This is a genomic window from Iodidimonas nitroreducens, from assembly GCA_000710935.1.
GTDB lineage: Bacteria > Pseudomonadota > Alphaproteobacteria > Sphingomonadales > Rhodothalassiaceae > Iodidimonas > Iodidimonas nitroreducens.
In genome coordinates this window covers 1-54,183 of sequence record BAYV01000027.1, presented here as the reverse complement: position 1 = coordinate 54,183, position 54,183 = coordinate 1, and the positions used below count along the sequence as shown (strand labels likewise).

The window sequence follows — 54,183 nt, the reverse complement described above, 5'->3', positions numbered from 1 at the left end:
GTAGGGCGGCTTTGGTGGCGGGGGGATTTTCTCGTCATTTCTATCTGGTGTGGTGGGATTGCCGGGCCGCGCCCATGGGGGTCCGGTGACCCCCAATCAGCCCTATATGGTGGGTGAACAGGGGCCGGAATTGTTTGTGCCGCGCACGGCCGGGGATATTCGTCCCAATCGCCCGGCTTCGGGGCCGGCGGCGGCGGGTGGCAGTGGGCGGCCCATTTCCATTGTTATCAATATGACGGGTGGCGGCGATGGGGCGGATGCCCGCCAGCAAAGCGCCACGCAGATTGCCTTGTCGGTGCGTCGGGCGCTGGCACAGGCCCAAAGGTTTGATTGAGCCATGCTGTGGCTGGCCTCACAGGCGGATCGCTTTGACGAGCGATCCGTCACCCGGTTCGATCCGCGTTTCTGGACCGTCAATTTCCCCCGTCCGATGATGGCGGCGGTGACCAATCCCGGTGGAGAGGCGCTCAGGGCCTCTTTGGTTTTTTATCGCCGCAATGATCTGGCGGGCCTCATCTGGGATAGCGAGGATCATTTCGATCATCCTTTGCTGGGTTATGAAACGAACCGCGATTATCGGGGCCTTGTGCTGCGTTTTCGCTGGCAAAGCACGGGCTTGCGCACATTATCCGAAAGCTTTGGCCCGACCCTTACCATCGAGGGGCGGGATGCCGCAGGCGTACCGCGCACCTGGTTTGTCAGGCTGTGGAACTATGCTGTGGGCACCGCGACAAATGCGATCATCACCCTTGATTTCGATGATCTGGACGGGGGCTTTTTCCTACCTGCCGAGGCCGATCCGGTTTATGCCGGCGATCTGGATCGGATGTTCATTTCGATGGTCGCACCCGGCTATGATCCTGATGATGAAGCCCCGCTCACGGGCGGTGCTGTTGAAGGATCGGTGCTGATCAGCGATCTATCGGTGCGTGGCGGGCGGGCCGATCTGGCCCTTGGTGATGACGCCATGAAGCCCCATAGCGTGCGCATCGCCAATGGCTATGATGATAGCTTTAATATCACCCCCGCCCGATTGCTGCGCAATATCGTGCAGATGGGCTATCGCGACTGGTTTACCCATTATGTGGGGATGAGCCATTATTATACGCTGGGCTGGCGGGCTGATGAGGAACGCTGGGTCGTCGATCCTGATGCTCCGGCGCTCAATCTCGCCACCCGGGCCTGGCATCAGGATCTGTTTGCCCGTTTGGTACAGATGAAGATGACTTTGGCTTTGTCTTTGTCGTTTGAGATTTTTGCCGCGAATGCCCCGGATGAATGGGCGCAGCGCGATTATGACGGCAATCGTGCCCTGACCGGCTGGGAGCCGCCTTCAACCCTGATCGCCCCCACGAATGGGGATGCGCTTTTTTATCTTGAACGGGTTTATTCGGCCTTTGGTGATCTGATGATGGCGGCGGGCCTGCCTCCGGTTTTTCAGATTGGCGAGCCCTGGTGGTGGGTATCGCTGGGCGGCGGACGGGTGCCGCATTTTTATGATGAGGCCACACGCGCGCTTTATTTACTCGAAACCGGGCTGGAGATGCCTGTGGCGCATCAAAGTGCTTTGGAAAGCCCCGATGGTGATCAGCAGCTCTTTCTCGATTGGCTGGGGGAAAAGCTGGGGGCCGCCACCCACCGGCTGCGTGATCATGTGAAAAATCGCTATTCCGGGGCGCAGGTGACCTTGTTGTTTTTCACGCCACAAGTGCTTGATGCGCAAGCACCGATGCTGAAAACAGCCAATTTCCCGGCCTCCCATTGGGCTTATCCGGCTTATGATTTCGTGCAGATCGAAGATTATGATCATGTCATCGATGGGGATTGGTATGCCCATGAAAAGGGCATTGAAACGGTGGTGGCCGAATTGGGTTATCCGCTTAATAAAACGCAGTTTTTCAGTGGTTTCGTTCTGCTTCCCGAAGATCTGCATATCTGGCCCAATATCGAATGGGCCTTGATCGATGCCGAAAAGCGCGGATTTTCCGAACGGGTGATCTGGGCCTATACCCAGATCATGCGCGATGGGGTTGTGGTTTTTGATCAGGATATGGAGGAGCCGGATATGACCGGATTTCATGATGTGCGCCTGCCCGAAGCGGTGAGCTTTGGATCGACCGGCGGGCCGGGATTTTCCACCCGGGTGGTCTCAACGGCTTCGGGGCATGAACGGCGCAACCGGGAATGGGATCAGGCCCGTGCTGTTTATGATCTATCGAGCGGTTTGCGCTCGGCTCACGATCTTTCGGTTCTGATGGCGTTTTTCCGGGCGCGGGCGGGGCGGGCCTATGGCTTTCGCTTTCGCGATTGGGCGGATCATAGCTCGGCGGTGGATATGGGGACGCCATCCCCCCTTGATCAGCAGATCGGCACCGGTGATGGGGTGACGCGCGATTTTCAATTGATCAAGCGCTATGGAGCGGGGGAAACAGCGCATTTGCGGCGGATCACCCGTCCGGAAAAAGAAACCGTGCGCCTTGCCATCGATGGGGTTGAACGCCTTGAGGGCTGGACCTGCGATGCCGCTATGGGGCTGGTGCGCTTTGATAGCCCGCCGCTGGCGGGCGCGGTGATCACGGCGGGATATCTGTTTGATGTGCCGGTGCGCTTTGCCGAGGACCGGCTCGCTTTATCCCTCGATGCTTTTGATGCCGGGCAGATCCCGGCCATCCGCCTTCTGGAAATCAGGGAGTAGGCCATGCGCGCGATTACCCAGGCTTTTGGCCGGCATCTGGCAGAAGATGTGACCAGCCTAGCCCTGTGCTGGCGGCTGCAAAGACGCGATGGGGTTATGCTGGCTTTGACATCCCATGATCGCGATTTGCGGGTCGATGGCCTGATTTATCGCGCCGATGGCGGGCTTTCGGCCAGTGCGGCGCGGGAAACTGCGGATCTGGCCATCGATAATCTGGAAATCGATGGGGTGCTGATGAGCCGAAGCCTTTTGGCCGAAGATCTTTCCAGCGGACGGTTTGATGATGCCCGGATTTGGGTGTTTCTGGTCAATTGGATGGACCCGGATGCGGGCAGCCTGTTGATCAAACAGGGGTCATTGGGGCGGATCACCCGGATCGATGATCGTTTTCAGGCCGAAATGCGGGGGATGACCCATGGCCTTTCAGCGGTGATGACGGAAAGCTATTCGCCGGGTTGTCGCGCCGAATTGGGGGATCGCCGGTGCAAGAAATCCCTCAATGCCTTCACCGAAACCGCCGGGCTGACGGCGATCATCAATGAAACCACCTTTCGCGGCTCCTTTGGCCCGAAACCTGCGCGCTGGTATGATTTCGGGAAAATCCGCTGGCATACGGGAAAAAATGGCGGCCTGATCAGCGAGGTGCGCAGCCATCAAGGCGATCAGATCAATCTTTTACAGGCACCGCCACAGCCCATGGCGGTGGGGGATATTTTTACCATCATCGCCGGGTGCGATAAAACATTGGCGATCTGCCGCGATAAATTTGACAATATCATCAATTTTCGCGGCGATCCCTTTGTTCCCGGTACGGATGCCCTGCTTGATTATCCGGGTCTGCTTTAGGGGCAAACCCGGATCGCTATCAGGTGTCTTTGCCTGATTTGGCCGCTGGTTTTTTACTGGCCGCACTTTTTGTGGGCTTTTTGGCATCGCTGGTTTTCGCTGCTGCCTTGGCTGGTGCCTTGGCACCCGATTTAGCAGGGGCTTTGGCGGGGGCTCTGGTCTCAGCTTTTGCGGGAGCCTTGGTTTCCGGCTTGGCTTCAACCGGGGTCTCAGCCTTTTTGGCTTCTGTGGCCGGGGCTTGGCTGGCGGGTTCATCGGCCAGCGGCGCCTCTGTTTTCAGGGGGCTGATGCTATCAGTATCGTCTGCGCTATCATTGGCGGGTTCTTCGGCGCGACCTTCGCCGGCTCCGCCAAGGCCCATCTGCGGCCCACTGGCGGATGGAGCCGGGCTTGTAGCAGGGCCGTTTGCGCTGTCCTGACCATTGGGATTTTGGGCATTTTGCGCGGTCTGGCTTTGCTCCATGATTTGTTTCATGAGCACTTCCGCGCGGCGACCGATTTCTTCAATGGCTTTGGCAAGATTGCCCAGATTATAGCCCACGCCCCGAAAAACCAGAATCTGGCTGGTGGTATCATAAAGCCGATACACGCTCGATTCTTTCAAACCGGGCAGATTGATGGTTTTGGGATCGCCCACGAAATCGAACAGAACGCGCTCGCCCTTCGTGGTTTTGACCCAATCATCGAGTTTTTCATCGGCATGTTCCCACAGCTCGACAAAGCGGCGGTCGCCTAAAGCATGGCTTTCAGGGAGCTGCAGCTTTTCGCGCAGCACTTCGCCCCGGCGACGGGCACGGGCGCGCGATGGCCATAAAATAGCCCCGACCTGAGCCGCTGCAGAGAGTGCCGATTGCCCGGCAAACAGAACGCCTGTCTGGTTTTTCTGCTCAAGGCACTGGTTGAAAATATTCAGCGCCGAATGGGTGTAGAGGCACTGATTGCGAAGTTCGTGCAGATAGATAATGAAAGAGTTGACGTCCATGATTCCTCACTATGGTGATGAGGCGATGATCGGTTGCGGACCGGATATTGCCTGTTCAGAGAAAAGCGATAGCACAGGCAGTGCGCAAAATAGAAGAGCGGTTTCACAATCTGATATTTTAGTGACGGCCAGATCGGCTTTGGGAACCCCCTTTCGCCATCAGGGGCGGACGCCTCAACACGGCTTCGATTGTGTGGGGCTGATCTTGTGGGTGGCCTGGGAGCTTGATCTCAGCCGCTATGACCAAAGCGGATATCCGCGCAGTTTTCGCGATGATCGCCTTTTGAAAGGGGCGGTGGCGGCCGGCTTTACCCCTGTCGATTGGCCCGAAACCGGGGATATGATCTGTTTATCCCTGGAAGGCGGCGGGGTGAGCCATGCCGGTATTACGACCGGCAAGGGCATCATCCATGCCTGCGAGCGCGTGGGCAAAGTGATCGAACATCGCATGGATGCCGCTTGGCGGCGCTCCATTCACTGCGGCTTTCGTTTTCCGGGGATAGAATAATGGCCAGTTTGCTTTTGCGCACGGTTGGGACGGCTCTTGGTGGATCCATCGGGGGGCTTTTGGGGGCCGCTGTGGGCGGGATCATCGATCGCTCGATTTTTTTTGGCAATGGTGGGGAGCGGGAAGGGCCGCGTCTTGATGATCTGAGCGTTCAAAGCTCGGCCCTTGGATCGCCCATTCCATTGGTTTTTGGCACGGCGCGGGTGGCGGGCAATGTTCTTTGGTCGAGCGGCCTGATTGAAAAGCGCACGCAATCAAAGCAATCTTCGGGCGGTAAGGGGGCAAAATCCGCCACCACGGTGGAATTCAGCTATTCCGTCTCTATGGCGGTGGGGCTGAGCGCCCGCCCGATCCTTGATATCGGCCGGATCTGGGCGGATGGAAAATTATTGCGCGATCAGGCGGGGGCGTGGCTTTCGCCTGCGCGCCTGCGGGTTTATCGCGGGCTGGAAACGCAAGAACCCGATCCCCTGATCGAAGCCCATGAAGGTGTGGCCAATGCCCCGGCCTTTCGCGGGCTGGCCTATGCCGTTTTAGAAGGTCTGGAACTGGCTGAATTTGCCAATCGCGCCCCTAATCTGAGCTTTGAGGTGATGGCGGATGAGGGGCTGACATCTGGCCGATTATTGCAACAGATCGGCGCTGAGGCAGGCATGAGGGATATTGCCCTTCTCGATATGGATCAGCCGATCACCGGGCTGGCCGTGGCCCGGGATATTGCGGCACGGGCGGCGATGGAGGGTGTTTTGGCCCTGTTTCCGGCCAGTGCTTCTGAAGGTTCCGGGGCTTTGGGGTTTCGCGGGCTTTTGAGCGGCGATGAACGGACCGTGCCGCTCAAAGATCTGGGCACGGCAGCAACCGATGGTTCTGGGGATCGGTTTTCGGTGCGGATCGAGCGGGAGCAGGGTGCGGATTTATGGCAGGAAATGGCCGTGCGTTATGGTGATCCTCAGCGTGATTTCCAGCCCTCGGTTCAGCGCGCCCGCCGCCAGCAAAGCCATACGGAGCGCCGCTTTACTGTTGATAGCCCGCTTTTTGTGACGGCGGATCGGGCCAAAAAGCAGGCCGAACTTTTGCTGGCCTTATCCTGGATGAAACAGGAAAATCACCAGCTTTTATTACCATCCGATTATGCCACTTTAGAGGTGGGGGACCGGATCGTTTATCCGGTCGATGGCCGCATGTTCCGCCTTTTGATCACCGAGATGACGATTGCTGCCGATCATGTGGAGGTGACCGCCCATCCCATTGGGCCCTTGCCGGATCTGGTTCTGGCCGGTGCGGCGAGCGGGACCTTTACCCCGCCGGTGGTTTTGCCGGTGGGCATCAGCCTTGTGCATTTGCTGGATCTGCCAGGCCTGGGTTTTGGCTCGGGTGTTGTTGCGGGTACGCCCCGATTGCTGGCGGCAATGGCTGGGCCCTCGCCGGGTTGGCGGGGGGGATCGGTTTATCTGTCGCGCGATCAGGGCGAAAATTACGATCTCATCACCAGCAGCCGGGCCAGCGCCATCATCGGGGAAACGGTGACGACCCTGCCTGCGGGGACTGCGGTTTATTGGGATGAACATCATGAGCTGTTCATAAGGCTGGTGCGCCCCGACATGGCTTTGGAAAGCCGTTCGGCTTTGGCAGTGCTTAATGGTGCCAATGTGGCGGTGGTAGGCGATGAGATCATTCAGTTCCGCAATGCCCATTTGGAGCCGGATGGTCGCTATAGGTTAAGGGGCTTGTTACGGGGTCGTAATGGAACGGAATGGGCGATGCACGGGCATCAGGCGGGGGAAAGATTCATTTTGCTTGATGGCGGCGCGCTTATAGAGATCGATGCGCCCGTGGCCCTCTTCGGGCAATCAACCCTGATAAAGGCGGTTTCGGTCAATGCGGCCCTTGATGACACGGATGCCAGTGTTTTCAGCTATGGTGGGCGCGCCCTGATGCCCTTGGCGCCCGTGCATGTGCGGGCCCAGCGGCTGCCTGATCTTGATCTTGCCATCCAATGGCTGAGGCGCACGCGGGTGGGGGGCGATTGGCTTGATGGCCGCGATGTGCCTTTGGGTGAAGAGGCTGAGGGCTATGAGCTTGATATCCTCTCGAACGGGACACGCCTGCGGACCCTGAGCACATCAACCCCATCGCTGATCTATAGCCTTGATCAGCAAATGGCGGATTTCGGCAGCCCCCAAAGCCGGATCGAGATTGCCCTGTATCAGATGAGCGCCAGTGTCGGGCGCGGCTTTGCCGCATCCGGCTTTGTGGACATGGCATAGCCAATTTCGCGATCAAATCGTCAGCTTCATTTCAGAATATGTGTACCGGAGACCATCATGACTCAATCCCCAAGATATGCCTTTCCTTTTATTTTGACCAATCAGTCTCAAAAAGAAATCACCCATAATGAGGCGATTGCCCGCATCGATCTTTTGCTGCATTTGCATATAGAAAGCTCTGTTTTGGCCGCTCCCCCGGAAGAACCGCAAAATGGTCAGGCATGGATCGTGGCGGCCGGGGCATCGGGGGCCTGGGCCGGGCATGAAAACAAGATTGCCCAATGGCTTGATGGGGGCTGGGTTTTTGTGCCGCCGGTCACCGGAATGCGGGCCTGGCTTGCGGATCGCCTGTTTGATACGATTTATGATGGCACATTCTGGCGCAGCGGCGATGTGTGGGCGGATCGCTTTACCATCTGGGGGCAACAGGTGGTGGGGCCGCGCCAGTCTGCGATTGCCGATCCCTTGGGCGGCGAGATCATCGATGCGGAGGCGAGAGCCACGCTGGGGCAGATTTTATCGATGCTACGCACCCATGGACTGATCGGCAATTGAGTGGAGATTGATCTGCGCGTGCAACAACCTAAGATCATGATCATCATGATTTCGACAAATTTTAAAGGCTATAAATTTAAAGGCTCATCTGGCGCTGTTTGAGGCGGTGCGTTAGGATATGCCACAGTGGTCGGTAAGACATAATATTTGCGTTTATAAGGGGATCATCGTGAGAATATCATTGGTTTTGTTGGCATCATGCAGCTTATTGCCATTCGGGGCATTGGCGATGGCGCAAGAAACAGCCCAAGGCGAGGCCGGAAATTTTTATGGTGCTGTGCGGGCCGGGATCAACTGGGCTCATGACGAGGCATTGGAAGGCGATTTCAGATCAAAAGATGAGCGCGATACCGGGTTCGTTCTGGGCGGCGCTTTTGGTTATGATTTCAAGCCTATTCGCCTGGAGCTTGAATACCTTTATCGCCGCAATGATCTTGATAGGCTTGATGTGCGTGAGGATGGGGGTGCTGGAGCCGCTTTGGGCCTTGCGCCTTTTTCGGGGCCTGTGGCCTTAGATGAAACCCGCGCCACCGCATCGACCTTCATGCTCAATGCTATCTATGATGTGCCCGTTGTGCGCGGATTTCAGCCTTATCTGGGGGTTGGCCTTGGGATGGCTGTGGTGGATTTGGAATATCGCTTGGCCAGCGGCGAATCCCTTTTGAACAATAATGATGCGGAACCGGCTTTTCAGGCTTTGGCTGGTTTCAGTTCGGCCCTGAGCGAGCATTGGACGGCGGAAGTGGGCTATCGCTTTCTGGTGACGGGTCAAAGCGATCTTCGGGTGGCGGATCGCATCGATGCAGAAGCGAAATACAAGGCGCATTCCGTGCTTTTTGGCCTGCGCTATGCCTTTGGCGGCAATGGCCAGGCGGCCCCCAAACGCACCGCCGCACCGGCTCCTGCACCGGCTCCTGTAGCAGTTAATCAACCACCGCAGGCCAATGATGATCGCGCCCGGGTGATGGCGGGAGAAGGTGTTGAGATTAATGTGTTGGGCAATGATCGTGATGCTGATGGCTCGATCACCGGCATTGCCACCATTGGTGAAGCCGGGCATGGCACCATTACACGCGGCGAGGCGGGTCGTTTGCGCTATCAGGCTGACCCCCGCTTTGTTGGTCAGGATCGCTTTACCTACAGCATTCAAGACGATGCGGGCGATGTGGCAACGGCTACGGTGGTGGTGGATGTTCTGGCCCCCGAAATCGGCCCCTTCATCGTGTTTTTCGATTTTGACAGCACAAAGATAACAGCGGATGCCCAGCAGATATTGCAGGATGCGGCCGATGCCTTTGCCAAATATGGCATTGCCCGGGTTGAGCTTGTGGGCCATGCGGATAAGGCTGGGCCGCAAACCTATAATGAAGGATTATCGCAAAGGCGCGCGGATCAGGTGAAAGAGGCTTTGGCCCGCATCGGGGTGCCGGACGGGGTGATGACCACGCTTGCCAAAGGCGAGCTTGACCCGCTGGTGCCCACCAATGACGGGGTGCGCGAACCGCAAAACCGCCGTGTGGAGATTTTATATCCCCAGCCCGGCGAATAAGCGGGCAGCGCTCTTTTAAAGCAAGGCCTGAAGCCTTATTCCGGAGGCTTTATTGGGCGCTATCGATTTTATTCGGCGTGCTTGCCCGATCATTGGACGCCATATTATCGGATGCTGGACCATTGGAAGAGAGGATGCTGGCGGGAGCGTTGTTTCCCGCCATGCAGACCCGGGGATTGGCCGATAGAGGCAATGTGATCGGCAGATCGACAATTTGTTCCAGATCTTGTGATCCATCCCGAACGATTTTGCCAAGGGCTGCAATGCGCTGGCAAAAATCAGGCTGGGTGCGAACGGCGGCTGAAATCTGATTGGCCAATCTGGTGATGTGTTTATCCAGATGAGTTTTGTGGGCCGTGCCATATTCCCGCTTGAAATAGGAAATAAGCGCGGCTCCATGTTCGGCGAGGGCGCTTTGGTGGCTTTCCACGAACTGATTATAAAGCTGCCGCTGCCCCAGATCCTTACGCCCCCGGCATTGCAAAGCGCCCACCATCATCTGGGTTTGCAAAATCCGCACCTGATGCGCCACGCGATCATCGGCAGACAGGCATTGCGCAAAGGCTTTTTCAGCCCAAAACAGGCTTCCCAAAGCTGCGATCAGAAGGATAATGGATCTGCTCAACTTCATGACACCTGCTCCTGTAACGACACCCAATGAGACACCTATGGTTCATGAGTGTCGAGGACAGAGCTTAATGAATGGTCAAACTGACAATTCATGTAAAATCTGGTGTCAAATGCAGATTTATGAAGCTGGAGAGATCACCGCAAGCCAGCGTTCCACACGTTTGCGATTGGCACCAAGATCGGAATGACCATAAACGGATCGGCTATAGATGGCCAGTGTTGATCCGCCATCCCCTGCAGGATAGATGCGGACCGTGATGATATCGGGGAAGCGCATCACCGGGGTGCGTTCTATGAAATCATATTGCGCATTGGCCGGGTCCATCGTTCGGGTTTGGATATTCGGGGATTTATCCACAAATTCCAAAATGCGATCCCGCAATTGTTCGGGGTTGGCTTCAAAAACCGGGGCTATTTGATCGGGGGTGGATTGAAGGCAGGTGTTTAGAGGGCAGAGCAGATAGGTATTAGGGCTATCAGGGCGCTTTAGGGTAGCAAAATCAATCTCAGGCAGGGGTTTGGTCCCAAAGATGCTTTCAAGTTGGGCCGGGGTCATGAATAAAAGCCCAAGCCCCACGATCACGATCAAAATCGACAAGGCAATGGCCGTATAGCGAATGGCATCAATGATCGACATAAGACAGCCTTTCAGGCGCGGAGCAACAGCTTGGCCATGATATTTTTTTGAATTTCATTGGTGCCACCATAAATCGTTGCGGCACGCGAATAAAGAAAATGCGCAACGCCGTTGGCCGCACCTTGTGGCCCGCTTTCGGGCATATTGCTGCCATGGTCACCACGGTTTGTGGGGTAGGGCAAGGCAAAATAGCCCAAAGCCTCGACATAAAGTTCGGACAGGGCCTGCTGTAATTCGGTGCCACGCACTTTCAGGATCGAAGGCTCAAAACCGCGTTCTTCGCCGCGTAATTGGGCATCGAGAAAACGCAGCTCGGTATATTCAAGGCCGCTGACCTGAATATCGAGATCAGTCAGTTTTCTGGAAAAATCGGGATCTTGTAATAGAGGCTTGCCATTTGCATTGATCTCAGTAGCGAGAGCGCGCAAACGCTGCAACATGCGCTTTTTCGCCCCCAGATCGGTGATGGCCTGACGCTCATTGGCCAGCAGAAATTTGGCGCAGGTCCAGCCCGCCCCTTCTTTGCCGATCCGGTTTTCCACCGGCACCCGCACATCTTCAAAGGTCACCTGATTGACATGATGCTCCCCATCGATGGTGATCACCGGATCGATGGAAATGCCCGGAGTGGTGATATCCACCAATAAAAAACTGATGCCATCCTGGGGCTTTGCCTCATTTGATGTGCGAACAAGGCAAAAGATCCAATCCGCCCAATGGGCCATGGTCGTCCAAAGCTTGGTGCCATTCAGGATATAGTGATCACCATCACGCACCGCCGCCATCCGCAGGGATGCAAGATCAGACCCCGCCCCTGGCTCGGAATAGCCCTGCGCCCACCACACATCGCTTTTCAGGATGCCCGGCAGATGCTGTGCTTTTTGTGCTTCATTGCCAAAGCTATAGATCACTGGGCCCACCATATTGAGGCCAAAAGGAATGGGCCGCGGGGCCCCCGAAAGACCCAATTCCAGATTGAAGATATATTGCTGCGTGGCATTCCAGCCGCAGCCCCCGGCCTCTTTTGGCCAGCCGGGGGCGATCCAGCCTTTATCATAAAGAATTTTTTGCCAGCCCACATAATCGCTTTTCAAAAGCGGGGCACCCTGATCCAGCTTGTCGCGCAGGCTATCGGGAATGGATGTTGCCAGAAACTGCCTGACCTCATCCCGGAACGCGCTGTCTTCGGCGGTGAATGACAAATCCATCTTTGTGCGGTCCCTTGTTGCTGGGCCATATCCCGATTGGTCGGTAAATTCGAGGTGATCGGCCCGAATAGTTAGGCACCGATTCCATGATCAGGCTTTGCGGGCGAGCCGATGATAGCTCAAAGAGCGCCAGCAAGCTGCATGGCTGCGCCCATATCGCCTTCCACCTTCAGCTTGCCCATCATAAAGGCCATCTGGGCATTCTGGCTGCCATCCATGATATCGCGAAAATCATCGAGACTGACTTTGATCGTGCAATCGGCATCGCCATCTTCATTATCCACGGCGGGGGGCTTTTGGCTGCCATCAATGCGAATCACGCCGGTTTCCCCCAGATCGAATTTGATGATGCTGGAAATGCTGGAATTGGCGACTTTGCCGCGCACAGTTTCGGTCAGTTCGGTGAGGCTCATAGATCAGTTCCTGTGAAAAAGGCGTTTGCCCTGTTGATATCAAGCCAAAGGCTAGCATGGGCCGACATGGATGACAGCCCCCCGGCAATGGGAGTGGCCAGATTTATTTGCCGTCCTCTTATCCACCGGCGGGCGGATCGGCGGGTTCCTCAGGCTTTTTCTTTTTCAAAAGCCCGCCGAGCCCGGAGTCCTTCAGGCCGGATTTGACGCTCTCCTCGATCTTATCTGTTGTGCCTTCGGGCAGCTTGTCTGTTTGTTCCTTCAGGCTATCGCCGAGCTTGCTTTTGGCTTTTTCCAGTTCCTGATTAAGTTCCTGCCGGGCCTTGCCTTCAAGATTATCAAGCTTGGCGCGTGCATCGCCCAGCAATTGCCTGCCCAGATCGCTGGCCAAAGCCGCCTGTATCTGCGGCATCACCGCTTTTAAGATCAGTTGAGCGGCATCGGCGGGGGCCATGCCATTCGCACCGCCAATATCCTCGAGATGAATATCGGCGAGTGTAAGGGTTTGATCGGAAAAGCCGATGGAACCGCCTCCGATCGAAATGACGGCGTCATTCAGACGGAAATGATCGATAAAGATATTGGCGGTTGCGGCTTCTTCCTCTGCCGGCTGCTGGGCGATGAAGGATTCGATATTTTTCTGGATGGTTTGCAGATTGGTCGTACCCGGGCCCGGTTCGATATGAATTTTTGGGGCATCGATGGTGATGTCATTGATTTTAATCAGATCGGTTAGCACGGAACGCGGTTCGAGCCTGATCGACAGGCTATCCAACTGAAGCGCATCGGCATCGGAATAGCCATCGGGATTGCCGATGCGAAATCCCTTAATCCCCGCGGCGCCGCTGAAGGGTGAAAAGGAAACAGCCGCAAGGGAAACCGGCGCACCCAAAATGGGGGGTGTATGGCGTTCCAGCCCGGCGCGTATTGCCTCTTCACCTTCGGTGTAAAGCCAAAAGGCCCCACCGCCGATCACCAGCAGCAACAAGACAACAATCGCCAACAAAATCTTGCGCATGATCATCCCTTTCTGTGCAGACAGAGTCCTGTTCAACCTTAAGGCCTGATCGCTCTGAAAGCGACACTTAATAAATTATTAACTATTATCTTGATCCTAGGGATTCAATGGGCCATGATTCATTCATATCGGGATAAGACACATAAATACAGTGTGTTGATGGGTTTTGTTCTAGTGATTTATGAATGATCGGAGATGCAGATGGACGGTGCATTGAGCGAACGGAGCAAGCCGTTCCAACCCTTGACCCTTCCTTCTTTGGTGCGCAAGCCCGGTCCCTCCGGTTTATTCGATACGGTATTTGAAGAAACTGAAGCCGGGCTTTTGCTTCTGGATATTGATCTGGCCCAGCATCGGGTCAGGATTTCCGATGCCAATCGCGCGATTTGTGATTGGCTGGGCTGCCCAAAAACCGATCTGGCCGGGCAAGATTTTGTTTCGCTGATTGATGATCAAACCATGTGTTCGGAAATCGAGCGTTTGAAAAAAACCCTGATCCGACAGTCTGAGCTGTGTATCTCGGGCTATTTACGCCATGCCGATGGCACACGCTTTTCATGCTCCATCACCTGTCGCCCCATATCGACGGGGACAGTTGGATCTGCCGGTCCGAGGCTGGTGGCGATCATCCGGCGTGATGATCAGCAGGTGGATCAGGCCTTGTTGAAAGCCCAGCAGGATCGGGATATGGCCCTGCAGGCGCGGCAAAGGATGCTGGCCCGCATCAGCCATGATCTGCGCACGCCCTTGAACGGGATATTGGGCTTTGCCGAGGTGATGGCGCTATCGTGCAATGGCGGGACCGCTTGTGATCCGCCACATAAGGATGAAGAGAAGGGGGCTGGGGGGCGGCAGATCCAGATGATCCAGACCTATACCGATCATATCATGAACGCCGGGCGTGAGCTTTTGGCGCGGATCGAGGATCTTTTGGCGGCAGCCGAGGAGGGGGCCCCGGTGGTCCGGCGCTCTATCAGCCAGATCAGCCCGGCTCAGCTCATTTCCGAAAAAGCCATGATTTATGAATCCCGCCTGATCCGTGCCGATTTGCGCCTTGATCTCAATATCGAAGCGGCCTTGCCCGCTTTGCTGGCAGATCAGGGGGATTGCGATCAGATGATCGCCGCCATCTTCGAGCATGTGCTTTTATCGGCCCCGCGCCATGGCACCATTAGCATATCGGCGCATTTGGATAGCCACGGCCAGTTGGTCTTTGGTTTTTATGATGATGGTCCGGCGATCAGCCTGAAGCAGGTTGATGCCGCTATCGCCAAAACGGCGGAAGACGAGGATGTTTATGCCAATCCGGTGGCGCGCACGGTGGCTGGCCTGCCTTTGGCGCAAAGCCTGGCTCTGCGCAATGGCGGGGTGATGCGGATCGGTGATCAAGCTGAAAATGCTGCACTGACACGCCCCAGGGCGGGCCGATTTTCATGCGAATTGTGCTTTTCTGCTGATTGCCTTGGCGGTTAATGGGTCCTGACCCTAAAGCCGCTCTTTTCAGCGACCCATCCCTGCGCTAGGTTTCATCGAAATGTCTGAGGGGCGCAGAGACAGCATGACAATTTTTCTTTCCTTTCTGGTTTTTTTCTCTTTGCTGGCCACGGCCATTGCGGCCACGCTGATCGTGCCATCCTATGCCGCCTGGCCCCAGTCTTTGGTGGCATTGGTCGCTTTTTCTCTGCTGGCCGCCTTCGTGGTTTTGCTGATGCTGCTCAATCGCCGCCATGTGGATAAGCGCCTTGCCGGCCTTGAACGATCCATAGATCGTTTGGCGCGGGAATCGGATCGTTTGGCCCTGCGGGTCACATCGGTGGACAGGAACAGCGATCAGGATGATGAAAAATCAGGCGATATGATCCGCGAAATGCGGGTTTTGCAAACCCTTCTGGGTCAGATTATCGGCCGGAGCGGGGTGGGATTGCGCAAAGGCGACATCAATATCGATGCGGTTTTGAAGGGCGCTGCGGTGACAAAAGCCGCGCGCGATACCCTTCCCCCGGAAATCGAGGCGGATATCCTGACCGTGGTGCAAGGGGCCTTGTCGGAAAATCGGGTGGATCTCTATCTGCAGCCAACCGTTGCCCTGCCATCGCGTCGTCCGCAATATTATGAATGTTTTTCAAGGGTGCGGGGCGAGCATGACGAGGTGATCTATCCCCAGCAATATCTGCCGGTGGCGGAAAGCTCGGGTCTGATCGGCACGCTGGATAATCTGTTGCTGTTTCGCTGTATTCAGCTTGTGCGCAAATTGGGGCCACGGCGCCCGAATGTGAAATTCTTTTGCAATATCTCGTCAGCATCGGTTCTGGATGAAGATTTTTTTCCCCAGTTCATCGATTATATGGCGTCGAATACCGAATTGGCCGAGCGGCTGGTGTTCGAATTTCCACAGGCGGATCTGCAGGCTTTGGATCGCAAAACCCGCAATCGGCTGATCGCTTTGGGGGATCGCGGCTATGCTTTTTGCATGGATCATGTCACCTCGGTGCGTCTTGATCCATCAGAGCTGAAAAGCTGGAATATCCGCTTCGTCAAGATCGATGCCGATCTGCTTTTGGGCGATAAGATCGATATCCATCCCGCAGATATTCGTCGCAGTCTGAAAAAACAGGGCATCGACCTGATTGCCGCCCGGGTGGAAGATGAAAATCAGGTGCCTGAATTGCTCGATCTGGACGTTTCCTTTGCTCAAGGCTATGTCTTTGGCAAGCCGCGCCTCAATCGCGAAGATGCCGGCACCGAGGATGAATAAGCCTATGTCTGTTCCGGTCTTGCCCGGCTTGTCTGCTTTGGTCGCGGATCATCCTTATATCATCTGCGATATCTGGGGTGTTTTGCATGATGGCGAGGTGGCTTTTCCTCTTGCGGTTGATGCTTTGTGCCGGGCGCGGGCGGCGGGGGCGATGGTCGTTCTTGTGACCAATTCCCCCCGACCGGCGCAAAGGGTGGCGGCGCAATTATCGGCTTTTGGCATCGATCAAACAGCTTATGATGGCCTTATCACGTCAGGGGAATTGACCCGCCATCATCTGCAGGCGCATTTCACCGGGCAGCGTTTTTTCCATATCGGCCCTGATGAGGATCGCGACACGCTGGCGGGCCTTGACCTTGTCGAAGGGGCCGATAGCGATGATGCCGATGTGCTGGTGGCGACCGGGCTTTTCGGGCCTGATCTTGATGCCCATGCGGCCCTGATTGCCCCTGCCGCCCGCAAAGGCGTGCCCATGCTCTGCGCTAATCCCGATCGCGTGGTGCGGGATGGCGGCAAAATATTCATCTGTGCCGGGGCCGTGGCAGATGTTTATGAAGATATGGGCGGGGCGGTGCGGTGGCTGGGCAAGCCTGCGCCGCCGCCTTATGAGGCCTGCCATAAAATTTTCAGCGCAAAAGCCGGACAATCAGTGACGCCGGATCAGCAATTGATCATTGGCGATGGATTGGCCACCGATATTACCGGCGCTTTGGGGCAATCGATCAAGGCCATTCTGATCGAATCCGGTATTCATCATGATGATCTGCGGGCTCATGGCCTGGATCATCTGATCGGGCAGCATCGGGCCGCACCGGATTACCGGATGCACAGCCTGGCCTGGCAGGATCAGGGCTGAAACGCCAAAGGCGCGGTTTAGAGGTCTTGTCCCCTAATTGAACAGGGCGTCGATTTCGTCCTGACTGCTGGAAACCGGTGCACTTGCGCCTGATGTTTCAGCTGCTTTCTCAGGGGCTTTTGGGGGGGCTTTTTCGGCAGGTTTTTCTGCTGCTTTGGCCGCTGGCTTGGGTGGCGCTTTAGCCGCTGGTTTTGCTGCTTCGGCTTTGGGCTTTGGGCTTTGCGGTTTTGGCGCGGCCTTTGCCTCTGGTGCCTCTGTTGCCTGGGGCGCCGGGGGCGCAGGAGGCGGCGCAACCACAGCAGGCTTCGCCGGGGCAGGCTTGGCCGATCCCATCAAGGCATCCACAGCATCCTGATCGATGCCTTCACCCGCCAAAGCCGGGCCGCGCAAAAGGCTGCGATCATCGCCTTCAGGATAACCATCTTCCGCAGCTTGCGAGACATCATCATCGGTGATGCCCAGCAGATTGCGCAATTCATGGATGCGTGTTTCCACATAGGTCAGGGTTTGCACAACCTTGGAAATGCGTTGGCCGGTAATATCCTGAAAAGAGCAGGCTTCGAATATCTGCATGATATTCTCCTGCACCGTTTCCTGAAATCCTTCCACATCACTGGGATCGGCCCCCATGATCGCTTCGGCCGATGACATGATGGTGTTGGTGGCTTCTTCGGTTTGCTGAACGATGGCATCCAGCTCCATCCCGGCGCGGGGGATCCGGTCGGTTTCCAGATCCTTGGGCTGAAGCGCGGCAATTTCCTTCCGGGCATTGCCGATATAATCGCTCAAGGTGCGACATTCCCGATAGATATTGGTATCGATCGATCGGAAATAGGTGCGCATAGTGCCGATCAGCACTTCGGTGACCGAAGCAACATCGGCAAGCGAGAATGTTTCATCCCGTTTCCCCCGAAGATGATCGACCAGAGCCTCGATCTTTTCCGGGAGTTCTTCGGCACCCATCAGAAATCTCCAAGCACAGCCGAGAGCTTTTGCTTGAGCGTCGCAGCGTTGAAGGGCTTGACGATATAATTGTTCACGCCCGCTTTTTTAGCAGCGATCACATTATCGGTTTTTGATTCCGCAGTCACCATGATGAAGGGCAAGCCTTTGAGCTGGCCATCGGCACGCACTTCTTTCAAAAGCTCATAGCCGGTCATTGGTTCCATATTCCAATCGGAAATGACCAGGCCATAATTCTTGGTGCGAAGTTTTTCCAGTGCCTGTGATCCATCAGTGGCTTCATCCACATTATCAAAGCCGAGCTGCTTGAGCAGGTTACGCACGATTCGAAGCATCGTCTTATAATCATCGACGATAAGGATGGGCATCGCCTTATCTACGGCCATAACTGTTCAAACCCTTGAAATTGATACTGAATTGAGACGAGAAAGTGCCCCCGCCGGCTAAGAGGTCATCAGAGTAATACCGGTCATCTAAAAAACTGGTTAATTGCTATCAAACAATATCTATCTCTGCTATCGGCTTTTTTGAAAGGCGTGCCGGGCCGATAGCCTTGTGCGTTTTTTGGCCCAGTGCTTATAGTGCACGGCCTTTATATAAAGACCCGATCATGGGATCACGATCCGATCCTCAGCTTATGGTCATCTTTTTATAGCAAAGATCAAGGAGCCAGATACCCCGTGGACCTCATAAGCCAGCCTGGCTCACTTCCCGAAGATTTGCGCGGATCAGTGGCAGCATTAGGCAATTTCGATGGATTTCATTGCGGCCATCAGGTCGTTGTGGGTGAGGCGGGCCGCTTGGCGCGGGCTATGAATGTGCCCTTGACGGTGATCACCACCGAACCGCATCCGCGCAGTTATTTCCGCCCCCAAGATCCCCCCTTCAGGCTCACGCCCCATCATGATCGCGCGTGGCTTTTAAAACAATTTGGTGTGGATCTTTTGGTCAGCCTGCCGTTTGATCAGGCCTTATCGCGCCTTTTGCCCCAGGAATTTGTGGAAACAATTTTATGTGCGCAACTGGGGGTGGTGCATCTGGTGGCGGGCTATGATTATCGTTTTGGGGCAAAGCGGGCGGGCGGCACCGATCTGCTCGCTTATATGGGCCAGATGGAAGGCTTTGGCCTGAGCGTGGTGGAGCCGGTGCGCTTTCCACCTCTTGATGATGCGGGGGGCAAGTCTCCTGAAGGCGGAGTGGTTTATTCCTCCAGTCTGGTGCGGGAAACCCTGAAGGCCGGCAATCCCCGGCTGGCAGCCCGGATGTTGGGCCATTGGTGGTCGATATCGGGGACGGTGGAGGAAGGTGACAGGCGGGGGCGCACCATCGGCTTTCCTACCGCTAATCTCAGGCTCAAGGATATTATGGAACCGGCATTCGGGGTTTATGCCGTGCGGGTCGAGATCGCAAAAACGGGTCAGGTTCATGAGGGTGTCGCCAATCTGGGCCGACGGCCGACCTTTGCCAGAACAGATGTGACGCTGGAAGTGTATCTGTTTGATTTCGAGGGCGATCTATATGGATGCGACCTGCGGGTGGATATGGTCGATTTCATCCGGCCTGAGCAGAAATTTTCAGGCCTCGATGCCTTGAAGGCGCAGATTGCAATTGATTGTGATCGGGCGCGGCTGATTCTGGCCGATCCGGCCCATGATCGCCGCCATCATCTTCCCCCCCGCCTTGAAAGCTATCTGGCGCAGCACCCCACCCTCTTGGCCCGCTTGCGCTGAAAGGCGCGGCAGGGGGCTTATTCATGGGTCGTGCTCTGGGGTCGTGTTCTGGGGTTGTGATCAGCAGGCTTGCCCGTTTCATGCAGCATTGATAAAAGGCAGGCCATGAGAATGAAACCGATCTGCGGCATGGCTTTCGGGCTTGGAAAAAGCGCGCGAATTACCGGCCCGGCTCTCGATCAGGGGGCCGGGGCGTCTGTATTCTGCGTGATCTTTTGCCTGATTTGAGTGAGAATTGAATATGTCTGGTGATGAAGCCGCCAAAGCCGATTATCGCGCCACTGTTTTTCTGCCGGAAACCGATCTGCCCATGCGCGCCGGATTGCCCCAGAAAGAGCCGCAATGGCTCGCCCAATGGGAGCAGCAATCCCTTTATCAAAATTTGCGCACCGATGGCCGGGGGCGTCCTCGGTTCATTCTTCATGATGGCCCGCCCTATGCCAATGGGGATATCCATATCGGCCATGCGATGAATAAAATCCTGAAAGATGTGATCATCCGTTCGCAACAGATGACCGGCCATGATGCGCCTTATGTGCCCGGCTGGGATTGCCATGGCCTGCCCATCGAATGGAAGATCGAGGAAGCCTATCGCAAAAAGGGCCGCAATAAGGATGAGGTGGAGCCCATCGAATTTCGCAAGGAATGCCGGGCCTTTGCCGCCGATTGGATTGATCGCCAGAGGGAACAGTTCAAGCGCTTGGGGATTTTGGGGGATTGGGATCATCCCTATACCACCATGGCCTATGAGTCCGAGGCGAAAATCGTTGAGGAGCTTTTGAAATTCGCCACGTCTGGGGCGCTTTACCGAGGATCAAAACCGGTGATGTGGTCGCCGGTGGAAAAAACCGCTTTGGCTGAAGCGGAAGTGGAATATCACGATCATAGCTCGACCCAGATCGATGTGGCCTTCCCGGTGATCTTTAGCGATCAACCTTTGCTGAAAGATGCCTCCATCATCATCTGGACCACAACGCCTTGGACCATTCCGGCCAATCGCGCCATCTGTTTCGGACCCGAAATCGATTATGTGCTGGTTGAGGTCGAAAGCTTAAGCAAGGGGGCATTGCTGGCGCGTGGGGCGCGCTTTGTGGTGGCCGAAGCTTTGCTGCCGGCTGTTCTGGATCGTGCCAAAATCACCGGCCATCAGTGTCTGGGCCGGATGACGGGGGCCGATCTGGCCGGAACCCTGTGCGCCCATCCATGGCGCGGGCAGGGTTATGATTTCGATGTGCCGCTTTTGCCGGGGGAGCATGTCACGGTGGAGGCCGGCACCGGCTTTGTGCATACCGCCCCCAGCCATGGCGAGGATGATTTCATCATCGGTCAGCGCCATGGCCTTGAAACCCCGATGACGGTGGCCGATGATGGCCGCTATTATGATCACATGCCGCTGGTGGCGGGGGATCATGTTTATAAGGTGGGCGATAAAATTTGTGCTCTGCTCACCGATGTGGGCTGCCTGCTGGCCAGTTCAAATTTCATCCACAGCTATCCCCATAGCTGGCGGTCCAAGGCCCCGCTGATTTTCCGCAATACGCCGCAATGGTTCATTTCGATGGAAAAAAACGGCCTGCGCGAAAAAGCGCTGGCGGGGATTGAGGATGTCCGCTGGATTCCGGCGCGGGGGAAAAACCGTATTCGCGGCATGGTGGCGGATCGCCCGGATTGGGTCATCAGCCGTCAGCGCGCCTGGGGCGTGCCGATCACCGTGTTTGTAAAGCCGGAAAGCGGTGAAATCCTGCAAGACGCCCGAGTGAATGAACAGATCGTGGCGGCGGTTCGGGCCGAGGGCGCGGATGCCTGGTTTGCGGGTGACCCCAAGCGCTTTTTGGGGCCGGATCATCAGCCCGATGATTGGGACGCGGTGACCGACATTCTCGATGTCTGGTTTGATTCGGGCTGCACCCATGCCTTTGTTTTGGAATCCCGTGATGATCTGGATTGGCCTGCCTCCCTTTATCTGGAAGGGTCAGATCAGCATCGCGGCTGGTTTCAATCAAGCCTGATGGAATCATGCGGCACGCGCGGGCGGCCCCCTTATGAAGCGGTGCTCACCCATGGCTTTACCCTTGATGCCGATGGGCGGAAAATGTCGAAATCGGCGGGCACCGGCCTGTCGCCGCAGGATATCGTCAATGAATATGGGGCCGATATTCTGCGCTTGTGGGTGATGTCCACCGATTATTTCGATGATGTGCGGATCGGCAAGGAAATCATCAAGGGTCAGGTGGATGCCTATCGCAAGATCAGGAATACCCTGCGCTATTTATTGGGCAATCTGGCAGGATTTGAAGAAGCCGAACGCCTGCCTTATGATCAGATGCCGCCTTTGGAACGCTGGGTTTTGCATCGTACCGAAGCCCTTGATCGGCTGGTGCGGGAAAAGATCAATGATTTTGATTTCAATCCCTGTTTTCAGGCCTTGTATCAATTTTGCATCCTCGATCTTTCGGCCTTTTATTTCGATGTTCGCAAGGATGTTCTTTATTGCGATCAGAAAGACAGCATCCGCAGGCGGGCGGCGCGCACCATGCTTGATCTTTTGTTTTACCGGCTGACAAGCTGGTTCGCCCCGATCCTTGTTTTTACCGCCGAAGAAGTGTGGCAGGCCCGCTTTGGGGCAGAAGCAATGAGCGTGCATCGCCAGCAATTCCCCGAAACCCCTGCGCATTGGCGCAATGATGCTTTGGCCGAACAATGGTCTGCTGTGCGGGCCGTGCGCCGGGTGCTGACGGGGGCGCTGGAAGTGGCCCGGCGCGAAAAACAGATCGGGTCATCATTGCAAGCGGCCCCTATCCTTCATGTGGCGGATGAAACGCTCTATCAGGCTTTGCAGGATGTGGATCTGGCCGAGATCTGCATCACCTCATCGGTTGAGATCATCGCGGGTGAAGGTCCGGCGGATGCCTTTCGCCTCGATGATGTGGCCGGGGTCAGCGTAGAGATGGCCATGGCATCGGGTGAAAAATGCCAGCGCTGCTGGGTGGTGAGCAAAGAGGTGGGCAGCCAATCGGGCGCACCCGATCTGTGCACACGCTGTGCAAAGGCCGTCACCTCAATGGATGAGGGATCATTATCCGGCCAAAATGGGCCGGGTCGGGATCAGGGGTGAAACCGCTTTTTGCATCCTCCTTACGCGCCCAGCGCGCCGCCCGCCGCATCGGCTGGTCGGTGGCGCTTTTGGTTTTGGTGCTCGATCGGCTGAGCAAGCTGTGGATTTTGCGTGATCTGGCGATGCAGCCCGGGGATAGCCTGCCCCTGTTGCCCTTTTTAAGCCTGACTTTTGTGTGGAATGAAGGGATCAGCCTTGGTCTTTTACAACAGGGCAGTGATGGCGGGCGGCTGGCTCTGATCCTTGTCACCGGGCTGATATCACTGCTTTTGGCGGTGTGGCTGCAACGCACCCGCCTGCGGCTCCCGGCTATGGCCCTGGGCCTTATTCTGGGGGGGGCGGTTGGCAATATCTGGGATCGCGTGGTTTATGGCGCGGTGGCCGATTTCGTCCATGTCCATAGCGCTGGCTGGTCTTTTTATATTTTCAATGTGGCGGATGCGGCGATTTCTGTCGGCGTTGTTTTGCTGCTTTTGGATAGTTTTGTGCACCCGCATGATAAAAATCCCTGAATGATTTTTTGATGCGCCTTGTTGTTTGCGCGGAAAGTCCCTAAAAACAGAGACAACGTTTCTTTGATCTCATATGATGAACGAGGAAAATCTTTGACCTTCTCATCCGGTTTGCGCGTTTTGATGCGGCTTTTGGTTTCGGGGTCCGTGATGCTGGCCCTTTCGGGCTGTGTCTGGGTTGGCGAGCTTGTGGGCTCGGGCAAAAATCCCCCCGATGAATTTGTGGTGGTGGATAAACGCCCCCTTGTGGTGCCGCCCGATTTCCAATTGCGTCCGCCGCGCCCCGGTGTGCCGGTGCCCCAGAATATTCAGCCCACGGCGCAGGTCATCGATGCCCTGTTCCCCGGCCATACATCGGTGCCCCCGGCGCCATCGGATGGCGAGATTGCCTTTCTAGAGAATTTTGAAGCCACCAGCCCGGATGTGCGGTCGCAAGTGGGGGGCGATACCGAAACGGTGGATAAGGGGCCGATGCTCTCTGAATTGCTGAGCATGGAACCGCGCCGATTGGAAAGTGATGGCGCCACCATCGAGCGGATCAAGCCTAAGCGCCGCTGAAAATCCGGCGTCGCTGAAATCCGCTGCTGGTAACCAGCGTGAAGGCGGCGCTGAGCCCGGCGCGCTTCCCTGCCGGACTTGGCCCTGATGCAAGATGAACATGGATAATCCCCCAACAGGCAAAATCCATCGTCTGGATGAACGCACGGTCAATCAGATTGCCGCAGGCGAGGTGATCGAGCGACCGGCCAGCGCGGTCAAGGAACTGGTGGAAAATGCCATCGATGCCGGGGCGCAGCATATCGAAATCACGTTGCGCGAGGGCGGTCGGCGGCTGATTTCGGTCAGCGACGATGGCTGCGGGATGACCGGCGATGAGCTTCTGACCGCTATCGAGCGTCATGCCACGTCAAAATTGCGAACAACCGATGATCTGGCCGCCATTGCCACTTTGGGCTTTCGGGGCGAGGCGCTGCCTTCCATTGGCTCGGTCAGTCGGCTTGGTTTGCGCAGTAAGGCACAAGGTGAAAAAGACGCTTGGGCCTTGGACGTGGATGCCGGGCGCATCGGCGATCTGTTGCCCGCCGCTCAGGCCGAAGGTACCCGGATCGAGGTGCGCGATCTTTTTTATGCCACCCCGGCGCGCCTCAAATTTTTAAAAACCGACCGCACCGAAACCGCCAATTGCCTTGATGTGGTGAAGCGTTTGGCCATGGCCTCGCCGCAGGTGGCCTTCAGCCTTTCGGATGGGGATCGCAACCTGTTCAAGGTGGAACGGTCGATGGCCGAACCTTCGGCAGTCCTTAAAAATCGTCTGGCCGATATTCTGGGCCGGGTCTTCAGCGACAATGCGATGGCTGTGGATGCCGAGCGCGAAGGCATTCGCCTTTATGGGCTTGCGGGGCTTCCCACCTATTCAAGGGGCAATGCCCAGCAGCAATATCTGTTTGTCAATGGCCGCCCGGTCAAGGATCGCCTTCTGGTGGGGGCCGTGCGCGGGGCCTATGCCGATTTTCTCGCCCGGGATCGCCATCCTGTTTTGGCCCTGTTTGTCGATCTTGATCCCCGCTTTGTGGATGTGAATGTGCATCCGGCAAAGGCTGAGGTGCGCTTTCGCGATCAGGCGCTGGTGCGGGGGTTGATCGTCTCGGGCCTGCGCCACGCCTTGGGGGATGCCGGGCATCGGGCATCCAGTTCGATCAGCCATGCCGCCTTGGGGGCGGTGCGCCCCGGCGGGTCCATCCCTTATCGCGGGGGTGCGGCCTATCCCGCGCGCCCGGCAGGTGCCGGGTTTCATGACCCTATGCTGCATTGGCAATCCCCACCCCAAGGATCGTCTCCCCCGGCTGTTTCGCCCGCACCCACCCCGGATGGCTCCGGCTTTTCCTTTGCCCCCTCGGCCCGCCATGAAATGGCTCGCGAGGATGGAGCCGCTCTCGCCGGGGCCTCTGGGGCATCCGAAGACCACTATCCCTTGGGCGCAGCGCGCGGGCAATTGCATGAAACCTATATCGTGGCGCAAAATGCCGATGGCATCATCATCGTTGATCAGCATGCCGCCCATGAACGGCTGGTTTATGAACGCATGAAAACAGCGCTGGCCACCGCATCCGTCCCCCGCCAGATGCTGCTTTTGCCCGATGTGGTGGAACTGGAGTCCACGGCTTGCGAGCGATTGACCGCGCGAATCGATGAATTTGCCGAATTGGGGCTGGTTCTGGAACCCTTTGGCGAGGGTGCGATGGTGGTCCGCGAAGTGCCAGCGATGCTGGGCAAGGTGGCAACGGATCGGCTGGTGCGGGATCTGGCCGATGATCTGGCGGAACTGGATCAGGGGCTGAGCCTGAAAGAGCGGCTGCTCGATATCTGCGCGACCATGGCCTGCCATGGCAGCGTGCGCGCCGGGCGTCGGCTGACATTGGATGAAATGAACAGGCTTTTGCGGGATATGGAGGCAACCCCCCATTCCGGCCAGTGCAATCATGGCCGCCCCACTTATGTGGAATTAAAGCTCAAGGATATCGAACGGCTTTTCGGTCGGCGCTAGGATGAGGGGCTTTCAGTGCGGAAAAACCACAGCCTGCTTTTGCCAATGGCGCGGCTGTCGTCCATAACCAGCCCGGCCACCGGCGGCAGGATGCTTTTGCTGTCGCTTTCCACGATGATCAGGCCCGAAGGCTTGATCCAGCCCCCCTTTTGCAAGGATTGCAAGGCCGGGATGGCCAGATTCTCGTGATAGGGCGGATCGAGAAAGATCACATCGGCGGGGCGCTGCGCCTTGGGCAGGCGGGTGGCATCCACGGCCAGCAGATTGGCATGGGCGGTGGCCTTCAGTTTGGCCAGATTGCTTTTGAGCAGAGCAAGGCTTTGGGGCGCGTTTTCAACAAAGGTCACATGCGCCGCCCCGCGAGACAGGGCTTCCAGCCCGAATGCCCCGGTTCCCGCGAAAAGATCCAGCATATGCAGCCCGGCAAAGGGGCCATCCGGGTCATTGTCCCCGATAGCCTGATGGCGCAGGCGGTGGGAGAGAATATTGAACAGGCTTTCGCGCATCCGATCACTGGTGGGGCGGATGCTGTCGTCTTTGGGGCTGTTGAGGGATTGACCGCGAAAGCGCCCGGCGATGATCCGCATCAGTCGCGCCCATCTTTCGGCCTGTTGCCCCGCATGGGTTTCGCCGCACCTTTGGCTTTGTCATTCACTTTGGTAGCGGATTCAGCGGATGCCATGGGATCGCGGGGGGTGGATCGCCGCGACCTCAGCTTTGCTTTCGGTTTGGCCTTGGCCCATTTTTTGGGATTGGGGATTTTGCGATTCTGCCCGGCAATGGATTGATCGGCCATTTGCCCCAGAATGCCGCCGCAATGGGTGTAAAGCGCTTTGGTGGCGATTTCCACCACCGCCCCGCGCGGCAGGCTGCCAAGGGTGAAGGGGCCATAAGCGGTGCGGATCAGGCGATTGACCTCAAGCCCGATCGAGGCCAGAACCCGGCGGACTTCGCGATTTTTGCCTTCCCGTAATCCTACGCTGAGCCAGGCATTGCTGCCCGATATCTTGTCGAGCCGGGCCTCGATGGGTTCATAAACCACGCCATCCACCACCACCCCTTCGGCCAGGCCCTGCAGCTTTTTTTCATCGATGGCGCCATGTACCCGCACCTTGTAACGCCGCAGCCAACCGGTTGTGGGCATTTCCATCCAGCGGGCCAGCGCCCCATCATTGGTCAGCAGCAAAAGCCCTTCGGAATTGAGATCAAGCCGCCCCACCGAAATCACCCGGGGCAAATGGCTGGGCAGGCGATCAAAAACCGTGGGCCTGCCATTGGGATCATGATGGGTGCTGACCAGTCCGCGCGGCTTATGATAGCGCCAAAGCCTGGTGGCTTCGGCCTGCATCACCGGCTTGCCATCCACTGCGATCCCATCCAGAGTTTCGATCACGCAGGCGGGGCTTTTCAAAATCTGGCCGTTGATTGCCACCCGCCCGGCTTCAATCATCCGCTCCACCTCTCGGCGCGATCCAATACCGGCGCGGGCCAAAGCCTTGGCGATTCGTTCCTGCGTGGCCTTGGGGGTGGGGTTGTCTTTGGTCATATCAAATGGGCGCTCATATCGGTCCTGTTTTTTCGATTGCAGACCATAAGCCCGTGCAGGGCCCACGGCAATCATCTATCCGTGCTTTTAGAGCCATGCTCTCTGGCCTTGACCACGGGCTGTGGGCTTTGCATGTTGATCTGATGCATAAAAACGATCCAAGCCCGATGGCCCTGGCCTTAGACGAAGCGCGCAAGGCTGCGGCCCGCGGCGAAGTGCCGGTGGGGGCGGTGATCTTATCGCCCTCAGGCGATCTTCTCGCCCAAGCGGGGAATGAGGTTTTGGCGCGCAAAGATCCCACCGCCCATGCCGAAATGCTGGTGATCCGGGCGGCGGCGGCGATGATCGGCTCTGAACGGCTGAACGGCTGCGATCTTTATGTCACGCTGGAGCCTTGCGCCATGTGTGCCCAGGCCATCAGCCTTGCCCGTATCCGGCGGCTTTATTATGGCGCCGATGATCAAAAAAGCGGCGGCGTGCGCCATGGCGGGCGGATTTTTTCCCAGCAAAGCTGCCATCACAAGCCCGATATCTATTCCGGTTTTGCCGAGCGAGAGGCGCGCGATCTGTTGCGCGGATTTTTTCGTGATCGCCGGGATACCGGTTGAGCCCATTATTTTGCTGGTTTTTCACATCTTTCGCTTCGATACTGCGGCGATGGAATCGAACGCCCCCGCCCCATTGCTTGAACATTTAAACCGCCTGTCCGAAATCATCGGGGCGTGGCTTGGCAGCGATGTGTTTTCTTTGGCGGGTGGCCTTCAGGGTCTGGTCCTTGGGCTTTCCTTGGGGCTGGCCTGGCTTTTGGCGGGGATCATCCATCAAAGTTTTGAACGGGCTTCTTTTGAACAGGCGGTGGTGCGTCGTCTTGGCCAGATGATCCGGCCTCTCATGCCTCCCTTGCTGGCCTTGCTGCTGTTGGCTTTGGGGCGCATCCTCCTCACCCAAACCGGATTTCCCACAGGGCTTGTGGCCGGGGCGTCCAGCCTTATCACCGCATGGCTGGTGATCCGCTTTGCCGTCACCTTCATCCGCTCGGCCCTCATCGCCCGGCTGGTGGCGCTCTTTGCATGGTCTTTGGCGGCCCTTGATATTGCCGGGTTGCTCGATCCCCTGATCGGGGTTCTGGATGCGGTCCGCTTTTCCGTGGGAAGTTTATCGATTTCCGTCCTCGCGGTGATCAAGGGCTTTTTGGCCTTCGTTCTGCTGATTTGGCTGGCTCTGGCTCTGTCGCGCCTGCTGGAGGGACGTCTCGACAGCCTTCATGAAATCAATGCATCGACCCGCGAACTGATCAAGAAACTATCGCGCATCACCCTTGTGATCATTGCCCTTCTGATTGCCCTCAATGCAACGGGCATCGATCTCACGGCCTTGGCGGTTTTTTCCGGGGCTTTGGGTGTGGGCCTTGGCTTTGGCCTGCAAAAGGTGGTGGCCAATTTCGTATCCGGTGTGATCTTGTTGATGGATCGCTCCATCAAGCCCGGTGATGTGATCGAAACCCAGGGCACCTATGGCTGGATCAATCATCTCAGCGCCCGCTATACCTCGATCATCACCCGCGATGGCACGGAATTTCTCATTCCCAATGAGGATATGATCACCCAGCCGGTGATCAACTGGTCTTTTTCCGATAGCCGGGTGCGGCGCAAGATCGCCTTGGGGGTCAGCTATGATAGCGATATCCGCAAAGCCATGCGCCTGATGGAGGACGCGGCTTTGGGCATGGAGCGGGTTTTGCCCGAACCGCGTCCGGTGGCCTGGCTGATGGGTTTTGGCGATAGCAGTGTGGATCTGGAATTGCGGTTCTGGATCAATGATCCGCAAGCGGGGGTGGCGAATGTTTCAAGCCAGGTGATGCTTAATATCTGGGATTTGTTTCATCGCGAGGGGATCGAATTTCCCTTTCCCCAAAGGGTGGTGCATATGGCCCCCCAGTCTAAGGATAAATCCCAGTCTCAGGATAAATCCCAGTCTCAGGATAAAGACGAATCCTGAAGCCCGGGAAGCCCATCGAAATGTTGCCTCAACATATCGCCGATCATGGCATTCACCTGATCGGGCATCACCATATGATTGAAATGTCCGGTGCCGATGGTCCGCCCCCAATGCAGGGTTTTGACCAGCGCCCGGATATCCTCCTCACGGTTTTGCGGGCGATCCGCATTGATGAATAAAAGCGGCACGGCCACATTTTTCAGTGCGATTTCGGCCTGATAGCCCACAATCGCATCCCATGTTCTGATGGCGGCCTCTTCATCGGTTCTGGCGGCGATGCGCTGCACGTCATCGGGCAGTTCCGGGGGATCAGTGCGGCGAAAAAACACCTTGTCGCCCAAAATCTGCTGGGTACGGCGTCGTCCGACCTCCCTGATCATCTGCTGGGTGCGGGCGAGCGAACGCTGCACCGATGGGCTGCGGATAAGGGGGGCGGGATCGATCAGGATCGCCAAAGGATGGGCCGCATCGGGCCGGGCGGCCAATTCCAGTGCCAAAAGCCCGCCAAGGCTGTGGCCAATGGGGATGATAGATGATTGCGCCAAGCCCAAAGCGGCGATGAAGGCGGAAAGCCTTTGGGTGTAAAAAGCGATGTCATAAGCCGCACCGGTTACCGGATCGCTCTCCCCATGGCCGGGCAGATCCACACAGATGGTGCGATAGTGCGGCGCAAAATGGGCGAGCTGCCTTGCAAAGGTGCTGTGATCGGATGTCCAGCCATGGATGAACAGCAGGACGGGCGCAAGGCCCGCGCCCTCAGCATTGCCGCCCTCAGCATTTCCGCTGTCGATATAGGCGATGGCGGCCCCATCAATCAAAAGCCTGTGCATCAATATCAGCCCTTATGGATTTGCGACCAGGCAAGATCGGCCAAAGGCCCACACATCTGGCCCTGAGCTTCGGCATGTTTGCTGGCTGCGGTGCCGCGCTTTACCCGCCCCCTGATGCCGTGCAAAATAGCCGCCAACCGAAACATATTGAAGGCGACATAAAAATTCATGTCGTGATCGGGAATGGGGTCGCGCCCCGTGCGGGCGCAATAGCGGGCGATATAATCCTTTTCAGATGGGATATTGAGGGCGGCAAGATCGGCGCCCAAAAGCCCGGTAAAGCCGGTGGGGGGCATCCGATACATCATCAGATGATAGGAAAAATCGGCCAATGGGTGGCCCAAAGTTGATAATTCCCAATCCAATATCGCCAGCACCCGTGGCTCGGTGGGATGAAAGATCATGTTATCGATGCGGAAATCGCCATGCACGATGGTGGTTTCATCGCCGGGGGGGATATTCTCGGGCAACCATTTTACCAATCGGTCCATGGCATCGAAGCGCCCGGCGTCTTCGTCTTGTTCATATTGCCCGGCCCAGCGGGCGATCTGGCGGGCGAAATAATTGCCCGGCTTGCCATAATCCCCAAGGCCGATGGCTTCATGATCAACAGAATGAAGGGCGGCGATGGTGGCATTCATGGCATCGAAAAGGGCGGCGCGTTCGGCATTCTCAACCTGCGGAATGGCGGCATCCCAAAAAATCCGCCCCTCCACATAATCCATGATATAAAACCATGTGCCGATCACCGTCTCATCGGTACAAAGGGCATGGGTGCGGGCCACCGGCACGCGCGTTTTCTGGCCAAGGGCGGTGACGACGCGATATTCGCGATCCACGGCATGGGCGGATTTCAGCAAGACCCCGGGGGGTTTGCGGCGCAAAACATAGCGCTTCCCCGCCCCATCGATCAGCCGATAGGTGGGATTGGATTGCCCGCCCTTGAATTGCTCCACATGAAGGCCGGGGCTATAGCCCGCCACATGCGCGGCCATATAGGCATCGAGGGCCGCCTCATCAAAACGATGGCGCTCCCGCACATCCATGGTGCCGGAAAATGTCTCCTGACGACTGGTCATGCTTTGCGTCCTTTATCTATTTCTGCGCCTATTTCGCGTGCACATCATGGAGGCCTTGTTTTTTTGAGGAAGAATTTCGACCTCAAGAAAAAGGGCCTTCCTTATAATTGATTTGCGTTTTGGTTTCATAATCCTCATTTTCAAATCTGTTCATGCGTGCTGTCATGCTGTTTTTTTGCAGCAGTTTTTTTAACGGAATGGAGCGAGGCCATGCAACATAAGCAAAAATGCGCGTCTTTTCCGCCCGAATTGCAGGTTTTGTACGATCAAGCCAAGAACATACCTGTTTCGGCAGGGGATGCAGAAGCCCAGCGGCAAAGTTTTGCCTATGGGAACGCAAAGATTGAAAACGATAGAATCACGCCCAATATGATCGCTCAGGCAGCAGATCATTTAAAGGGATAGGTGCGTGGGGGCCGATGATCGCGAAAGCATTGCGCAAGCGCCAAACATTATAAATGATCCGGATGCGATAGCCCGGAAAGAAGCGGAAAATGCCCTGCGTCAGTTTGATGCGGTGCTCGATATCATTGATGAAGTCGCCCGCGATGGCAGGCCTTTCAAGCTCAGGCCATCCCTGATTTTGGCATTGCATCGGCTTGCGCTGGCTGATCTCTCGCCCTATGCAGGTGTTTTTCGGCCCGGGTCTGTAAGCATCGGGAAAAGCCGTCATCAGCCCCCGCCCGCCCATCTTGTGCCCAGCCTCATCGAAGAGATGTGTGATTATGTGAATGATCATTGGCAGTCCGAGGCGCTTCATTTATGTGCCTATGTGATGTGGCGTTTGAATTGGATTCATCCCTTTACCGATGGCAATGGCCGAACCTCACGGGCTATGTCCTATGTGGTTTTATGTTGCCGCATCGGAGATCGTCTGCCGGGGCGTCAAACCATACCGGAAGCTATCTCAAACAATAAAACACCTTATTATGAAGCGCTGGAAGCCGCTGATGAGGCTTTCACCAAAGGCCCGGTGGACGTGTCAAAATTGCAGGAACTCTTAAAAACTTACCTAGCGCAGCAGCTTAAAAGCGTTTTCGAGGATGCCCTAGCCGAAGGCGGCAACAACTCTTCGGATCGCAAATTTCACTGATCACCTCCGAATGGCCCGCCAGCCGATATCGGATCGGCAAAAGCCCTGCGGCCAATCGATCTCGCGGATCGCGGCATAAGCCCGCGCCTGTGCTGCCGTCACGCTTTTTCCTGTGGCGGCGATATTAAGCACCCGCCCGCCATGGGCCAGCACCTCGCCCGCAGGCGTGCTTCTGGTTCCGGCATGAAAGATTTCCACCCCCTCCATCAGGGCGGCTTTATCCAATCCCTTGATCACCGTGCCTTTTTCATAAGGGCCGGGATAGCCCTTGGCGGCCATCACAATGGTGAGGGCTGCATCCTCATGCCAGCGGGGCTTTTGATCGCCCAGCGTGCCATCGATGCTGGCCAAAAGCAGGGGCACCAGATCGGATGCCAGCCGCATCATCAGCACCTGACATTCGGGATCGCCAAAGCGGGCATTATATTCGATCAGCTTCGGCCCTTCGGCGGTGATCATCAGCCCGGCATAAAGCACCCCCTTATAAGGGCAGCCTTCGGCTTTCATGGCGGCCAATGTGGGCGCGATGATCTTTGCCATCACCTCATCTTCCAGCGCCGCATCAAAGATCGGGGCGGGGGAATAAGCGCCCATGCCACCGGTATTGGGGCCCTGATCGCCATCGCCCACCCGCTTGTGATCTTGCGCATTGCCAAAGGAAATGGCCCGCTCGCCATCGCATAAAGCGAAAAAGCTGACCTCTTCGCCCTCCAGAAAAGCTTCGATCACCAGTTCGGCCCCGGCCTCGCCAAATTGCCCGCCTAAAATATCGTCAATGGCGGCCTCGGCCTGGCGATGGCTATCAGCGATGATCACCCCTTTGCCAGCGGCCAGCCCATCGGCCTTGATCACCAGAGGCAGCGGCTGTTGGCGGGCATAGATGCGGGCGGCATCCGCATCATGAAAGCGGCGATAGGCCGCCGTGGGGATATGATATTTGGCGCAGAGATCCTTGGTAAAGCCTTTCGATCCTTCGAGCCGCGCCGCCAGAGCCGAGGGGCCAAAAGCCTTGATCCCGGCGCGGGCCAGATCATCCACAAGCCCGGCCACAAGGGGCTGTTCCGGGCCGATGACCACAAGGCCAATGGCCATGCTGCGGCAAAAATCGATGATCGCCTGATGATCGGCCAGATCAAGGCTCACCGAGTGGGCCAATTCGGCCGTGCCGCCATTGCCCGGCGCGCAGAAAAGCGCTTCGCAGACAGGGGATCGGGCCAAAGCCCAGCACAGGGCATGTTCGCGCCCGCCCGCACCGATGACAAGGATGTTCATGGAAGGCGTTCCTTTTGTGATCGTCATCTTGCGATGATCCATGCCGATGCGCCCTGCTTTTAAGGACCGGGGGCGAGGCTGGCAAGGGCCGGAGATTCTGGCGGAGATTCTGGCAATGATTCTGGCGATGATTTTGGCAGAGATTATGAATGAGCGGCATTGAAGCCGGGCCCGGCGCGGTTTACAAGGGGCTATGATTGAACCCAGCCACAATATTCATGAATTTACGGTTTCGGAACTGGCTGGCGCCCTGAAGCGCACGGTGGAAGATACCTATGGCCATGTGCGCCTGCGCGCCGAGTTGTCTGGGGTAAAGCTCCATGGATCGGGCCATCTGTATCTGAGCCTGAAGGATGATCGCGCCGCCATTGATGGGGTGTGCTGGCGCGGGGTGGTGGCAAAGCTCGGCTTTCGTCCTGAAGATGGGCTCGAGGTGTTGGTCACCGGCAGGCTCAGCACCTATCCTGCGCGCTCCAAATATCAGATGGTGATCGAACAGATGGAGCCAGCAGGGGCGGGGGCCCTGATGGCGCTTTTAGAGGCGCGGAAGAAAAAGCTTGCCGCTGAAGGGCTTTTTGCCAGCGAGCGCAAGCGGCCCTTGCCCTATCTGCCGCAGGTGATTGCGATTGTCACCTCGCCCACGGGGGCGGTGATCCGGGATATTCTGCACCGCTTATCGGATCGCTTTCCGCGCCGGGTGATGCTTTGGCCGGTGCCGGTTCAGGGCGAGGGGGCGGCCGAGAAAATCGCCGCCGCCATTCGCGGTTTCAATCAGCAGGCAGACCGTGGGGCCATCCCCCGGCCCGATGTGATGATCGTGGCGCGGGGTGGCGGTTCGATCGAGGATTTGTGGGCCTTCAACGAAGAAGCGGTGGTGCGGGCGGTGGCCGAAAGCGCCATCCCGGTCATTTCGGCGGTGGGGCATGAAACCGATACCACCCTGATCGATCATGCCTCTGATCGTCGCGCCCCCACGCCCACGGCGGCGGCGGAAATGGCGGTGCCCGTGCGCAGCGAATTGCTGGCGCAACTGGCCCAGCTCAATCATCGCCTTGATCATGGGAAATCGCGGTTTTTTGTGCGGCTGGCCGATCAAATACACAGCCTGGGCCGTGGCTTGCCTCGACCACAGGATCTTTTGGGGCTTTCCCGGCAAAAGCTCGATGATCTGGCGGATCGCCTGCCCCGGGGCTTGCGCTTTGTGGCGCAAAATCGGCGGCTGGCTTTGGGGCAGGTGGCCCCGGCTCTTGGCCCGGCCCGGCTGCAGCAGATGCTGGTTTATAAACGCCATGAAATGCAGGCGGTTGGCCGCCGATTGGAGCCCGCGCAAAAGCAGATTTTAACCGGCGGCGCGCAGCAGATCAGCGCCCTTTCCCGGCTTTTGCAAAGCCTGAGCTATCAGGGCGTGCTGGCGCGCGGCTATGCGGTTTTGCGTGATGAGGCGGGCCGCCCGATCAGCGAGATTGCCGCCCTGAAGCCCGGCACGCCGGTCGAGGCCGAATTGCATGATGGTCGGGCGCGGCTTCTGGTTGAAGCGAAGATCGCGCGATCCAAGGCCGAAGCCCCAGCGAAAGCCCCAACAAAACCTAAAGCCAAACCCAAAAGCACGGCCGGGCAAGGATCATTGTTTTAAAGGCAGGGATCACTGTTTTAAGCGCTAAAGCAGGCTGTGCATTTCGGTGATGCGGGCTTCGGCCTCGGCGATGGTGCGGCGGATAATCTCGGCGGCGGGCACGATATCATGGATGGCGCCGGTGCCCTGGCCTGCGGGCAGGCAATCGCGGGCAATATCCAATGGCTCCAATATCCCGGCGATGCCGCCTAAAACTCCGGCCTGCTGGCTCATCATCGCCTGCATGGGAAAGGGCTGAATATCCTGGGGGCGGTTTTCCCAATCCGCCACATAAGCATTCTGCACCACCCGCATGGGCTTGCCGGAATAGCAGCGGGTGACGATGGTATCGGCCTCGTTCGCGGTGATCAGGCGATTTTTATAGGCCGCCCCGGCATGGGCTTCGCTGGAAGCGATGAACCTTGTGCCCATCCACACCCCCGCAGCGCCCAAAGCCAGCGCCGCCGCCAATCCCCGGCCATCCACAATGCCCCCTGCCCCCAAAACCGGGATGGAAACGGCATCCACGATCTGCGGGATCAGCGCCATCCCCGCCACCTTGCCGGTATGGCCTCCGGCTTCGGTGCCTTGGGCGATCACGATATCAACGCCCGCATCCTCGGCCTTTTTGGCATGATCAACCTTGCCGCACATGCTCATCACCAAAAGCCCGGCTTCATGCAGCCGTTCGATGATCGCTGTGGGCACCCCAAGCCCGGCAATGAAGGAGGATGCGCCTTCTTCGATGATCACATCCACCGATTGGGTCAGGGACTGGGGCAGGGCGGTGAGCAGATCAACGCCAAAGGGCTTATCGGTCAGGGTGCGCACCCGGCGCATCTGATCGCGGATGTCATCGGGCCCCAGCATCGCCATGCCAAGGGTGCCATAGCCCCCCGCTTCGGAAACGGCTGCGCACAGCTCGGCATAGGAAACCCCGCCCATCCCGGCGAGCAGGATGGGATGATCGATTTTCAGTTGATTACAGATCGGCGTTTTCAACGGCATTGCATTTCCCCCAACACATGGTTGACTTGCCAGCCCGGCACGCGCAAGAGCATAAAGGCGCAGGGCACGCTGTCGCCATCCCGTTTTTGGCGGGTGCGTGGCGACGGGGAAGAGGACCATCAAAGGATCATGGATAGCACAAAAGACCCAACACCGGTCCCCGTTTCACCGGAAAGCCCTGCTGAAAATGCAGGAGAAACCCCCGATCTGAACTGGGTGCAATGGCGTTTGAGGCGGCATCTCACCGAATTGCTGCGCCTGTCGGCCCCGGCGATGGCCACCCGGCTTGGCATATTGGCGCTGGGTTTTGTGGATACGGTGATGGTCAGCCGCTATGCCACCGCCGAACTCGCCTGGCTGTCCTTGGCCAATCGGTCGGTGATCTCGTTTCTGCTGGTGGTGGCCATCGGTCTGTTGATGGGGGTGATCGTGTGCACGGCTTCGGCCTATGGCCGGGGCGATGAAGCCGAATGTGGCCGGGTGTGGCGGCGCTCCATGCCCTATGCTCTGTGGATTGGTGGCATCATGCTGCTGTTATCCCTGCCCGCGCATTTTTGGATGCGGCTTTTGGCTGCCGATCCGGTGATTGCTGCGCAATCGGCGGATCTGGTGATCATTTTGGGGCTGGGCCTGCCCGCGCATCTGATCTTTTTCTGCTGCACCGGCTTTTTGGAAGGTATCAGAAAACCAATCATCCCGATGCTGGCGCTGATTGGGGCGAATGGCGTTAATGTGTTTTTGAATTATGGGCTGATCTATGGCCATTATGGCTTCCCCGAAATGGGGGCGGCGGGATCGGCCATCACCTCAACCTCGGTGCGCTGGGTGCTCGCCTTCATGCTTTTGGCCTATTTATGGTATGCCCCGGCCATGCAGCGCTTTGGCCTGCGCCGGCCCCATGGCCTATCTTGGCGCGATTGGGCCCATCAGCGCACCATCGGCTATGCCTCGGCGGTCAGCATCGGGGCCGAGGTGGGGGCTTTTTCCGGGCTTGTGGTGATTGCGGAAAAGCTGGGGGCTTTAAGCCTTGCCGGGCAGGAAATCGTGTTCAATGTGCTGTCTTTGCCCTTCATGGTGGCGGTGGGCATTGGTTCGGCCACGGCGGTGCGGGTGGGGATTTCCCATGGGCGCGGCGATCCTCTCGATACCGCCCTTGCGGGATGGACGGGGCTTTTCCTGTCGTTTCTGCTGATGGCGGCGGCGGCTTTGGTGATTCATGCCGTTCCCGAATGGATCTATGCCCTTCATTCCGATGATAAGCTGCTGGCGGCGATCACTATTCCGGCGATCATCTTTGTGGCTTATGTCACCATTTTCGATGGCGGGCAGGCGGTGATTTCCATGGGCTTGCGCGGTTTGGGGGAAACCTGGTGGCCCACCGCCATTCAGGGCGTGGCCTATCTGGGATTGATGCTGCCCCTGTCGTGGTTTTTGGCGGTGACCATGGGGCATGGCCTGATCGGATTGCTAGAAGCCACCCTCATTGCCAGTATTTTTTCGGTCATTGTGCAGTCGATCCGCTTCTGGTGGCTAACCGGGCGTGAAAAAGCCTTTGAAAGCAGTGCCGGATAAAATCGGCTGAGGCTTTTCTTCGCAAGATCACATATTTCAATTGACAAGCTGTTTTTGATCCTTAGTTTCCCCGGTGGGCCACGCCTCCCCAATGAGGCGCGCGCTCTCTGTAAGGAGAGGAAACAGAATGAAACCGACGAACCGTCCTGCGCGGCCCCTGTTTTCATCAGGGCCCTGCGCCAAACGGCCGGGATGGACGCCCGCCGCTCTTGCCGATGCACCCATTGGCCGTTCCCACCGCTCGAAGATCGGTAAGAAAAAGCTTGCCGCTGCCATCGAAAAAACCCGTGAAATCTTAGGCATTCCCGCTGATTATCAGATCGGCATCGTTCCCGGCTCCGATACCGGTGCCGTTGAATTGGCGATGTGGAATTTTCTGGGGGCTCGCCCCGTTGATCTGGTGGCTTGGGAAAGCTTTGGCGAAGGTTGGGTAACCGATGCGGTCAAGCAGCTTCGCCTGTCAAATACTCGGGTGCTGACCGCCGATTATGGCCAGATCGTTGATCTGTCGCAGATTGATCCGCGCCATGATGTGGTTTTCACATGGAATGGCACCACCTCGGGGGTGCGCGTGCCCAATGGCGATTGGATCGCCGATGATCGCGAGGGGCTGACCATCTGCGATGCCACCTCGGCGGCTTTTGCCCAGCATCTGCCTTGGTCAAAGCTCGATGTCACCACCTTTTCATGGCAAAAAGTGCTGGGTGGGGAAGCCGCTCATGGGATGCTGGTTTTATCCCCCCGCGCGGTGGAACGGCTGCGCAGCTATACGCCCGCATGGCCCCTGCCGAAGATTTTTCGCATCAAAAAGGGCAATGATCTCAATACGGGGATCTTCAAGGGCGAAACTATCAATACGCCCTCGATGTTGTGTGTTGAAGATTATCTCGATGCCCTTGGCTGGTCGGAAAGCATTGGCGGGCTGGATGCCCTGATTGCGCGGGCCGATGCCAATCTGGCGATTGTTGCAGATTGGGTGTCGCGCACCGATTGGGTGGATTTTCTGGCTGCCGATCCGGCGACCCGCTCCAACACCTCGGTGTGTTTATCGATCATCGATCCCTGGTTTATCGCCCTTGATGGCGATCAGCAGGCATCTTTGGCGAAGGCCATTGCGGCCATCCTTGATCGCGAAGGCGTGGCCTTTGATATCGGTGGCTATCGCGATGCCCCCCCCGGCCTGCGCATCTGGTGCGGCGGCACGGTTGAAGCATCGGATCTAAAGGCCCTGATGCCATGGCTGGATTGGGCCTATGCCACGGTGAAGGCGCAAGCGGGCGATGATCAGGGCTGAGTGCCCCCCCGTTGCCGATGAAAGATGCCGATGATCGGGCCAAAGGCCCAAGTCGCTTATGATCGGGCCAAAGGCCCGCTCAGCACGGATTTAACCGCGATATTTGATCTCATTATGTGGCGCCCCCATGGCAGCCGCCTATAAAGGATGAACCTATGCCTAAAGTTTTGATTGCCGATAAAATGAGCCCTCGCGCGGCGGAGATTTTCCGTGAGCGTGGGGTTGAAGTTGATGAAAAGCCCGGTCTGGATAAGGATGAATTGGCCGCGATCATCGGGCACTATGATGGCCTTGCCGTGCGCTCATCCACCAAAGCCACGGCAAAGCTTCTGGAAGCCGCCGGCAATCTGAAGGTCATCGGCCGGGCCGGGATCGGGATCGATAATATCGATCTGGCGGCCGCCACCAATCATGGCATCGTGGTGATGAACACGCCCTTTGGCAATTCCATCACCACCGCCGAACATGCCATTGCGATGATGTTTTCGCTGGCCCGGCAGATCCCCGATGCCAATGCCTCGACCCATGCCGGAAAATGGGAAAAATCGGGCTTCATGGGGGTGGAGCTCGCCGGGAAATCCCTTGGCATCGTGGGCTGCGGCAATATCGGTTCCATCGTTGCCGATCGCGCCCAGGGCCTGAAAATGCGGGTGCTGGCCTTTGATCCCTATCTTTCAGCCGAGCGGGCCAAGGAAATGGGCGTCACCAAGCTCGAATTGGATGAGGTGCTCAAGCGCGCCGATTTCATCACGCTCCACACGCCGCTCACCGATAAAACCCGCAATATCATCGATGAACGGGCTTTGGGCCTGATGAAAAAAGGGGCGCGGATCATCAATTGCGCCCGGGGCGGGCTGATCGATGAAGTGGCGCTGAAAAAAGCTCTGGAAAGCGGCCATATCGCCGGGGCAGCCTTGGATGTCTTTGCCCAGGAACCAGCCACCGATAATCCGCTTTTTGGCACCCCCAATCTGATCGCAACCCCGCATCTGGGGGCTTCCACCACCGAAGCGCAGGTGAATGTGGCCATTCAGGTGGCGGAACAGATGGCAGATTATCTCCTCACCGGTGGGGTGACCAATGCCCTTAATATGCCTTCGATGACTGCCGAAGAAGCCCCCCGGCTTCAGCCCTATATGGCTTTGGCGCGGCAGATTGGTGGCTTTGCCGGGCAGCTCACCCGCAATGGCGTGACCAAAGTGACCATCGAATATGAAGGCCATGTGGCAGGCCTCAATACCCGCCCCTTAACAGCGGTGGTGCTGGAAGGGCTTTTAAAGCCCATTCTGGAATCGGTGAATATGGTCAATGCGCCGGTGATTGCGCGGGAACGCGATATCGATGTATCGGAAGTGGTGCATGAACGTGAAGGCGATTATCACACCCTGATTCGCCTGACCGTGACCACCGATGCTCAGACCCGGACCGTTGCCGGGACCCTGTTTTCGAATCGGGCGCCGCGGATCGTTGAGGTGCATGGGGTGTCGCTCGAAGCCGAGCTTTCCGATCATATGCTTTATATCATCAATGATGATCGTCCCGGCTTTGTGGGGGCGCTGGGGGCCACTTTGGGCAAATATGATCTCAATATTGCCACCTTCAATCTTGGCCGATCACAAAAGGGCGGTTACGCAGTCGCTTTGATTGCCGTGGATCAGGAAATTTCCAAAGAGATGCTCGACGCGGTGCTTGCACTGGATTATGTCCAGCAGGCGACGTGTCTTCGCTTTTAAAGGCAAGCGCGCCTGAGCTGTTCTGATCAATGGCCTGGGCTGTTCTGATCAATGGCCTGAGCTGTTCTGATCAATTCTGATCAATGGAGAGTGGATCATCATGACTGCGCCCAACCGAGCCCCACGCGCCTTGTTGCCCGAAGGCTTGCGCGATGATCTGCCGCCCTGGGCGGAATATGAAGCGCAGATGGTGGATCGGCTGATGGCGGTGGCAGCCCAGCATGGCTATCGACGGGTTGCCCCGCCTTTGGTTGAATTTGAAGACAGCCTTTTGGCGTCCTCCGCTGATCAGCGCGCCCATTTCCCCGATCATGCGCAAGAGCGGATGGCCGAACGGGCGCAATCCATGTTTCGGCTGCTCGATCCGGTGAGCCAGAAAATGATGGCCGTGCGCTCGGATATGACCTTGCAGGTGGCGCGCATTGCCACCGCCCGAATGGGGGCATGGGGGCGGCCCTTGCGCCTGTCTTATGCGGGCCATGTTTTACGGGTGAAGGGCACCCAATTGCGTCCGGCGCGTCAATTTCGGCAGGCGGGGGTGGAATTGATCGGCTCTCGCAGCCTTAACGCCGATCTTGAAATCATCGCGCTGGCCACTCTGGCTTTGCGCGATCTGGGGATTGCCGGGCTTTCGGTCGATCTGGTTTCCCCCACCTTGGTGTCGGCGATTGCCCAGCAATTGGGGCTCGATGATGCTGCTGCCCATGAAGCCCGCCGGGCGCTGGATGCAAAAGATGCAGGGGCTCTGGCCGATTTCGGTGATGAAGCGCGCGGCCTTCTCACCGATCTGATGGCGGTGGCGGGATCAGCGGTCGAGGCCCTTGATCGCCTCGATGCCTTGCCGCTGATCGGCGAGGCGGCGGTGATCCGCGATAATCTGGGTGATCTGGCCCGGGCCGTTTCTGATCGCATCGATGATCTGGCGGTGACCATCGATCCCGGTGAAAGCCGGGGCTTTGAATTTCAAACCGGGGTGGGCTTTGCTTTTTTTGCCGCGCATGTCTCGGGCGAACTGGGCCGTGGCGGCCGTTATGAGGTGATCGCCCCCGATGGCCGCGAGGAAAGCGCCGTGGGCTTTTCCATGTATCTCGATAGCCTGTTGCGGGCGGTGCCGGAACCAACGGAAAAGCCGCGCATCTACCTTCCTTTCGGAACCGAAATGGCTGATGCCCAGCGCCTGCGGGTCGTGGGTTGGCGAACGGTGCAGGGTTTGGAGCCGGTGGATGATATCATTGTGCAGGCTGGCCTTGAAGGCTGCTCGCATGTCTATGAAAACGGATTGGCCCGGTCTCTTGATGATCGCACGCCACTGAGTGAGGAGTAACGGACGATGGCCAATGTCGTGGTGACGGGTTCGCAATGGGGCGATGAAGGAAAAGGCAAGATCGTTGATTGGCTGAGCGAACGCGCCGATGTGGTGGTGCGTTTTCAAGGGGGCCATAATGCCGGCCATACGCTGGTCATCAATGGGGTCGTCTATAAATTATCTTTGCTGCCCAGTGGTATCGTGCGTTCGGGAAAAATCTCGGTGATCGGCAATGGGGTGGTGATCGATCCCTGGGCGCTTAGGGATGAAATGGCGCGCCTGCGCGGGCAGGGTGTGGAGATTTCGCCCGATAATCTCAAAATCGCGGAAAACGCCACCCTCATCCTGCCCTTTCATCGCGAGCTTGATGCCCTGCGCGAAGATGCAACATCGGGCGTGAAGATCGGCACCACAAGGCGCGGCATTGGCCCAGCCTATGAAGATAAAGTGGGCCGCCGGGCTTTGCGGATGTGCGATCTGGCGGATCGCAAGGCGGTGGAAACCCGCCTCGATGGCCTGCTCACCCATCATAATGCCCTGCGCGCCGGATTGGGGGCCGAAGGCATCGATAAAGCCGCCCTCGCCGATGATCTGATGGCCATTGCGGGGGAAATTCTGCCCTATCTGGCGCCGGTGTGGCGCACCTTGGCCGAGGCCCGGGCGGCAGGAAAGCGCATTTTGTTTGAAGGGGCACAAGGCCAGATGCTCGATGTGGATCATGGCACTTATCCCTTTGTCACCTCATCCAATACCGTGGCGGGGCAAGCCGCAGGTGGTGCCGGTGTGGGGCCGGGCAGCCTCGATTATGTTTTGGGGATCACCAAGGCCTATACCACCCGCGTGGGATCGGGGCCTTTTCCCACGGAATTATCCGATGATGTGGGCCGCCGATTGGGCGAACGGGGCCGCGAATTCGGCACGGTCACCGGGCGATCGCGCCGCTGTGGCTGGTTTGATGCGGTGCTCGTGCGTCAGGCGGTGCAGATCGGTGGCATCGATGGCATTGCCCTGACCAAGCTCGATGTGCTCGATGGTCTGGATGAAGTGAAAATCTGCATCGGCTATCAGCTGAATGGAAAGAGGCTCGATTATCTGCCCTCCGATATGGAAGGTCAGGCGGCCGTGGAGCCGGTTTATGAATCCCTTGAAGGCTGGTCGGAAAGCACCGAAGGGGCGCGGAGCTGGGGCGATCTGCCCGCCACAGCAGTGAAATATGCCCGGCGGATCGAGGAACTGATCGGCGCTCCGGTGGCCATGCTGTCCACAAGCCCCGAGCGTGATGATACGATCCTGATGCGCGATCCCTTCCAATAAAAGGCCTTATCGAAGGGGGACCGTTTCCCTCGTAAAATCAGCGCAGGTTAACGCGTATTTAAGGGCCATTGAGTTTAAATCGGGATTAAATGATGATCCTGGTGAATAAAGCCCCATGGCCGAAGCAAATCTGCAAATCAGAAAAGATAAAATCCCGGGCCCATCCGCCGGGAAAGCTTCGGTTGAAAGCGGGGCCAAAGCCCCTCGATCAGCAGAGGATACGCCAGATGAAAAGGCTGGCGAAACGGCACAGGATCAGGCCGGCGGGGATGGGCAGGGATCATCTGCCGCCACCCTTTTGGATGGTCGTTATAAAATCAATCTCGATCGGCCTTTGGCCTGGCTCAGCAGCCCCTGCGCCGATGCCTATTCAGTTACCGATATCAAGGATCATGCGGCCAGCTTTTATGCCCTGATCATGCGGCCCGGCACCACCCATCGGGGCGACGTGCTGGATGCTCTTTTGAAAGCACCTACCACCAGTCTTCTCAATCCGGTGCGCAAACAGATCATGCGTCCGGTTCCCAAAGGGCCTGAACGTCTGGTGATCATGGTGCAGGCCCCCACCGGGCCATCTTTGAGCGAAGTGGCGGCCAAGAATGTCATCAGTGGCCATCATTTGCGCAAATATGTCATTCCCTCGCTCATTCAGGCGCTATCGGCCCTGCACGCCCGAGGCATCCCCCATCGCGCCATTCGCCCCGATAATATCTTTTTCACCAGTTCCGGGCTTGAAGATGTGGTTTTGGGGGAATGTTTCAGCGCCCCCCCGGCGGCGGCGCAGCCCACGCATTTCGAGCCGCTGGAGCGATCATCGGCAGATAGCCTGGGGCGGGGCGAGGGCAGCCTGCACTGCGATCTTTATGCCTTGGGGGCAACATTATTATCGTGCCATATCGGGCGTTTGCCGGATGCGGTGAAGGATCAGGACAAGATGTTTGCGGCCCGCATGGGACAGGGATCGTTCTGGGCCCATGCCGCAGGGGTAGAGGTGCCCGGGGTCATTGGCAATCTTTTGCGCGGCCTGCTCAATGATGATCAGGAAGAACGCTGGACCCTGAAAGAAGTGCGGGCCTGGGCGGAATCGACGATGCCCAATCGTCGCTCGGTGAATGTGCTATGGACCTTTGCACGGCCGGTCACTTTTCGCCGGATAAGCTATTCTGATCGGCGGCTTCTCGCCCGCGATTTCGCCCGCAATCCCCTGGATGCCGCGATTTTTTTGCGACAGATCGATTTTGTGTCCTGGGCGCAAAATATGATCACCACCGAGCTTTTCAGCGAAAAATTTGAAAAGCTGATCGATGTTCGGCGGGAAGGCGATCTATCGAGCGGGCGGCATGGGGATCATGCTTTGGTGGCGCGGGCCTGTGCCTATCTCGATCCCATGGGGCCCATGCGCTATCGCGGCATGTCGGTTTGTCTCGATGGAATCGGGCCGGCAATGGTCGATGCCTTTCATGCCGAAGATGAAACCCGCCAAGCCATCGTTTCGCATATTTTCGATAATAATGTGCTGCCAGCTATCGTTGAAATCACCCTTGATCGCAATCCCGCCGCCAATGCTTTGCAGATCGAATTGAGGCAGGCGGTGGATATGATGCGCCGGAATAAAGGCCGGATGGGGCTTTTGTGCATTTTATATAAGATGAACCCCAGCCTGCAATGCCTAAGCCCGCGCTTGAAGGATTATTGGATCACCTCGCCTAGGCGGTTGCTGATGGTTCTTGATCATGTGGCGAAAAACAGCTCCGAGCTATCGCCTTTGCTGGATGAGCATGTTCTGGCCTATTTCTGCGCCCATACCGAACAGGCCGAACGCTATGTGCGCCGCCTTGATATCAGCCGCCGGGATCCCGTGCAATTGATGGCGGCGGTGGCGGATCTTCTGGCCTTTTTGCAAAGCAAGCTGAAGGCGGGATTGCTGGTCAATCTCAGCGAACATCTGGTGAAAAGCCTGAAACCATTGGCGAACACCCTGAAAAGCCGCACCCGCCGCCGCATGGTGACAGAGCGCTTGGATGAACTGGCCAAAACCGGCGATTTGGGCAGGCTCACCGCGATCATTGATCTGGCGCATTTGAAAATGGTGGATTATCGCGGCTTTTCAGAAGCGAAAAACAAGGTTTTTCATCTGGAGCAGGCGATGAAGCGCCTGCGGCGTGGGGTGAAGCCATCGGATAAAGGGGCTCGTCTGGCTGGTTTTCGGGCGGCATCGGCGCTGGGCTGGCTGGTGGTTTTGATCACTATCAGCATTTTATCATTGCAGGCGCAATAAATGGCCAAAAAACCGACATCACCCAAAAAAACCAAAACAGGGGCAAAAAAAGCCTCGGCCCGGGGGGCGGGCGGCAAACGCTATGGCGGCGGCGGGCGGCTCATTGCTTATATGGCTTTTGCCGGGATGCTGTTCACGGCCCCACCGATTGCGGCTTTGCTGATCATCGGCCTGTTGCCCACATTGGTGCTGCTTTTGGCGGATGTGACGCCCGAGCGGGGGATCAGGCTCAATGCCATGTTTGCGTTCAATCTTTCGGGGGTTTTGCCCTATCTGGTAAAAATGTGGGAAGCGGGCCCCAGCTTCGTCTTGCTGATGGAGATTCTCACGGACCTGATGGCCTGGACGGTGATGCTGGGGGCTGCGGGGGCGGGGGCCGCGCTTTTATGGGTTTGCCCGGTCATCACCGCAGGCATCCAGCACTATCTTAATCAGGGCCATGCGGAACGCTTGGGCGAACAGCGCACAGCCATGATCAGGGAATGGGGGGAGGGCGTCTCCTCTTTGGAAGAACGCCCCGCCGATCCTTAGGGGGTCATGACCCTTGTTCAGGCCACAGGCTGATGATCGATCTCGGCGGTGCCATATTGCTTCAAGGCAGCATTGCGCATGGCCTTTTGCAGCTTTTCAAAGGCGCGCACCTCGATCTGGCGCACGCGCTCGCGGCTGATATCATAAACCTTCGATAAATCTTCCAAGGTCATCGGATCATCTTTCAGCCGCCGCTCGGTGAGGATATGACGTTCCCGCTCATTCAGGCTTTTCATCGATTCCAGCAGCATGAGCCGGCGATCATCAAGCTCTTCGCTTTCGGCATAGCGGCTTTCCTGATCGGGGGTATCATCTACCAGCCAATCCTGCCATTCGCCATCGCCATCGGCGCGCATGGGGGCATTGAGGGAATGATCGCCTGCCGACATGCGGCGGTTCATCGAAATCACCTCATCATGGGTGACCCCAAGCTTGGTGGCGATATGCTCCACCTGTTCGGGGCGCATATCCCCTTCATCCATGGCCTGAATCTGCCCCTTCATCCGGCGCAGATTGAAAAACAGCTTTTTCTGGGCGGCGGTGGTCCCGATCTTGACCAAAGACCATGAGCGCAGAATATATTCCTGAATGGCCGCCCGGATCCACCACATGGCATAGGTGGCCAAACGAAAACCTTTATCGGGATCAAAGCGCTTTACCGCCTGCATCATCCCCACATTGCCTTCAGAAATCAGCTCGGCCACCGGCAGGCCATAGCCGCGATAGCCCATGGCGATCTTGGCCACAAGGCGCAGATGGCTGGTCACCATCCGATGGGCGGCTTCGGAATCTTCATGCTCGGCCCAGGCTTTGGCCAGCATATATTCCTCATCGGGCTGAAGCATGGGAAATTTGCGAATTTCCTGCAAATAGCGCGTCAGGCTGCCTTCGGGGGAAAGGCTGGGAAGATTGATGTCGGCCATCATGTGGTCTCCTGATCTTGACAAGCGATCCTTCGCAGCTTTTGCCGCAGTCACCTGTTGATAACAGCCGGATGGGCCCGGTTCTGTTTTATCCGCTCAACTGTCGATTTCTTATACACTGGAAAAACGTCAGGCGCTGCCAAAACGTTCCAAAAGACGTTCAAGATTGTCCATATCATATGGCAAAGGGCTGCTGAATTTCAAGAATTGGCCGCTTTCGGGATGAATGAATCCCAGATCGGCGGCGTGCAGGGCCTGACGTTTGAAGCTGCTGATCGCCTGGGTCAGCAGGGGAGGGGTGCGGGCAGGCGGGCGCAGGCTGCGGCCATAAAGCGCATCCCCGATCAGGGCGGTGCCGATATGGGCCATATGCACCCGCACCTGATGGGTGCGCCCGGTTTCAAGGCGGCATTCCACTTTGGCGGCAAAAGGCGATCCCCCGGCCACCCACCATGCCGCCAGCATCTGATAATGGGTGATGGCGTGTTTGCCGCCCCGGTCCACCACAGCCATTTTCTTGCGATTGACCGGATGGCGGCCAATGGCCCCCTCGATGCGCCCTGCTTGGGCCGGGGGATGGCCCCGGGTGAAGGCGATATAGCGCCGTTCCACATCATGGGCGGCAAATTGTGCGGCCAGTCCCTGATGGGCCTGATCGGTTTTGGCGACCACCAGAAGGCCGCTGGTATCCTTGTCGATGCGGTGCACGATGCCGGGGCGGCGCACCCCGCCAATGCCCGAAAGGCTATCGGCGCAATGATAGAGCAGGGCATTCACAAGGGTGCCATCGGGCGCCCCGGGGGCGGGGTGCACCACCATGCCCACGGGCTTGTTGATCACGATCAGGGCCTGATCTTCATAAACGATATCAAGGGGGATATTTTGCGGCTGCGGTGTAGCGGCTTCGGGCTGCGGAAGATCGAGGCTGATCCGATCTTGCGGTTTGACGCTGGCCGAAGGGTTCAGTATCGTCTGCCCGTTCAAGGTGACGGCCCCGCTTTCGATCAGCCCCTTGATCCGCGAACGGGTGAGTTCGGCCACATGCGCGGTCAGCCAGCGATCAAGGCGATCCGGTGCCGATTGCGCATCGGCCATCCCGATGAAGCGGGTGTCGGCGCTGTCTGCTTCATCCTCAAGAAAGTCCGGGGGCGGAGGGGGGCGTGACATGGCAATCCTGATGGGGCTTTAAAATGCAAAAAAACGAAAAGAATCAGATCGGGGGCACAGTCCATCCCCCAGTCTCCCAAACTGTCGGCCAAACTGTCGCCCAAAGAGACGTTGATCGCCAGGACGCCAGCTTATCCGATCATCAGCGGCGCAATCGGCGCGCCCTTAAAATCATGCTGGTGGTTTCAATCATCACAGCCCTTGGGTTTGTGGGTTTGCTGGCCGCCATTCTTTACAAGATGATGGGGGATGGGGAAAGCCCCCGCGCGGCCCATTGGTCATCTTCCCAAGCGGGGGAAGTCGCACGGCCATGGGATGGCGGCAATCCCGGCTGGTTATGAACCACCTTCAGCTTGGCTCGCATCTTCTGGCGCAGATCGAGGATGCCGCCCGTGCCGCCGCCCCGGCGGAATGTTGCGGCCTGTTGATCGGGGTGGGGCGCAGGGTCACAAGGGCGGTGGCCTCAGCCAATAAGGCGGTAGAGCCCAACCGGTTCGAGCTGGATGCCGGGGTGCACCTGCGCTGGCAGCGTGACCTCAGGGGGCGGGATGAACAGATCATTGGGATTTATCATTCCCATCCGGGCGGGCTGGCCCGGCCATCATCCACCGATCTGGCCGCTGCCATCTATCCCGGCTGGATCTGGCTGATCACGGCCCTCTCGTCAAATCCGGCGAAAAAGGCGGGGGTGGCTGCGGCCATGGGGCAGGCCGCGTGCGTGACCACCGCCTGGCTTCACCGGCCCGGTGGGTCTTTCGAGCCGGTGGAGATCAGCCTGATTGATGGCAATTCAGATTAAGCGCAAAAACCGGGGATCATTCCCAGCCCTTAAGCTCATCCCCGGAAATCCAGGCCAGATGCAGCACATTGGTGGCCCCGGGGGTTCCAAAAGGCACACCTGCGGTGATGGCAATGCGATCCCCGCCGCTGACGAATTTATAGCGCAGAGCCATGCGCTTGGCCTTTTGATACATTTCCTCGAAACTATCGACATCGCGGGTTTTCACGGCAAATAATCCCCACACGATGCACAGCCTGCGGGCCACCCGTTCATTGGGGGTCAGCGCCATGATCGGCACGGAAGGCCGCTCGCGGGCGGCGCGCAGAGCCGTTGCCCCTGATGAGGTGAAGGTGACGATGGCTTTCGCTCCCACCGTTTCGCTCACCTGCCGGGCGGCGGCGGAAATGGCATCTTCTGCGGTGGCATGGGGCGTGAACACATTGGCCAGTGGGCGGTTCTTGCCGCGATCCCCTTCTTCTTTCACCGCGACTTTGGCCATCACGGTCACCGCTTCGATGGGATAATCCCCCACCGCCGATTCCGCCGACAGCATGATGGCATCCGCCCCATCATGCACGGCATTGGCCACATCCGAGACTTCGGCGCGGGTGGGCACCGGGGATTTGATCATCGATTCCAGCATCTGGGTGGCCACCACCACGGGCTTGCCCATTTCGCGGGCAGCGCGGATGATCTTGCGCTGGGCCCCGGGCACATCCTCAACCGGCAATTCCACGCCCAGATCGCCGCGTGCCACCATCACCGCATCGGCCAGTTCAACGATGGCTTCGATCCGGTCCACAGCGCTGGGCTTTTCGATCTTGGCCAAAACACCGGCGCGCCCGGCCACGATCTTTTTCGCTTCGGCCACATCTTCGGGGCGCTGCACAAAGGAAAGCGCCACCCAATCCACATTCTGATCAAGGGCAAAATCCAGATCGCGCAGATCCTTCGGCGTCAGCGCCGCCATGGGCAAAACGGCATCGGGCACATTCACGCCCTTGCGATTGGAAAGCGTGCCGCCCACCTGCACCCGGGTGACGATGGCCTGATCGCGGCGCTCGATCACCTCGAGCCTGATTTTGCCATCATCCAAAAGCACCTGCATGCCCGGCTCTAAAACCTCGATGATTTCGGCATGGGGCAGATAAACCCGTTTGCCATCGCCCGGTTCATCAACCAGATCAAGGGTGAAACGCTGTCCTTTCTTGAGCAGGATCGAGCCTTCGGCAAAGGTGGCGATGCGCAATTTGGGGCCCTGCAGATCGGCCATGATCGCGATGGGTCGCTTGATTTTTTTCTCGATTGCCCGGATTCGCGCCACAATATCGGCCTTGTCGGCATGATCGCCATGGCTCATATTCAGGCGGAACACATCAACGCCCGTGTGCCAGAGCTTTTCCAGCATTTCGGCGCTTGATGAGGCAGGACCAACGGTTGCAATGATTCGCGTGCGGCGAAGGCTTCTGTTTTCGGTAGGGGAATGGCTCGATGACATGGGGTCTCGCGCTTCGGTGAGTGGACAGGAAAGACTGAAGACCGATAGGCTTACCGATCAGACCGGAAAGGTCCAGCAATAATCTTTACAATCGGATGCACATTTTTGCGATGATGGATGAAAAGAGTGAGGCTCCGCGCATGTATCGGTCCGAAGGCCGGGGCGGCGTGCTGATTTTATGCGATCATGCCAGTGCCCATATCCCTGATGATTATGAGGGGCTTGGTCTTGATCGCGCGGTGCTCTCCACGCATATCGCGGTGGATATCGGGGCGGCAGAGGTCAGCCTTTTGCTTGCTGATCTCCTTGATGCACCGGCTCTTCTGGCCCCGGTTTCGCGCCTTGTGGTGGATCTCAATCGCGATCCCGAAACCCAGGATCCCTGCCCCCCGATCAGCGATGGCATTCCCATTCCCGGCAATACGGCCCTTGATGAAGCGGCCCGCGTCGCCCGCCTCGATCGCTGGTTTCACCCCTATCACAAAGCCGCCGAAGATCAGCTGGCCGCCATGATGGCGCGGGGTGAGCAGCCCATTGTCATCGGCCTCCACAGCTTTACCCCGGTGATGAAAGGGGAGCCGCGCCCGTGGCAGATCGGCTTTCTTTATGCCGGCGACAATCGCCTTTATCGGGCCATGCAGCCAAAACTGGCCAGCGATTGGGGCCTTCATGTGGGCGATAACCAGCCTTATTCAGGGGCCGAGCTTTATTATACCATGCACCGCCATGGGGAACGCCATGGCCTGATGCAGGCCACCATCGAAATCCGTCAGGATTTGATCGCCAACGCTGAAGGCCAAAGGCACTGGGCCGATATTCTGGCCCAGACCTTGCGGCCGCTTTTGCTTAAAAGGGCCCCCCTTCTGCCTAAAAAGGATTGAGGGTGCTTTCCCGGGTGATTTTATAGGAGCCGACATTGGCCCCCGCCCGCAGGCCCACACCCAGCCGGATGGGGGCAATGATCACATCGCCGCGCTGATGATAGGAAACCCCCAATCCGCCGATGAAGTAGAATTGCCCTTCCACCTGCGGAAAACGGCGATAGATATCGGCGGTATCATAAAGATTATAAACCAGCGTAAACACCTTGGCGGCATCGCCCCCCACATCAAAGCCGATGGATGGCCCGGTCCAGTGCACCGGCATGGCGCCTTCGATCTTGTGATGCAAGGTGCCATTGCCATAGCGCAGGCCCACGATCAGGGCGCCCCCCGCTTCTTCGCCCGCGATATAGGCATTGGGCCGCCCCAGATCGGCGAAAATGGCTTCGATGATGCCACCAAGGCCCTCGGCCCCTTCGCCGAACACATCTTTGCTGGCATCCAGAATCGTGCGCTGATCAAAGCTGTTATCATCGGTTTGCTGGGTTCGGTCGGTTCTTGGGGTTGCCCCATCATTGCTTGTCGAGGCGCAGGCCGACAGAAGGGCAAAAAACAGGCCGATCGTGGCCCACCGCAAAGATGCGGGAACAGTCTTGATCATCATGTGAGCTTTCAGCATAAAATTCGCTTTGGATAAAAAGGGCGGAAAAGGTTTCAGACCCTAACATGATTGCAGGAAGATGCGGCATAAGTTTGGCATCCTTGGGCGGAGACAGGATGCGAGACATCACGCTGTCCTCGCCCTATCCTCACAGCCCATCCTCACAGCCCATCCTCACAGCAGTGGGAGGCCATGCGTGTTTCGATTGCGCCCTTTGGCCAAGTGCCTACAATCAGGCCCAAGGATCACAAGAATTGATGGATCAAGAAGGGGAGTATGATGCAAGGATTGATGCAGGATTGGCCGCTTTTGCAATCGAAATTGATCGACCATGCCGCACGGGCCCATCCCGAACGGGAAATTGTCACCTATTCCGTTGAAGGGCCGGTTCACCGCACCAATTACCGGGAATTGCATCTGCGATCAAAAAAATTGGCGCAGGCCATGCAGCGCCTAGGTGTTGGGCTTGGGGATCGTGTGGGCACGCTGGCGTGGAACACATGGCGGCATGTGGAATTGTGGTTCGGGGTCTCGGGCATGGGGGCGGTGGCGCATACCATCAATCCGCGCCTTTTTGCCGAACAGATCACCTATATCGCCAATCATGCCGGCGATAAGGTGCTGTGCCTCGATCTCACCTTCATTCCGCTGATCGAACCCCTGCTCGATCAGCTGCAATCCATCGAACATTTCATCATCATGACGGATCGGGCGCATATGCCCGCTGCCACCAAAATTCCCAATCCTTTGTGCTATGAAGATCTCATTGCCCATGAAGATGGGGCCTATTCATGGCCCGATCTGGATGAAAATACCGCCGCCGGTCTTTGTTATACATCCGGAACGACAGGCGATCCAAAAGGTGTTTTATATTCACATCGGTCGAATCTGTTGCATACCTTCGCCGCCGCTGCCACCGATACGCTGGGGGTCAGCGCCCGGGATGCGGTTTTGCCGGTGGTGCCGATGTTTCATGCCAATAGCTGGGGCGTGCCCTATCTGGCAGCGATGGTGGGGGCAAAGCTGGTGCTGAATGGTCCCCATCATGATCCCGAAACCATGTGGACCCTTCTGGATAGCGAACGGGTGAGTGTCACCGCAGCGGTGCCAACCGTGTGGCTGGCTTTGCTCACCTATCTGCGGGCCAGCGGTAAATCCTTGCCATATCTCAAGAATGTCACCATCGGCGGCTCGGCGGCCCCGCGTTCGATGATCGAAGCGTTCGAGCGCGATTATGATGTGCGGGTCTGCCATGCCTGGGGGATGACCGAATTAAGCCCATTGGGCACCGTGGGCACCCATAATGCCCAGACCGCCGAACTCGATTTTGATGGCCGGATGGATGTGCAGTGCAAGCAGGGCCGTGCTGTTTTCGGCGTTGAAATGCGTATCGTCGATTCTGAAGGTCATATTCTGCCCCATGATGGCAAGGCATCGGGGCATTTGCAGGTGCGCGGACCGTGGACGGCCAAAGCCTATTTCAATCGTGATGACGAAATTCTTGATATGGATGGATTTTTCGATACCGGCGATGTCTCACAAATCGATACCTATGGCTTCATGCAGATCACCGATCGCTCGAAAGACGTGATCAAATCGGGGGGGGAATGGATCAGCTCCATCGATCTTGAAAATGCTGCCGTGGGCCACCCGGATGTGCGGGAAGCGGCGGTGATCGGGATCGCGCATCCCAAATGGGATGAACGCCCCTTGCTCATTATCGTGCCCGAACCGGGGAAAAGCATCAGCAAGGATGACATGCTGGCCTATCTGCACGGGCGGGTGGTGAAATGGTGGATGCCCGATGATGTGGTCTGCCGCGATAGCATTCCCCATACCGCCACCGGCAAAATCCATAAAATGGCCCTGCGTGAACAATTCCGCGATTATCGCTTTCCGGGCTAGCTTTGCGGTCCATCTTTGTTTGCTGACCAGCGTCCGGCGCGGCGCAAGTTGATGGCGTCAAATAAAAATCGTCACCCCGGGCTTGACCCGGGGTCCATTCTTTCCCACCCTCCGCCCTCCAAAGATGGATCCCTGTGTGTTGGAGCTGTGATATGATGGGTGCGGGCGGGAGATCGT

The 54,183-nt window shown here is 57.5% G+C and carries 49 protein-coding genes; 31 read left to right on the top strand and 18 right to left on the bottom strand.

The window, feature by feature from the left end:
* Nucleotides 1-85: 85 nt before the first annotated feature.
* Genes AQ1_RS10610 through AQ1_RS10600 form a run of 3 tightly spaced genes read left to right on the top strand, consistent with a single transcriptional unit; the run spans nt 86 to nt 3,541 of the window.
* Nucleotides 86-334 carry a hypothetical protein gene (locus AQ1_RS10610; protein ID WP_152550424.1) on the top strand — a complete coding sequence of 83 codons (249 nt, stop codon included), beginning with the start codon at nt 86-88 and terminating at the stop codon, nt 332-334.
* Between the two features lie 3 nt (nt 335-337).
* Complete coding sequence (locus AQ1_RS10605; RefSeq protein WP_042087034.1) at nt 338-2,695, top strand: DUF2460 domain-containing protein; 2,358 nt, start codon at nt 338-340, stop codon at nt 2,693-2,695.
* 3 nt (nt 2,696-2,698) lie between these two features.
* On the top strand, nt 2,699-3,541 hold the full coding sequence (locus AQ1_RS10600; protein ID WP_042087033.1) for a DUF2163 domain-containing protein: 843 nt from the start codon (nt 2,699-2,701) through the stop codon (nt 3,539-3,541).
* A gap of 19 nt (nt 3,542-3,560) precedes the next feature.
* Here the strand turns inward: AQ1_RS10600 and AQ1_RS10595 are convergent, their stop codons facing one another.
* Nucleotides 3,561-4,523: a hypothetical protein gene (locus AQ1_RS10595; protein WP_042087031.1), complete on the bottom strand. Its 963-nt coding sequence runs from the start codon at nt 4,521-4,523 to the stop codon at nt 3,561-3,563.
* Here AQ1_RS10595 and AQ1_RS14640 point away from each other — a divergent pair.
* The 4 genes from AQ1_RS14640 (at nt 4,522) to AQ1_RS10575 (ending at nt 9,402) form a co-directional block, all read left to right on the top strand.
* Nucleotides 4,522-5,031 (top strand): C40 family peptidase, encoded by a 510-nt coding sequence (locus AQ1_RS14640; RefSeq protein ID WP_052371214.1) that lies wholly within the window; start codon nt 4,522-4,524, stop codon nt 5,029-5,031. The two genes, AQ1_RS10595 and AQ1_RS14640, sit on opposite strands and share 2 nt — an antisense overlap.
* Entirely contained in the window at nt 5,031-7,298 is a 2,268-nt protein-coding gene (locus AQ1_RS10585) for a phage tail protein (RefSeq protein ID WP_042087030.1), read from the top strand. The genes AQ1_RS14640 and AQ1_RS10585 overlap by 1 nt, the downstream gene beginning before the upstream one ends.
* A 57-nt stretch (nt 7,299-7,355) precedes the next feature.
* Nucleotides 7,356-7,853, top strand: coding sequence for a DUF2793 domain-containing protein (locus AQ1_RS10580; protein ID WP_042087028.1), 498 nt, complete (start codon nt 7,356-7,358; stop codon nt 7,851-7,853).
* Nucleotides 7,854-8,022: 169 nt separating this feature from the next.
* The gene (locus AQ1_RS10575; protein ID WP_161760568.1) at nt 8,023-9,402 is read left to right on the top strand and encodes an Ig-like domain-containing protein; all 1,380 of its coding nucleotides are present in this window, start codon (nt 8,023-8,025) and stop codon (nt 9,400-9,402) included.
* A gap of 49 nt (nt 9,403-9,451) precedes the next feature.
* Here the strand turns inward: AQ1_RS10575 and AQ1_RS14635 are convergent, their stop codons facing one another.
* The 5 genes from AQ1_RS14635 to AQ1_RS10550 form a co-directional block, all read right to left on the bottom strand.
* Nucleotides 9,452-10,033 carry a hypothetical protein gene (locus AQ1_RS14635; protein WP_152550423.1) on the bottom strand — a complete coding sequence of 194 codons (582 nt, stop codon included), beginning with the start codon at nt 10,031-10,033 and terminating at the stop codon, nt 9,452-9,454.
* Nucleotides 10,034-10,150: 117 nt separating this feature from the next.
* Nucleotides 10,151-10,669: a DUF1499 domain-containing protein gene (locus AQ1_RS10565; protein ID WP_052371212.1), complete on the bottom strand. Its 519-nt coding sequence runs from the start codon at nt 10,667-10,669 to the stop codon at nt 10,151-10,153.
* 11 nt (nt 10,670-10,680) lie between these two features.
* Complete coding sequence (locus AQ1_RS10560; RefSeq protein ID WP_042087023.1) at nt 10,681-11,877, bottom strand: acyl-CoA dehydrogenase family protein; 1,197 nt, start codon at nt 11,875-11,877, stop codon at nt 10,681-10,683.
* 119 nt (nt 11,878-11,996) lie between these two features.
* Complete coding sequence (locus AQ1_RS10555) at nt 11,997-12,290, bottom strand: SCP2 sterol-binding domain-containing protein (protein ID WP_042087021.1); 294 nt, start codon at nt 12,288-12,290, stop codon at nt 11,997-11,999.
* Nucleotides 12,291-12,408: 118 nt separating this feature from the next.
* Nucleotides 12,409-13,314: a DUF748 domain-containing protein gene (locus AQ1_RS10550; protein WP_042087017.1), complete on the bottom strand. Its 906-nt coding sequence runs from the start codon at nt 13,312-13,314 to the stop codon at nt 12,409-12,411.
* A 195-nt stretch (nt 13,315-13,509) separates the two neighbouring features.
* Here AQ1_RS10550 and AQ1_RS10545 point away from each other — a divergent pair, with 195 nt between their 5' ends.
* The 3 genes from AQ1_RS10545 (at nt 13,510) to AQ1_RS10535 (ending at nt 16,919) form a co-directional block, all read left to right on the top strand.
* Complete coding sequence (locus tag AQ1_RS10545) at nt 13,510-14,781, top strand: sensor histidine kinase (RefSeq protein WP_161760566.1); 1,272 nt, start codon at nt 13,510-13,512, stop codon at nt 14,779-14,781.
* A gap of 85 nt (nt 14,782-14,866) precedes the next feature.
* Nucleotides 14,867-16,063 carry an EAL domain-containing protein gene (locus tag AQ1_RS14630; protein ID WP_052371211.1) on the top strand — a complete coding sequence of 399 codons (1,197 nt, stop codon included), beginning with the start codon at nt 14,867-14,869 and terminating at the stop codon, nt 16,061-16,063.
* A gap of 4 nt (nt 16,064-16,067) precedes the next feature.
* Nucleotides 16,068-16,919 carry a TIGR01459 family HAD-type hydrolase gene (locus AQ1_RS10535; protein WP_042087011.1) on the top strand — a complete coding sequence of 284 codons (852 nt, stop codon included), beginning with the start codon at nt 16,068-16,070 and terminating at the stop codon, nt 16,917-16,919.
* A 33-nt stretch (nt 16,920-16,952) separates the two neighbouring features.
* On the opposite strand, the gene AQ1_RS10525 is transcribed toward AQ1_RS10535, so the two are convergent.
* Both AQ1_RS10525 and AQ1_RS10520 read right to left on the bottom strand, forming a co-directional pair.
* On the bottom strand, nt 16,953-17,882 hold the full coding sequence (locus tag AQ1_RS10525) for a protein phosphatase CheZ (RefSeq protein ID WP_052371210.1): 930 nt from the start codon (nt 17,880-17,882) through the stop codon (nt 16,953-16,955).
* A complete protein-coding gene (locus AQ1_RS10520) occupies nt 17,882-18,268 on the bottom strand; it encodes a response regulator (protein WP_042087008.1) in 387 nt (128 codons plus the stop codon). Before AQ1_RS10520 ends, AQ1_RS10525 begins: the two co-directional genes overlap by 1 nt.
* 294 nt (nt 18,269-18,562) lie before the next feature.
* Here AQ1_RS10520 and AQ1_RS10515 point away from each other — a divergent pair, with 294 nt between their 5' ends.
* The 5 genes from AQ1_RS10515 (at nt 18,563) to mutL (ending at nt 25,784) form a co-directional block, all read left to right on the top strand.
* Nucleotides 18,563-19,612, top strand: coding sequence for a bifunctional riboflavin kinase/FAD synthetase (locus AQ1_RS10515; protein ID WP_042087006.1), 1,050 nt, complete (start codon nt 18,563-18,565; stop codon nt 19,610-19,612).
* 241 nt (nt 19,613-19,853) lie between these two features.
* Entirely contained in the window at nt 19,854-22,727 is a 2,874-nt protein-coding gene (gene ileS / locus AQ1_RS10510; RefSeq protein ID WP_042087004.1) for an isoleucine--tRNA ligase, read from the top strand.
* Nucleotides 22,724-23,239: a signal peptidase II gene (gene lspA, locus AQ1_RS10505; protein WP_281300780.1), complete on the top strand. Its 516-nt coding sequence runs from the start codon at nt 22,724-22,726 to the stop codon at nt 23,237-23,239. The genes ileS and lspA overlap by 4 nt, the downstream gene beginning before the upstream one ends.
* A 93-nt stretch (nt 23,240-23,332) precedes the next feature.
* A complete protein-coding gene (locus tag AQ1_RS10500; RefSeq protein ID WP_052371209.1) occupies nt 23,333-23,797 on the top strand; it encodes a DUF3035 domain-containing protein in 465 nt (154 codons plus the stop codon).
* 100 nt (nt 23,798-23,897) lie between these two features.
* Nucleotides 23,898-25,784: a DNA mismatch repair endonuclease MutL gene (gene mutL, locus AQ1_RS10495; protein ID WP_150007287.1), complete on the top strand. Its 1,887-nt coding sequence runs from the start codon at nt 23,898-23,900 to the stop codon at nt 25,782-25,784.
* Here mutL and rsmD read toward each other — a convergent pair.
* Together rsmD and AQ1_RS10485 are read right to left on the bottom strand one after the other, a co-directional pair.
* Entirely contained in the window at nt 25,781-26,371 is a 591-nt protein-coding gene (rsmD, locus tag AQ1_RS10490) for a 16S rRNA (guanine(966)-N(2))-methyltransferase RsmD (protein WP_042086999.1), read from the bottom strand. The two genes, mutL and rsmD, sit on opposite strands and share 4 nt — an antisense overlap.
* On the bottom strand, nt 26,371-27,405 hold the full coding sequence (locus tag AQ1_RS10485) for a pseudouridine synthase (RefSeq protein WP_313981881.1): 1,035 nt from the start codon (nt 27,403-27,405) through the stop codon (nt 26,371-26,373). The genes rsmD and AQ1_RS10485 overlap by 1 nt, the downstream gene beginning before the upstream one ends.
* A 92-nt stretch (nt 27,406-27,497) precedes the next feature.
* Between AQ1_RS10485 and AQ1_RS10480 the strand changes: the two genes are divergently transcribed.
* The gene (locus tag AQ1_RS10480) at nt 27,498-27,938 is read left to right on the top strand and encodes a nucleoside deaminase (RefSeq protein ID WP_042087056.1); all 441 of its coding nucleotides are present in this window, start codon (nt 27,498-27,500) and stop codon (nt 27,936-27,938) included.
* On the top strand, nt 27,916-29,328 hold the full coding sequence (locus tag AQ1_RS10475; RefSeq protein ID WP_150007286.1) for a mechanosensitive ion channel family protein: 1,413 nt from the start codon (nt 27,916-27,918) through the stop codon (nt 29,326-29,328). The genes AQ1_RS10480 and AQ1_RS10475 overlap by 23 nt, the downstream gene beginning before the upstream one ends.
* Here AQ1_RS10475 and AQ1_RS14625 read toward each other — a convergent pair.
* A complete protein-coding gene (locus tag AQ1_RS14625; RefSeq protein WP_052371207.1) occupies nt 29,307-30,158 on the bottom strand; it encodes an alpha/beta fold hydrolase in 852 nt (283 codons plus the stop codon). The two genes, AQ1_RS10475 and AQ1_RS14625, sit on opposite strands and share 22 nt — an antisense overlap.
* A 5-nt stretch (nt 30,159-30,163) precedes the next feature.
* Complete coding sequence (locus AQ1_RS10465; RefSeq protein ID WP_042086997.1) at nt 30,164-31,237, bottom strand: phosphotransferase; 1,074 nt, start codon at nt 31,235-31,237, stop codon at nt 30,164-30,166.
* Between the two features lie 210 nt (nt 31,238-31,447).
* Here AQ1_RS10465 and AQ1_RS15495 point away from each other — a divergent pair, with 210 nt between their 5' ends.
* Together AQ1_RS15495 and AQ1_RS10455 are read left to right on the top strand one after the other, a co-directional pair.
* Nucleotides 31,448-31,642 carry a hypothetical protein gene (locus AQ1_RS15495; RefSeq protein WP_042087049.1) on the top strand — a complete coding sequence of 65 codons (195 nt, stop codon included), beginning with the start codon at nt 31,448-31,450 and terminating at the stop codon, nt 31,640-31,642.
* A gap of 4 nt (nt 31,643-31,646) precedes the next feature.
* Nucleotides 31,647-32,330 carry a Fic family protein gene (locus AQ1_RS10455; RefSeq protein ID WP_042086995.1) on the top strand — a complete coding sequence of 228 codons (684 nt, stop codon included), beginning with the start codon at nt 31,647-31,649 and terminating at the stop codon, nt 32,328-32,330.
* Here AQ1_RS10455 and purD read toward each other — a convergent pair whose 3' ends face one another.
* The gene (purD, locus tag AQ1_RS10450) at nt 32,331-33,602 is read right to left on the bottom strand and encodes a phosphoribosylamine--glycine ligase (protein ID WP_042087047.1); all 1,272 of its coding nucleotides are present in this window, start codon (nt 33,600-33,602) and stop codon (nt 32,331-32,333) included. It abuts the gene before it with no gap.
* Between the two features lie 193 nt (nt 33,603-33,795).
* On the opposite strand from purD, the gene xseA reads away from it, so the two are divergent.
* The gene (gene xseA, locus AQ1_RS10445; RefSeq protein ID WP_042086994.1) at nt 33,796-35,235 is read left to right on the top strand and encodes an exodeoxyribonuclease VII large subunit; all 1,440 of its coding nucleotides are present in this window, start codon (nt 33,796-33,798) and stop codon (nt 35,233-35,235) included.
* A 24-nt stretch (nt 35,236-35,259) separates the two neighbouring features.
* Here the strand turns inward: xseA and AQ1_RS10440 are convergent, their stop codons facing one another.
* A complete protein-coding gene (locus tag AQ1_RS10440; protein ID WP_042087045.1) occupies nt 35,260-36,222 on the bottom strand; it encodes an NAD(P)H-dependent flavin oxidoreductase in 963 nt (320 codons plus the stop codon).
* A 129-nt stretch (nt 36,223-36,351) separates the two neighbouring features.
* Between AQ1_RS10440 and AQ1_RS10435 the strand changes: the two genes are divergently transcribed.
* The 7 genes from AQ1_RS10435 to AQ1_RS10405 all read left to right on the top strand — a co-directional run bounded on the left by AQ1_RS10435 (nt 36,352) and on the right by AQ1_RS10405 (nt 46,250).
* A complete protein-coding gene (locus AQ1_RS10435) occupies nt 36,352-37,794 on the top strand; it encodes an MATE family efflux transporter (protein ID WP_052371206.1) in 1,443 nt (480 codons plus the stop codon).
* Nucleotides 37,795-37,921: 127 nt separating this feature from the next.
* Nucleotides 37,922-39,088: a phosphoserine transaminase gene (locus AQ1_RS10430; RefSeq protein ID WP_042086993.1), complete on the top strand. Its 1,167-nt coding sequence runs from the start codon at nt 37,922-37,924 to the stop codon at nt 39,086-39,088.
* A 155-nt stretch (nt 39,089-39,243) separates the two neighbouring features.
* Nucleotides 39,244-40,821, top strand: a complete 1,578-nt coding sequence (serA, locus tag AQ1_RS10425) for a phosphoglycerate dehydrogenase (RefSeq protein ID WP_042086991.1) — start codon at nt 39,244-39,246, stop codon at nt 40,819-40,821.
* 100 nt (nt 40,822-40,921) lie between these two features.
* Nucleotides 40,922-42,145 carry an ATP phosphoribosyltransferase regulatory subunit gene (locus AQ1_RS10420; RefSeq protein ID WP_042086990.1) on the top strand — a complete coding sequence of 408 codons (1,224 nt, stop codon included), beginning with the start codon at nt 40,922-40,924 and terminating at the stop codon, nt 42,143-42,145.
* A gap of 6 nt (nt 42,146-42,151) precedes the next feature.
* Nucleotides 42,152-43,441, top strand: coding sequence for an adenylosuccinate synthase (locus tag AQ1_RS10415; protein WP_042086988.1), 1,290 nt, complete (start codon nt 42,152-42,154; stop codon nt 43,439-43,441).
* A gap of 115 nt (nt 43,442-43,556) precedes the next feature.
* Nucleotides 43,557-45,719, top strand: a complete 2,163-nt coding sequence (locus AQ1_RS10410) for a protein kinase family protein (protein WP_042086987.1) — start codon at nt 43,557-43,559, stop codon at nt 45,717-45,719.
* On the top strand, nt 45,720-46,250 hold the full coding sequence (locus AQ1_RS10405) for a hypothetical protein (protein WP_042086985.1): 531 nt from the start codon (nt 45,720-45,722) through the stop codon (nt 46,248-46,250).
* 17 nt (nt 46,251-46,267) lie between these two features.
* Here the strand turns inward: AQ1_RS10405 and rpoH are convergent, their stop codons facing one another.
* Both rpoH and AQ1_RS10395 read right to left on the bottom strand, forming a co-directional pair.
* Nucleotides 46,268-47,176: an RNA polymerase sigma factor RpoH gene (gene rpoH, locus AQ1_RS10400; RefSeq protein WP_042086984.1), complete on the bottom strand. Its 909-nt coding sequence runs from the start codon at nt 47,174-47,176 to the stop codon at nt 46,268-46,270.
* Nucleotides 47,177-47,302: 126 nt separating this feature from the next.
* Nucleotides 47,303-48,340 carry an RluA family pseudouridine synthase gene (locus AQ1_RS10395; RefSeq protein WP_042086982.1) on the bottom strand — a complete coding sequence of 346 codons (1,038 nt, stop codon included), beginning with the start codon at nt 48,338-48,340 and terminating at the stop codon, nt 47,303-47,305.
* Nucleotides 48,341-48,363: 23 nt separating this feature from the next.
* Between AQ1_RS10395 and AQ1_RS10390 the strand changes: the two genes are divergently transcribed.
* Both AQ1_RS10390 and AQ1_RS10385 read left to right on the top strand, forming a co-directional pair.
* Nucleotides 48,364-48,681, top strand: coding sequence for a hypothetical protein (locus AQ1_RS10390; protein ID WP_042086981.1), 318 nt, complete (start codon nt 48,364-48,366; stop codon nt 48,679-48,681).
* Complete coding sequence (locus tag AQ1_RS10385; RefSeq protein ID WP_052371204.1) at nt 48,678-49,139, top strand: M67 family metallopeptidase; 462 nt, start codon at nt 48,678-48,680, stop codon at nt 49,137-49,139. Before AQ1_RS10390 ends, AQ1_RS10385 begins: the two co-directional genes overlap by 4 nt.
* A 16-nt stretch (nt 49,140-49,155) precedes the next feature.
* Here AQ1_RS10385 and pyk read toward each other — a convergent pair whose 3' ends face one another.
* Nucleotides 49,156-50,619 (bottom strand): pyruvate kinase, encoded by a 1,464-nt coding sequence (gene pyk / locus AQ1_RS10380; RefSeq protein WP_042086980.1) that lies wholly within the window; start codon nt 50,617-50,619, stop codon nt 49,156-49,158.
* 110 nt (nt 50,620-50,729) lie between these two features.
* Between pyk and AQ1_RS10375 the strand changes: the two genes are divergently transcribed.
* On the top strand, nt 50,730-51,500 hold the full coding sequence (locus AQ1_RS10375; RefSeq protein WP_042087038.1) for an N-formylglutamate amidohydrolase: 771 nt from the start codon (nt 50,730-50,732) through the stop codon (nt 51,498-51,500).
* On the opposite strand, the gene AQ1_RS10370 is transcribed toward AQ1_RS10375, so the two are convergent.
* Nucleotides 51,487-52,119 (bottom strand): DUF1134 domain-containing protein, encoded by a 633-nt coding sequence (locus AQ1_RS10370; protein ID WP_052371202.1) that lies wholly within the window; start codon nt 52,117-52,119, stop codon nt 51,487-51,489. The two genes, AQ1_RS10375 and AQ1_RS10370, sit on opposite strands and share 14 nt — an antisense overlap.
* A 261-nt stretch (nt 52,120-52,380) precedes the next feature.
* Between AQ1_RS10370 and AQ1_RS10365 the strand changes: the two genes are divergently transcribed.
* Nucleotides 52,381-54,006 (top strand): long-chain-fatty-acid--CoA ligase, encoded by a 1,626-nt coding sequence (locus AQ1_RS10365; RefSeq protein ID WP_042087035.1) that lies wholly within the window; start codon nt 52,381-52,383, stop codon nt 54,004-54,006.
* Nucleotides 54,007-54,183: the final 177 nt, after the last annotated feature.

What these genes read in the sequence shown, in the direction of transcription:
- AQ1_RS10605 (WP_042087034.1), top strand. Translation starts at nt 338, where the DNA reads ATGCTGTGGCTGGCCTCACAGGCGGATCGCTTTGACGAGCGATCCGTC.
- AQ1_RS10600 (WP_042087033.1), top strand. Translation starts at nt 2,699, where the DNA reads ATGCGCGCGATTACCCAGGCTTTTGGCCGGCATCTGGCAGAAGATGTG.
- AQ1_RS14640 (WP_052371214.1), top strand. Translation starts at nt 4,522, where the DNA reads ATGATTCCTCACTATGGTGATGAGGCGATGATCGGTTGCGGACCGGAT.
- AQ1_RS10595 (WP_042087031.1), bottom strand. Translation starts at nt 4,523, where the DNA reads ATGGACGTCAACTCTTTCATTATCTATCTGCACGAACTTCGCAATCAG.
- AQ1_RS10585 (WP_042087030.1), top strand. Translation starts at nt 5,031, where the DNA reads ATGGCCAGTTTGCTTTTGCGCACGGTTGGGACGGCTCTTGGTGGATCC.
- AQ1_RS10580 (WP_042087028.1), top strand. Translation starts at nt 7,356, where the DNA reads ATGACTCAATCCCCAAGATATGCCTTTCCTTTTATTTTGACCAATCAG.
- AQ1_RS14635 (WP_152550423.1), bottom strand. Translation starts at nt 10,033, where the DNA reads ATGAAGTTGAGCAGATCCATTATCCTTCTGATCGCAGCTTTGGGAAGC.
- AQ1_RS10565 (WP_052371212.1), bottom strand. Translation starts at nt 10,669, where the DNA reads ATGTCGATCATTGATGCCATTCGCTATACGGCCATTGCCTTGTCGATT.
- AQ1_RS10560 (WP_042087023.1), bottom strand. Translation starts at nt 11,877, where the DNA reads ATGGATTTGTCATTCACCGCCGAAGACAGCGCGTTCCGGGATGAGGTC.
- AQ1_RS10555 (WP_042087021.1), bottom strand. Translation starts at nt 12,290, where the DNA reads ATGAGCCTCACCGAACTGACCGAAACTGTGCGCGGCAAAGTCGCCAAT.
- AQ1_RS10550 (WP_042087017.1), bottom strand. Translation starts at nt 13,314, where the DNA reads ATGATCATGCGCAAGATTTTGTTGGCGATTGTTGTCTTGTTGCTGCTG.
- AQ1_RS10545 (WP_161760566.1), top strand. Translation starts at nt 13,510, where the DNA reads ATGGACGGTGCATTGAGCGAACGGAGCAAGCCGTTCCAACCCTTGACC.
- AQ1_RS14630 (WP_052371211.1), top strand. Translation starts at nt 14,867, where the DNA reads ATGACAATTTTTCTTTCCTTTCTGGTTTTTTTCTCTTTGCTGGCCACG.
- AQ1_RS10535 (WP_042087011.1), top strand. Translation starts at nt 16,068, where the DNA reads ATGTCTGTTCCGGTCTTGCCCGGCTTGTCTGCTTTGGTCGCGGATCAT.
- AQ1_RS10525 (WP_052371210.1), bottom strand. Translation starts at nt 17,882, where the DNA reads ATGGGTGCCGAAGAACTCCCGGAAAAGATCGAGGCTCTGGTCGATCAT.
- AQ1_RS10520 (WP_042087008.1), bottom strand. Translation starts at nt 18,268, where the DNA reads ATGGCCGTAGATAAGGCGATGCCCATCCTTATCGTCGATGATTATAAG.
- ileS (WP_042087004.1), top strand. Translation starts at nt 19,854, where the DNA reads ATGTCTGGTGATGAAGCCGCCAAAGCCGATTATCGCGCCACTGTTTTT.
- mutL (WP_150007287.1), top strand. Translation starts at nt 23,898, where the DNA reads ATGGATAATCCCCCAACAGGCAAAATCCATCGTCTGGATGAACGCACG.
- rsmD (WP_042086999.1), bottom strand. Translation starts at nt 26,371, where the DNA reads ATGCGGATCATCGCCGGGCGCTTTCGCGGTCAATCCCTCAACAGCCCC.
- AQ1_RS10485 (WP_313981881.1), bottom strand. Translation starts at nt 27,405, where the DNA reads ATGATTGCCGTGGGCCCTGCACGGGCTTATGGTCTGCAATCGAAAAAA.
- AQ1_RS10480 (WP_042087056.1), top strand. Translation starts at nt 27,498, where the DNA reads ATGGCCCTGGCCTTAGACGAAGCGCGCAAGGCTGCGGCCCGCGGCGAA.
- AQ1_RS14625 (WP_052371207.1), bottom strand. Translation starts at nt 30,158, where the DNA reads ATGCACAGGCTTTTGATTGATGGGGCCGCCATCGCCTATATCGACAGC.
- AQ1_RS10465 (WP_042086997.1), bottom strand. Translation starts at nt 31,237, where the DNA reads ATGACCAGTCGTCAGGAGACATTTTCCGGCACCATGGATGTGCGGGAG.
- AQ1_RS15495 (WP_042087049.1), top strand. Translation starts at nt 31,448, where the DNA reads ATGCAACATAAGCAAAAATGCGCGTCTTTTCCGCCCGAATTGCAGGTT.
- purD (WP_042087047.1), bottom strand. Translation starts at nt 33,602, where the DNA reads ATGAACATCCTTGTCATCGGTGCGGGCGGGCGCGAACATGCCCTGTGC.
- xseA (WP_042086994.1), top strand. Translation starts at nt 33,796, where the DNA reads ATGATTGAACCCAGCCACAATATTCATGAATTTACGGTTTCGGAACTG.
- AQ1_RS10440 (WP_042087045.1), bottom strand. Translation starts at nt 36,222, where the DNA reads ATGCCGTTGAAAACGCCGATCTGTAATCAACTGAAAATCGATCATCCC.
- AQ1_RS10435 (WP_052371206.1), top strand. Translation starts at nt 36,352, where the DNA reads ATGGATAGCACAAAAGACCCAACACCGGTCCCCGTTTCACCGGAAAGC.
- AQ1_RS10430 (WP_042086993.1), top strand. Translation starts at nt 37,922, where the DNA reads ATGAAACCGACGAACCGTCCTGCGCGGCCCCTGTTTTCATCAGGGCCC.
- serA (WP_042086991.1), top strand. Translation starts at nt 39,244, where the DNA reads ATGCCTAAAGTTTTGATTGCCGATAAAATGAGCCCTCGCGCGGCGGAG.
- AQ1_RS10420 (WP_042086990.1), top strand. Translation starts at nt 40,922, where the DNA reads ATGACTGCGCCCAACCGAGCCCCACGCGCCTTGTTGCCCGAAGGCTTG.
- AQ1_RS10415 (WP_042086988.1), top strand. Translation starts at nt 42,152, where the DNA reads ATGGCCAATGTCGTGGTGACGGGTTCGCAATGGGGCGATGAAGGAAAA.
- AQ1_RS10410 (WP_042086987.1), top strand. Translation starts at nt 43,557, where the DNA reads ATGGCCGAAGCAAATCTGCAAATCAGAAAAGATAAAATCCCGGGCCCA.
- AQ1_RS10405 (WP_042086985.1), top strand. Translation starts at nt 45,720, where the DNA reads ATGGCCAAAAAACCGACATCACCCAAAAAAACCAAAACAGGGGCAAAA.
- rpoH (WP_042086984.1), bottom strand. Translation starts at nt 47,176, where the DNA reads ATGATGGCCGACATCAATCTTCCCAGCCTTTCCCCCGAAGGCAGCCTG.
- AQ1_RS10395 (WP_042086982.1), bottom strand. Translation starts at nt 48,340, where the DNA reads ATGTCACGCCCCCCTCCGCCCCCGGACTTTCTTGAGGATGAAGCAGAC.
- AQ1_RS10390 (WP_042086981.1), top strand. Translation starts at nt 48,364, where the DNA reads ATGCAAAAAAACGAAAAGAATCAGATCGGGGGCACAGTCCATCCCCCA.
- AQ1_RS10385 (WP_052371204.1), top strand. Translation starts at nt 48,678, where the DNA reads ATGAACCACCTTCAGCTTGGCTCGCATCTTCTGGCGCAGATCGAGGAT.
- pyk (WP_042086980.1), bottom strand. Translation starts at nt 50,619, where the DNA reads ATGTCATCGAGCCATTCCCCTACCGAAAACAGAAGCCTTCGCCGCACG.
- AQ1_RS10375 (WP_042087038.1), top strand. Translation starts at nt 50,730, where the DNA reads ATGATGGATGAAAAGAGTGAGGCTCCGCGCATGTATCGGTCCGAAGGC.
- AQ1_RS10370 (WP_052371202.1), bottom strand. Translation starts at nt 52,119, where the DNA reads ATGCTGAAAGCTCACATGATGATCAAGACTGTTCCCGCATCTTTGCGG.
- AQ1_RS10365 (WP_042087035.1), top strand. Translation starts at nt 52,381, where the DNA reads ATGCAAGGATTGATGCAGGATTGGCCGCTTTTGCAATCGAAATTGATC.